Raw genomic sequence first — 50,184 nt, forward strand, 5'->3', positions numbered from 1 at the left:
ATCCTTACAAGTCTATTCAGCGAGCTAGAAATGAAAATACGAATGGTTTAATCCGGCAATATCTGCCAAAATCGTCATCGTTTGATGACGTGTCAAACGAACAAATAGAGCAGATAGAATTTGCACTCAACCATCGTCCTAGAAAAACACTAGGTTGGCATACACCGAGTGAAGTTATGGCTGGTTTTTATACTGTTGCACTTGCCGCTTGAATCCGCCTTATTTAAAATTTTTCCAAGAAAACAATATGCTGATTTGGTATTACGTCTAGAAGAAAGATAAAAATCCATGGTATTGCCACGTTGATCGACTGCACGATACAGATAAGACCATTGTCCATTTACTTTTACATAAGTTTCATCAATATGCCATGAGCTCAGATCTGTAGGATTACGCCAATACCAGCGTAAGCGTTTTTCTATTTCCGGAGCATAACGTTGAACCCAACGATAAATAGTCGTGTGATCAACATTCACACCACGTTCGGCAAGCATTTCCTGCAGTTCACGATAGCTAATGCAATATTTACAATACCAGCGTACAGCCCAGAGGATGATTTTTTCCCTGAAAATGCCGACCATGGAAGGGATTCATATGCTGCACCTTTAGCTAAAAGAGGATTCTGCTTACCATTAGTGGTTATTTGCAACAGTGCCCTTTTTAATAACATCTTCAAGTTAAATATTTAATTTTTAAACTAAATACAATTCCTTCCTGAGTGTTATAAGCGGTTGCTTCTCCATGATGTAACATCATGATGGATTTAACGATTGATAATCCTAAACCACCAGTTTTTGCTTTGGCATGTCGACTACTCTCAATTTGATAGAAACGTTCAAATAAATGCTTCAAATGTTGTTTGTCAATAAAAACATTTTTAGTTAATACTTCAATATCGATATGATTTTCCGTAGATTTTGTTGAAATCACAATGTCTTGATCTTCAAATCCATAATCAATCGCATTAATTATAAGATTAGACAGCGCTCTTTTTAACAAATTTGCATTAGCATATATTTGAATTCCCTTTTCTAACTCTAAAACAAATCTCATGAGCCTATCTTCAGCCAAGAATTCAAAATAGTGGACCAATTCTAAAATAAGGTTGGATAAGTCAATATTTTCTTTTTCGATAATATAATCACTGTGTTCAGAACGAGCGATGAACAACATATTGTCTATCATCTTACTTAGTCGTTCATATTCCTCAAGATGAGAATATAAAAGCTGCTCCAGTTCTTGTTGTGACCGAGATTGCATGAGCATAATTTGTGTTTGACCCATTAAATTATTTAAGGGGGTTCTTAGCTCATGGGCAATATCTTCAGAAAACTGTGCCAATTGATCATAATTAATTTGAATTTTTTCTAACATCGCATTCATTGCTGAACTGAGTTTATCAACCTCAACTGTAGTACTTTTAACTTCGATTCGCTGATGTGGTTGATTACCCTGAATTTTATGTGTTTGCTCAATCAAATTATTTAAAGATTTGAGTAAATACAGACCCACCCAACGTCCGAGTAGGCTTGCCATTACACATCCCAATAAGCTATAGAGAATCAATGTCCATAAATATTGATCTAGGGTAGATTGAGCTTCATCAAGTTGTGTGCCAGCAATGAGTTGATAATGTTGATGATTAAAAACAACAGTTTTATAGGCCAAACGGGTTGTGGCAAATTCAGATTGATTATCCAGAAAGGTAATGGTTTTTGATTCGCCCATATCTGGAATATGGACTTTCAGTGGATTAATCTCAATTAAGGCTAGTTGCTGGTTTTTTAAAATTAAAAGATTATCTTCTTTTCCCAGCATATTTTCATACAGACGTGGGTGTTTAACTAAAATCTGAAAACTTTCTTGATCTTGTAAAAAAATTTCAATGCGTTCAACACGTGCAGTTAAATTCTGATCACGTTGTTTAGCTAACAGGTGCTGCATGTTGTGATAAGAAAGTAAACCAATAGCAAAAAATACAGTACAACAAATAATACTGAAGGAAATACTTAAGCGTGTTGTTAAACTCAGATGTCTTAGCTGATTTTTCATTTATTTATGCTTAAACGATATCCCATACCCCGAACAGTATGAATTAATTTGGGCTGAAAATGGTCATCAATTTTGGCACGTAAACGACGGATAGCGACATCCACCACATTGGTGTCTGTATCAAAGTTAATATTCCACACTTCAGAGGCAATTTGAGATCGGGTTAATAATTCACCTTGATGTTGCATTAATAAGTGTAAAAGCGAAAACTCTTTAGAGCTTAAGTCGATTTTTTGTTGGTTCCGATAAACAGTACGTTCAAGCCGGTATAAAATTAAATCTTCAACTTGATAATATTCAGACTCGTTTTTTACACTGCGTCTCAATAGACTTTTGACCCGTGCTAATAGTTCAATATAAGAGAAGGGCTTAATTAAATAATCATCTGCACCTAGTTCTAAGCCTTTAACTCGATCCAGGACATGATCTTTTGCAGTCAGCATAAGTACTGGAATTTTAGAAAATGTCCTTAAGGTCTTTAATACTTGCCAGCCATCAATTTCAGGTAACATGACATCTAAAATCACTAGATCGAAGTTTTTTTCTTCAAACAACCTGAGCGCTGTTAATCCATCATGAGCAATACTGGATAAATAACCAGATTCATTTAACCCTTTTGCTAGAAATTCAGCAATTTTGTTTTCATCTTCAACAATAAGTATGTGCATCTAAATAATATTATATGGACTTGTCTGTTACTACATTACAAATTCGTAATCTGATTGTCATGCAATAATGACTTTATTTTATATAAGCTAGTTTATCTCTTAATTTAGCTTAATAGAAATGATGAAAAAACTTCTATTTATTCCGGCACTTCTATGTAGTTCAATCACATATTCAGCTCCTAAAACCAGCTATGTTATGGATTTAAACCTCGCCAATCAACTGGTCACCAATGTCATGCAGGCATGTAGCACTACTGCTAAACCTGCGGCTGTAGTGGTGTTAGATCAGGGTGGCAATGTCCTAGCAAGTCAACGGCATGAAACTGTGGGTATACATAATTTAATCGCAGCGCAAAGGAAAGCTTTTACCGCATATTCAAGCAAGGTGACTACCTTACAATTTATGCGTAATGCCCAGAAGAATGTTGATTCACAGAATTTAACCAGCTTACCTGAATTATTACTTTTAGGTGGAGGAGTGCCCGTAGTTTATAAAAGTCAGCTATTAGGTGCAGTTGGTGTAGCCGGTGCAGGTGGGTCAATTCAAGATGATCAATGTGCACAACAGGGCATAGAAATCACACTCAAACAAATTTAAAGCAATTTAATTCAGGATAAATTCATATGAACAAGTTATTTTTATTCGCTGGCAGTTTATTTATTTCAAGTTGGGTAATGGCGCAAAATCCTTTAAGTGTGCATGTACTTAACTTGGAAAGTGGATTGCCTTCACCTGATGTAAAAGTTACTTTGGAAGAACAGAAAAATGGAAAATGGATACAGATTTCAGAAGCTAAAACCAATGAGCAAGGTCGTGTAACCGCATTATTTCCAGAAAATAAAACTTTCGACAATGCCGTCTATAAAGTTACCTTCAAAACAGGTGAATGGTTTAAGAAAAATAAGCAAAATTCTTTCTTTCCAGAAGTCCCGGTGATTTTCCAAACCGATGGCTCGGTAAAACACTATCATATTCCCTTATTGCTTAGTCCTTATGGATATTCAACCTATCGAGGTAACTAAGCTGAGAAAAACAGAAGCTCTAACTTGTATAAGATTAGAGCTTCATGGTTAACACTATCTGGTTTGTCGGAGACTTTTTATTTAAGTTAGGTTGAATAGCCACCAAAATTCTAGACACACATAACCATCTTTTGATTGGCCTTTTCATAATCTAATGGAGAACGCTGACCATTGGAACCATGTCTGCGTTTTGAATTATAGAACATCTCAATATATTCAAAGATATCTGATCTTGCTTCAGTTCTAGTTGCGTAGATTTTCTTTTTAATTCGTTCCCGCTTTAATAGCTGAAAGAAGCTTTCTGCAACAGCATTGTCATGACAATTGCCTCTACGACTCATACTACTTTCAAGATTATGATGCCTGAGAAATGTCTGCCATTCATGACTGGTATATTGGCTACCCTGATCAGAATGGATTAGGACTTTGTTCTTTGGATTTCTCCGCCACAAAGCCATCAATAACGCATCTAAAACCAGATCTGTCGTGATTCTTGATTTCATAGACCAGCCAACAACAAGACGTGAAAAAAGGTCAATCACAACTGCCAGATACAACCACCCTTCATGTGTACGGATATAGGTAATGTCCGTCACCCATAATTGGTTCGGCTCAGTTGGATTAAACTGTCGATTTAAGCTGTTTGCGGCAATGACAGCCGGAGTACCAGCGTAAGCTCTAGGCTTACGATAACCACGCTGTGATTTAAGACCATCTGCTTTCATCAGCCGATGTACTCGATTGATCCCGCAACTTTCGCCAACATCTTTCAAATCACAGTGAATTTTGCGATAGCCATAGACTCCGCCAGATTCCAGCCAGAACTGTTTAATCAGTCCTGAAAGCTGTTGCCGTTTCCTTGCAGTTTTACTGGTGGGTTGCTTTAACCATGCGTAATAACCACTGTGATGAACATCTAACGTTGAACATAAACGACGAACAGGCCATATGTGCTGATTGTCCTGAATAAAGGCGTACCTCATTTGGACTGGCTTGTGAAGTACACCGCGGCCTTTTTTAATATGTCCCTTTCTTCAGTAACCCGTTGCAGTTCTTTTTTTAACTTTGCTAATTCTGCGCTTGGATCATTAGATTCTATTATCTTGGGCTGCTGTGGATCATAACGTTTAATCCAGGCATACAGACTATGGGTGGTGGTTCCTAAACGTGTAGCAACCTCGGCCACACTATAACCTTTCTCAGTGACTTGTTTTACTGCTTCAATTTTGAATTCTTCAGGGTATCGTTTACTGCTCATAAGCACCTCGTTAATTAGCCATTTTATCTAACTAAAAGGTGTCTACAAAATTAGTGGCTATTCACCCCGCATTAAATTATTATGCTCTTGAAGCATCTGAAAAGTCATTTAACCAAACAACCAATTTTTTAAGTCAGCCAGTACATAAGTTTTCAGCAAATAAAATAACTGTACTTTGGGGCATGTGGTACATGAAAGCCCTATATTTAGCCATAGCAGGTTTAATTGGCTTTGGCATAGCTAAAGCTTTATATCCTGAAGTGATTTAAAAAAATTGGATATTTTTATTTAGAAATTACATTGTATGTTTACAACATAAATTGAGATATATAAAGATGACCCATTGAAATGGGATTAAAAAAAATACTTTATTTTTAATATTATAATTATATGTAGTTCAACTAATGGTGTGATAGGTTTTAGTTATAAACTTATTCATTCAGGAATTATATTGCTGAATGAATAAGTCTAATTGATTTATTTATGCAACCCAACTATTCATTTGATTCATTTGATTCATTTGATTCATTATTTTTAACTTGTTTTTGTTTAGAATTTTCAACTTTAGAAGCTTTTAAATTCTTTTCAAGAAATAACAAGCCGCCATCTGCATAACTAAAACTTGCGATACTAAAGAATGCACTAATTAACAGTAATTTAGTACAAAATTTATTTTTGAATAGCATGTTTATTTACTCTCATTTAATACTTGTTAGATATTCTAACTTTAAAGAATTAACACCCAGAGGACTCATAAATTACATTCTTGTAATTTTAAAATGTCTCAGGATGGTGTTTAAAGTGCGTGTGATAAATAGAAGTGTAATACAGGAAAATGGTAAGGTTTATCAGCCTAGTCATCTGTCCATTATGTAGAAAGAGCAGCACTTTAATGTTTATGCTGTTCCAATGTATTACATTCCTTACTTTCTATTTGTAACGTAATTTCAGTAATACTATGATTATGTTTTAGAACGTCTAAGGCCTTTTGATAGAGCTGATCTGGATCGCTATTAGGAGCAACCAAATGAGCAGTTAAATGAATGTTTTTTGAAGATATAGCCCAGACTTTCAACTGATGAATCCCTTCAACACCCTCTAGCATCAATAAATCATTTCTTAACGACTCAATATCAATCTCATCAGGAACCCCTTCAAGCAAAATATGGATACTTTGTTTTAATAAAACCCAAGTTCGAGGTAAAACCCAGAAGCCAATTAACACAGCGATTACGGTATCTACCCACATCCACTGGGTAAAATAAATGACCACTCCTCCGATAATCACGCCTATCGATCCCAGTGCATCACTAAGGACTTCTAAATATGCGCCTTTCACATTTAGACTTTCTTGAGCACTCGCAGAAAGGATTTTCATTGAAATCAAATTTATGACCAAACCAATGACTGCGACAATCATCATTCCAACACTTTGAATTTCAGCAGGATGCGTAAAGCGTTGGTAAGCTTCATAGACAATATATATCGCCACCACAAAAAGCATCACTGCATTAAACAGAGCCGCTAAAATTTCGAATCGCTGATAGCCAAAAGTTCTTTTATCATCTGCGGCTTTTTTACCAATTTTGATAGCAGCAAGAGCAATAGCTAATGCGGCTACATCAGTAAACATGTGAGCGGCATCAGACAGTAATGCTAAACTTTGGGTAATAAAAGCAGCGACAACTTCTACTATTAAGAAAGTAGTCGTTAAACCCAAAGCAAACATTAATTTCTTACTATTTCCTTCAGTAACAACCGCATGGCTATGATCATGATGTTCTGACATAAAATTTTCCTTATTTAATCCATGATTAACAGAGATATTTGAGACAGACCCAATATCTCTGCTAAAAGTTGCTTAATCTAATGGATTAAGAAGCTTTCTTTTCATTCATCCACCGGTACAGTACGGGCAATAAAACCAATGTAAGCAGGGTAGAGGAGATAATTCCTCCAATAACCACTGTTGCTAAAGGTCTCTGTACTTCTGCCCCAGTTCCGGTTGCCAAAGCCATCGGGACAAACCCAAGGGACGCCACACAAGCGGTCATCAGCACAGGTCTAAGACGCAAAATTGCACCCTGCCACGTTGCATAATAAAGGTCATATTGTTGTCGCAACTCTTTGATAAAGGTGAGCATGACTAAGCCATTCAGTACAGCCACCCCCGATAGTGCAATGAAGCCAACCCCTGCTGACATGGATAATGGAATGTCACGCAACCACAACGCGATTAAGCCTCCACATAAGGCAAACGGTACACCACTAAAGACCAGTAAGCTTTCTTTGATATTATGGAATACAGCCATCAATAAAATAAAGATCGTCAACAATGCGAGCGGAACCACCAATTGCATACGCGCTTTTGCAGACATCAGATTTTGAAATTGACCGCCATAATCTATCCAATAACCGCTTGGTAATTCCTGTTTGGATAACGTGCTCTGAAGCTCTGTTACGAATGAGCCTAAATCACGTCCTTCTACATTTGCAGTAATAACCACTCGACGTTTACCATTTTCACGGCTGACCTGATTAATACCCAGGATATTTTCAACGCGTGCCACATCTTGCAGTTGGACTAAACCACCATTCGGCAATTGAATAGGAAGTACCGCTAACTGTTCAGGACTACGCTGGGATTCATCTAGACGGATGACAAAATCAAAACGCTTGTCTCCCTGTAAAATTGTTCCAACATTCTGGCCACCGACACTTGTAGCTACCAGATCCTGAATTGCTCTTACCGACAAGCCGTATTGTGCGGCTCTGGACTTATCAACTTCTACATTCAACAAGGGTAAGCCGCTGGTTTGCTCTACATTAACGGCTGTCGCGCCTGAAATTAATTTAATTTTCTGAGAAATCTTATTCGCTTCACGATTCAGAATTTCCATATCATCGCCAAATAATTTGACACCCACATCACTTCGCACCCCTGAAATTAACTCGTTAAAACGCAGTTCAATGGGTTGCGAGAACTCACTGTTATTTCCCGGCAATGTCGCTAAGAAAGTAATCATTCTTTGGCGAAGCTCATCAATCGTTTGTTTTGGATCAGGCCATTCATCATGAGGTTTTAACAGTACAACGCCATCTGAAATGTTGGGTGGCATCACATCTGTGGCCACTTCTGCTGTACCGGTACGAGCAAAGATCGCTTTAATTTCAGGAAATTCTTTCAACAGTAACTTCTCAGTATTTTCCTGCATTCTCAGTGACTGTTCTAACCCTGTACTTGGGGAACGCATTTGCTGAACAGCAAAATCACCTTCACCCAGTTGAGGTGCAAACTCGCTACCTGTTTGAGTGGCTAGCACGCCCGTAAGCACTAAAATACAGGCAGCCACAATAGTCACAAATAAACGAAGCTCATAGGCTTTATCTAAAAGCAGTTCATATTTGGTTTTAAGCCAATGCATCCAGCGACTTTCGGTTTCCTTGACTTCTCCAGTGACAAATAGGGCAACTGCGGCTGGCACAAAAGTGACAGATAAAATCATGGCCCCAATTAAAGCCAGTACAACAGTCATTGCCATAGGATGGAAAAGTTTGGCTTCTACACCCGTCAGGGTAAAGATAGGTAGATAAACCACCAAAATAATTAACTGTCCAAAAATCAGAGGACGACGCGCCTGTTTTGCAGCCAAGAAGACTTCTTTAAATCTTTCAGAACGGCTAAGTAAACCACCTTTCAGCTTCTGAGCTTCTGCTAGCCGACGGATACAGTTTTCTACAATAACCACTGCACCATCAATAATAATACCGAAGTCCAGTGCCCCTAAACTCATCAGATTTGCACTAATCTTCTGCTCTGCCATTCCCGTCAAGGTAAACAGCATTGACAGTGGAATAACGCAAGCCGTGATCAGCGCAGCACGGAAATTACCTAGAAAGAGAAATAAAATAACAATGACGAGGATTGCACCCTCAATCAAATTTTTCTGAACGGTTTTGATCGCCCGATCAACCAAATGCGTACGGTCATACACAGTCTCAATCACCACACCTTTAGGTAGCGATTGCTGGATCGATTGCACCTTTTCATCAATGGCTTGAGCAACGGTACGGCTATTTTCTCCCATCATCATCATGGCAATACCCAATACAGTTTCTTCACCATTATAGGTTGCAGCCCCTGTTCTTAAGTCATGACCAATTGAGACATTGGCGACATCTGCCACCCGAATCGGATAGCCGTTTTTATTGGCAATACTGATGTTCTGGATATCTTCAATCGTGTTTAAAGTGCCGGGAACACGAACCGTTAGCTGTTGTCCATTTTTCTCAATATAGCCAGCACCACGGTTTTCATTATTCTCTGTTAAGGCAGTTTGTAAATCAGACAAAGGAATTTGCAATTGTTGCAATCGGTTCAGATCAGGGGCAACCACATAGGTTTTATTAAAGCCACCGATACTGTTGATCTCAGCAACGCCTTTTACGCGCTGTAATTGCGGTCTTACAATCCAATCCTGAATTTCACGTAAATCCATCGCCGAATAAGGGGTTCCATCCGGCTTTTTAGCATTTGGTTCGGCTTTAATCACCCATTGATAGATTTCACCTAAACCTGTCGAAATAGGCGACATGTTAGGTTGCACATCTTCAGGCATTTCTCCCATTGCTTCTTGCAAGCGCTGGTTGATAAGCTGTCTGGCCCAGTAAATATCCGTGCCATCTTCAAAAATGATGGTCACTTGCGATAAGCCGTAGCGTGAAATCGAACGGGTTTGTTCCATTTTCGGCATGCCTGACATGGCATTCTCAATGGGATAGGTAATCCGCTGTTCCATTTCCAAAGCCGTAAAGCCATTGGCTGAAGTGTTAATCTGCACCTGAGTATTGGTAATATCCGGTACAGCATCAATCGGTAACTTTTGATAACTATAAATACCAATAGCAATCCAGGCTGCAATAAACAGCATAATCCAAATGGCGTTATGGATAGAAAACTGGATCAGCCGATCAAACAGCCCTTCAGGTTTTACCGATTCGTGGTCTGGAATGTGAGGGCTTTTAGTGCTCATGTGAAGCCTCTCCTTTTTCCATCTCAGATTTCAGTAAGAAACTGCCTTGAGCTGCATATTTTTGTCCCTGATTAAGCCCATTTACCACTTCAATCCACTGGCTATCCCCAGACGATTGCCCTAATTTCACCGGTTGCGGACTGAATTCAACTTTCTGTCCATGCTGAGTGGCGACAAAAACCACATCTTTTCCATCGACATTCTGAACTGCGGACTTAAGTACCCGTAATGCGGTACTTTCACTGCGTTGTTGCAACTGTACGTTTACCATCAAGTTTGGACGTAATTCGGTTGCATTCGATTCAACTTTTGCTCGCACCTGAAGACGGCCTGTTTGAATATCCGCTTCAGTATTTAAAGTCTGAATAACAGCCTGATAGACCTTTTCCGTTTGCAAGGATTTAAATTCGATCTTTTGATTCGGGGCTAAGCCCATAATTTCAGAATTTGGAACAATAAACTCAAGCCAGAGTTGATCTAACCGGTCTATCGTAAAGAGTTGATCGGCTAACTGAACATTTTCCCCGAGAACCAAATCCTTTTTACTGATCACGCCAGAAATGGGAGCTTTCAAAATATAGCGTCCGTTACTGGCATTCACTGCACCAAATGCACTTAAACGTGATTGGGCCGCTTGAACCTGAATTTGTGCCCGTTTATAGCTGTTATAAGCACGTTGATAGTCCTGTTTTGCTGAAATGCCCTGTGACCAAAGCTGACGCTCACGATCATAGTCTTGTTTCGCCAGTTCAAGGTTGGTTTGTTCAATTTTAAGATTGGCCTGCTGATCAACTAGATCAGGAACAAGCAACGCAGCCAAAGGCTGTCCTTTCTGAACTTTTTGACCGAGTTCTACATAGACATTTTCTACATGACCACTAAAACTCGGTGAGACGTGCGCTTGCTGGTCAGTATTCACATTCAGTTTGGCAGGATAAGAACTTAATTTAACCACCGGGCCTTGATCGACCGCTGATAATTGTATGCCCTGTTCCACCAGTTGCTTGGCAGTCAGGCTCACACCTTCTGCATGCTCTTCGGTTTCACCACCATGTTCTTCTCCCCCTTCTTCCTCGGCATGTTCATCTGATGTTTCAGATTTATTCTTACCCGTTAAGATCAAGAAAATACTGAGGAGTACGGTAGCGCCGATGACCAAACTAATCAGTAGGGGTTGAGAGATTTTTCCGCTCTGTTTTTTTAAGCTGTTTTTAAGATCGAACATGTTAATTTCCCCCACCAATGACAGGCATGGCCTGTATGTCTTGCCATAAATTTTGATTGATTTGTGCAATAGCATCTTTCGACATGACTTCACTTGGGCTAATGCCTAAGCTTAAACTTTCTGCTTCGATGGCCTTTTGCCAGCCCTCCCGTAACAACTGGACTTTACGTAGACGGATGTCTTGTAATTGAAGCGTGGCTTGCTGAACATCGGTTAAAGCAAACTTTCCTGCCAGAAAACCTTGTAAAGTTTTACTTTGAACTTGAGTCGCCAAAGGAATTTGAGTCTCGTCAACGACTTTGAATTGAAGCTCTAAACCCTGCAACTCGGTTAAGATCGTGCCTATTTGCAGCGCATTTTGCTTTAGATAAAAGTCTTTCTGACGCTCTAATAAGTTCATTTTTTCTTGCGCGATTTTTATGCCATTTTGCTGACGATCGAAAATATTGAGCGGTACACTGACTCCAACCACCAGTTGATTTTGTGTTGAGTTATCCAAGGATTGGGTGCGGTTAACGCCCAGGTTTAAAGTAGGATTAGGACGTGACTTTGCTTTCAGCTGATCAACCGTTGCTTGAGACTCTAACACCTGTAAAATCCGATATTTCTCAATGTAGTTATCCGCTAAATATTCTTGAACCTGCCCATGAGTCGATTTTGGCCAAAGCTTTTGCGAAGAGAGGTTTACCTTCAATGACTTATCAGAGGTTCCCCATAAATTTGATAATTGTTGGGTTGCCACTTGTACCTGTAAGTCGGCCTGTCTAAAAAGACGGATATTTTCAGCATGACTTAAACGTGCGCGATTCACATCTACTTGCGCGATACTGCCTGCATTAAAGCGCTTTTCGATTGCTTGAAGGTTTTCTTCGCTCACCCGAAGTTGTTCATTGACAATGTTTTTTTCAAGTTCGGCAATGGCCAGTTGCGACCATACATATTTCACTGCAAGCTCAATTTGTGCTTGATAAATCTTCTGTTTCAGCGCTGTTTTATCTATTGAGAGACTGGCTAATTTTTGGTTTGCTCTTCGCTCACCAAAAATATCCAAAGGTTGTGATATACCGATGGCAAGCTCTTTTTCATTATTTGAACCAAAGCCCGTTTGTTCAACTGACAATTCAGGATTTTTAAACAGCTTACTTTGCTGAAGATTCGTGGCATTAATACTATTTTGCGTTTCCCAGAAATTTTGGGACGCTTGATATTGGTTAACCTGCTCAATAGCTTGCTGCAGCGTTAAATCTTGAGTACTGGCGACTACGGAAGTACTGAAGCTGATCATTGCAGATAGCAAGATACCGCTACCTAAGGCTGACCAGGATAAATTCAGGATGGAGGTATCCTGATGTAATTTGTTTTTTGACATGAAAATGCCCCACGCATAATGAAATTAGGAGTGGTGGGCTTTTATAAGACTACCCCACCAATAGTAGGGGCAAATCGGGAGGCGGGGTTAATTGATTCAGATAAGGGGGTTTATAAAAAGTTATTCCCAAATAAGTTGGGGTAATGCCGGTCTCAAAATTAGCTTTAAGCTTCAGATCATCGGGTGGGTCAATCTGAATCACGATTGTATTTGAGAAATGACTGCACTTTTCGTTAAAACAAACCTTCTGACAATAGTCATAGATTTCTTTATAGTTTTCTAGGGAATAAAGTGCTTGACGAGGACTATCACTCTTTTCGTCTAAATCGATTGGATTAGAGAGTATTGAATTGGGTATGTTTGGCATTTCATGCAGACAAGCAGCCTCTGCCACACTCCAAATATTCTGGAATGTGAATAAGAGTACCAATATCTGGATTAGAAATGTTTTTCTCTTCATACACAAATCTGTATTTAAAACACCAATCGGAAGCTAACCAAAGCTATCTAAGATCTGATCACAAAATTTAAGTCACCTTAATCTTTTTGCAGCCTTAAGTAAAGATATACAGAGTTTTTGAAAAAAGCATAGGTCTAGATAATCAAGCTAGATTTTTTAGAACTCCACATTGGTCAATTGTACATAAACCATCACAAGTACCTCTTAAATCAGATAATTGTTCAATAAGCTTTTGTTGCTTGATTATATTTTCTCTGATAGCACTGACATGTAAGTCAATTAATTCATTCACATCTGAACAATTTTTCTTGGGATTATCTTTATAGGTGAGTAATTGACGAATTTCATTCAAACTCATATTTAAAGTTCGGCAATTCAAAATAAACTTAATTCGCTCAACATAGCCTATATCGTAAAGGCGGTAATTTCCTTCCGTTCTTTCGGGTTCCGGAATTAAACCTTCCTTTTCATAAAACCTAATTGTTAATACTGAACATGAGGTTTTTTTAGAGAGTTCACCAATTTTTAAATGCATTGAGTTGGTATTTCCAAAAAATCTTGACTCTATAGTAACTATAGGGATTCTAATATTCAAAGTTTATAAATTTTTTTAATGGGTATAATTATGAGTGGTTGTGGATGTAGTAAAGAAACACCATGCAAAGATAAGAAATCTCAACAAGAAAATCATCCATCAATTGCAGAAGCAAACAATTCAAAGAATTGTAATAATACGCTTAGCTGTTGTGGTGAAGAGGAAGAAGAAAAATCTTCATCTCCTTGCTGTAACACTTCAAACAGTTGTGAAGATACCGCTCAATCCTGTTGTGGTTCTGATCCCAAAGAAAATTTAAGCACTGAAGACGTTTTAAAAAATTCGCACTACATGAGTGAATACTTAGTTCCCAAAATGGATTGTTCTGCGGAAGAACAGATGGTTCGTATGGCGCTATCTTCAATTGATGGTGTTCAAAAACTCATCTTTGATTTACCTAACCGGTCTTTAAAGGTTCTACATAATCAAAAAGATGAAAATATAACTACCAAACTTGAAGCTTTGGGTTTTGGTGCAAAGCTTGTGAAGACTGAAACTTATATAAGCAATCAACAGGCTAAGCAAACAAGTACCTATACCATTCCTAAAATGGATTGCTCTGCTGAAGAGCAAATGGTCCGTATGGCTCTTGCAGATATTGAAGCAGTTAAAGGTCTTACTTTTGATCTTCCCAATCGAAAACTGAAAGTCTTCCATAATGAAGGGAGTCAGCAAATTACGGCCAAACTTGAAGGACTGGGTTTTGGGGCGAAACTTGATGAAACACAGCTTTCTTCAGGCGATATACCTAATGAACCTGATCCTGTGAGACAAGCTAAAGTACTTAAACTGTTATTAGGCATTAATGCTCTACTTTTCTTTATAGAATTCATCAGCGGAATTATTGCTGCGTCTACAGGATTGATTGCTGATTCTCTAGATATGTTTGCCGATGCAGCCGTTTATGGTATTGCGCTATATGCCGTCGGAAAAGCTGCGAAATATCAAGTGAAAGCAGCCCATTTCGCAGGTTGGATTCAGTTATTACTTGCTGTCATCGTGATTATTGATGTCATTAGACGATTCATGTTTGGAAGCGAGCCAGAATCAACGCTCATGATTGTTATTGGCCTGCTCGCACTTATAGCTAACGTGACATGCTTATATCTTATTTCTGGTCATCGAGAAGATGGCGCACATATGAAAGCCAGTTGGATTTTCTCGGCGAATGACGTTGTCGTAAATATGGGCGTTATATTTGCCGGTGTACTCGTGGCGTGGACGGGATCAGCTTACCCAGACTTAATCATTGGCATCCTGGTTTCTTTATTCGTGCTTAATGGTGCTCGAAAGATTTTGGCTTTGAAGTAAGAGTATCGAAAATGAATCTATTTCAAGTTAAACAAAATCAGATCGTCAAAATTAGAGATCTCAAAAAAGGTAATCAATACAGTCATACCACTGATCCCGTATTGGAACGGCTCCAACTATTAGGTTTTAGAGAGGGTGAAACTCTACAAGTACTCGCTAAAGGTGTTTTTGGCGGAGATCCTGTTTTAGTTCAAATTGAAACTTCAAGATTCGCATTAAGAAAGAATGAAGCTGAAAGAATTTTTGTAGAGTTAGTATCCAATGAAGATTAAGAACATTGCATTAGTCGGTAATCCAAATTGCGGAAAAACCTCTTTATTTAATACGCTTACTGGTACGCGACAAAAAGTTGCCAACTATGCTGGGGTTACCGTAGAAAGAAAAGAAGGTTCTTTTAAATTACCTTCTGGTGATGCAATACGAGTATTGGACTTACCCGGAACTTACAGTTTAAAACCTAGTAGTTTAGATGAAGAAGTCACCAGGGCAGTTTGTTTGGGCGAGCTAAAAGGTGAAATTCTACCCGATATTTTTATATGCGTTGTAGATGCCACAAATTTAAGCTTACATTTGAGCTTGGTTCTCGAAGTTCGTGCTCTAAATCGCCCTATGATTCTTGTATTAAATATGATGGATGAGGTCAAAAAGCGTGGTATTTCCATTGATAAGGATAAACTGTCTCAACTGTTAGGTATCCCTGTAGTTGAAGCTGTCGCAGTTAAAACAAAAGGAATTCAAGATTTAATTAATCAATTAGATCAAAAAAATCTTTTTATTACTCCTTATCATTCTGAATTAAGTCATTTTGAACAGGTCAAACAAATCACCAAACAAGTTATTTTAAATAATGACAGTGGTGATAAAAGAACCGCATTTCTAGATAAAATTTTTCTACATCCTGTATTGGGTTTAGTAATCTTAACTTTAACCATGTTTGTGATGTTCCAGGCGGTATTTATATGGGCAACGCCTTTTATTGAATTCATTGAAAATTTTGTCGCATGGCTCAGTGATTTTATTGGACCACTAATCCAACATCCTCTATTAAAAAGCTTGGTTGTGGATGGGGTAATTGCTGGTGCAGGTAGCGTGCTTGCATATATGCCTCAGATTTTGATTTTATTCTTCTTCATTTTAATGCTTGAAGAGTCAGGCTATTTACCCCGGGCAGCATTTCTTTTAGATAAATTAATGTCTAAAGCCGGGCTTAGCGGCCGTTCATTTATTCCTCTGCTATCCAGTTTTGCTTGTGCCATTCCCGGAATTATGGCAACCAGAAGTATCAGCTCTGAACGGGACCGATTAGCAACAATTATGATTGCACCCTTGATGACCTGTTCAGCAAGATTGCCAGTATATGCTTTATTGATCGCGGCATTTATTCCGAACCAATTAATCTACGGCTGGTTAAGTCTGCAAGGATTAGTCCTTTTTGGTCTTTATATGTCGGGAATAGTCTCAGCGTTATTAGTTTCAGTGTTTCTGAAATTGGTTCGAAAAGATAAAACTGAAAGTATTTTTATTTTTGAACTTCCCACATACCGAATTCCAGATATTAGAAATATTGCATTAGGCTTATATGATAGGGCAACTATTTTCTTAAAACGAGTTGGTGGCATTATCGTCGCACTGTCTATCTTGTTATGGGTGCTAGTCACGTTCCCTCAACCACCAGATAATGCAAGCATGCCGGCCATTAACTATAGTTTAGCTGGTCAGTTAGGACATTTAATTCATCCTATATTTGCGCCTATTGGGTTTACATGGGAAATATGTATTGCACTCATTCCTGCTATGGCAGCAAGGGAAGTTGTAATTGCTGCTCTTGGGGTGATTTATGCGATGTCAGGTGATGAAGATACAGTAACTCAAAGTCTGTTAAGTCAAATTTCAGGCCCGGATGGATGGGGGTTAGCCACAGGTTTATCATTATTGGTATGGTTTATTTTTGCTCCACATTGTCTTGCCACGTTAGCAACAATTAGACGAGAAACAGGTAGCTGGAAACAGCCTGTCGTTATGGCAACTTATTTGTTTGCATTAGCCTACATCTTTTCATTCATCACATATCAAGTTGCGAGTAAGTTTTAATTAGCAAATGAATAAAAGAGGGGGGGAGCTAGCTCCCCCCCCTTTATTAAATTACTCGATGTAAGCGTGGGCTTCTGAATACTTTTATCTAACTATAACAACTACTTAAATGTTTAAATCTCTAGGTTTTGAATAGTCGAGGTATCAGACGAATATAGATTGGTAAAAAGCATAGTTCAACGATAGTCTGAGTCAAGATTACAGCAGGAATTATGGGCATACTTCCCGGAATTGCAAAAGCTAATGGAAGAATAACAAATGAATTTCTATATGATGCTGAAAAGGACACAGCACTAGCAGAGCCAGATTCTAATCGAAAAATACGAGCAATTATCCAACCCACGAATGGAGCAATAATGGCAAAAGAAATATAAATTGGTAAAGCTTGAAGAGCTGCACTTTTTGCAAGCCCAATTTGAGGCATAACTGATGCTAGGACGATAAACAAAACTAGGGCTGTGGCAGGTACAGGAAATAAGTTTAGGCTTTCAGCCACTTTTTCTGCTTGTTCATTTCTATTCCCAATGAACTGAACTATAGCTGCCATTGCTAAGGGTGCAACAATGAACCATACAAACGCATGGACAAAAGGACCAATTTCAACAAGCTGAGCTACCTCTTCTCCGAGGAGTACACCAAGATAAATTGGTAGTAAGATCATTTGGATAAGCAATAATACAGGTGTCATCGCAAGTAATAATCTTGCATTACCTTTCCCAACATGGGTGAAAGTAATCACATAATCAATACACGGTGCTAGTAGAACAAAAAGTACAGCTAAACGAATAAGTGGGTTTTCAGGTAAAAATTGTATTAGACCTGCCGTAATTAAAGGTAAGGCAATAAAGTTAGTAATAAGTAATGCAGAAATAAAACGTAAATTTTTTAATGCCTTGCCAATTTCTGCAATAGGTACTTGTAAAAAAGTAGCAAATAACATTAATGCCAGTGCAGGGTTAATCAAACTTTCTAAAATCGTCGCTCCACTGATGGTTAATCCAAAAATAACTCCGATAAAGATGGTACAGAAGTAGATTTTGACTTGATTATCTTCAAGAAAATTTCGAATATTTTCCATTTTAATTGAGTTACTCACTTGCTTTTAAATAGCGGTATACCGCCTGGCGACTAATTCCAAATGCCTGGCCTAATGCCATTTTTGAAGGGTACTTTCCTTCCTTCCATTCTTGTCTTAAAGCTTCAGCCTGTTCAGGTTTCAATTTATGTACACGCCCTTTGTACTTTCCTTGAGCAGAGGCCAGTTTTATTCCTTCTTTTTGACGCTCTAAAATGATCTCACGTTCGAACTGTGCAAAAGCGCCCATCAATTGCAGCATCAAATTATCCATCGGGGTAGATTGAGCAGTGAAAGTAATATTTTCTTTTACGAACTGGATGGCAATTCCTCGTTTGACCAGTTTATCTACTTCAGTGACTAAATCTTTTAAGCTTCGAGCAAAACGATCCATGGAATGTACAATCACCCTGTCCCCTTCCCGGACATAGTTCAACATTTCCTGAAATTTCGGTCGGTCGGTATTTTTACCCGAAGCTCGGTCAACAAAAATCCGGTCGATTTCAATTCCCTCAAGTTGACGTCCTGTATTTTGCTCGACTGAACTCACCCGGACATAACCTACTTTTTGACCTTTCACTCTTTCACTCCCCAATTGGATAAAAATGAACAATTTCGTAAATTATAAATCTTTAATATCAAAGTTACATGTTATATATGATTAAAAATCATTTAAATGATACATAAAATCCGGGACATTCTGAGTGTTGCTTTAGGGTATACTCTAAAATTACATATTGAATGTAAGTTAATGGCTATCCTGAAATGCATTAACAGTGGATAAAATTTTAAATTAAGTTTTGGAGCTAATTAAAGCTATATTGAGTTATGAGTTGATCACAGATTTCCTGCAAAATGACAATCGTTTAAATTCTTTATCCAACATAAGACAACAATATATCAAACCGTCCTTTAAGAAAATCACAAAAGTGCATATTCTAAAAGCGGACATTTCTAATTTGGATTTACATGTTAGAACCAAATTAAAGTGTCTGGACTCTCACCAATAAAATGTCTAGTCTATTATTTTTTCATCATCTTGGTTCTAGGTTTCTCTTTTTGGTTAAATTCCTTTTTTACTATTTTTAGCTGAATTTCAGTATTTTGATCGTTTTTTGCCAACAGTTATGACTTTAATTACGGTTTATTTTCTTTTTGAGTCGCATTTTCAATTTTCTGGGCTTCTGTTACAGCAGCTTCTGCTAGTTGAGAGCCTGTTATGGTAGAAGAAGTATAATTTGTAATTTGTTTATTTAATGCATCGTCTACTAGAGCCTGCATACCATTTTGGCTACAAGATAGATCATATTCAGCAAGAGCGGTCAGCGTATCTGCAACATAATTGAATTCTGTGTTTTTATATTTTTGGGATATTGTGTCAAGTTGTCTCATTACTGATCTTTCAACTAAGCCTAAATTAGGGCTAACCAAAAATGATGTGTTATAAGCATCAAAACTTGAATCTAAGCTACTAAAAGCAACACCTACACCACTAATAGCACCTACTGAAGCTTCCGCTAAGCCTAAAGCAGCAGATATAAGTCCTCCAGTGATATTTGATTGTCTTCGTAAGTTTTCTCTATGCGCTTTTGTAAAGGACGCATTTTGAAAATATGCTGTACATAAAGATTTAGCGTAAATACTTCCTTCAATGAATAACTGTTTATTTAACTTTTGTCTTTGTGATGTATTATCATTTTGAGGTATATGATAGTCGATAGTTTTAAAGTCTCCTGGTTTATTATTCTCTGTTAATATTAGATTTGTTCTATTTGTTTTATAACCCTCAGCTTCAATTGCTCTTTCATAACTCAACCAATATCTTCGATGAGTTGATGTAAGCATACTACCCTCTTGCCAATTTGTACCTTGTATAGTTACCTTTGGAATATTGTATGGTGTCTGATATTGGGGAAAATAAGCACAACCAGATAAAGTTATTGTTAATGCTATTAAGATTTTAATTTTCATAGTAATTTCCTTTTTTTTAATTACGTGAGATTATTTTTAATCAAAAATCAAAAATCAAAAATCAAAAATCAAAAATCAAAAATCAAAAATCAAAAATCAAAAATCAAATAGAATATTATCCACTTATCAGTTTTTTGGGGAAAGAAAACATCTTATGATTCTATTTTTTTCTAAACTAAAATTGACTTTTTATTTTTTGTCATCAATTCTTTTATCTTGATGAGTCGTTTTTCCAATCGAATTTATATCACTTATTAACTAGAAAAAAATGTAGTACAGTTGATAGACTAAACCAGTACGGTTAGAAGAACTAAAAATAAGATTAAAAAAGATTAGGTTAAAACACAACTTTTTAAAAAAATAATTTACAAAAATAAAGGTGTTAAAAATGGTTCAATACACGCAGGTTTTAGCAAAAGTAAGAAATGACAAGGTCGATAATAGACTTATAAAAATATTGTTACTTGCAGGAGAAGAAGCTGGTGTAGATGAAATTCGTGTTACATCAGGAGGACAATGTTCTATAGGAACCTGTTCAAAAAGAGTAGGTTTTACACGACATGATCTTGGAAATGCAGCCGATTTAGAACTTTGGGTAGGGGGAAAGCTCGTAAATTTTACCAATGATAGTGGCTTGGCAATTTATAAAACGTTTGTAACTGCTGTTGCAAGATTAGGAGCTGCCGGTATTGGCGCAGGTATTGGTTATATGGGAGCGAAAAAATCCATGTGGGTTTTGGGTCTAAATTAGTTTGGGGAGCAGAAGGAAAAGCAAAAAATGCACCTCAATGGTTAAGAGATGCCGCAGAAAGTGGTTGGGCAGCATCTAGAAGGCAAACTAAAACATATAAAATAGTAGCACGAGATGGTCTTTTCTTAAGGTCTGGTCCAAGTTTAGATTTTAATGTACTACACACATTGCCGCAGGGGACATTGATTAACATTGACAGATTTGAGGGAGTCAATTCTGAATGGGGACGTGTGGACTTAGTTGGTGATGGTCAGATTGATGGGTTTATTCATAGTGCATTTGTAGAATCGATTGAAGACTTTGAAATAGATACAGAAGACGAACAGGACTTTTGCGAGGATGATGAGAGTTCAACTGAATAATAAATAGCATAGAATTTTTTAAATAGACTGCAAATTGCAGTCTATTTCATGTCTAGGAAAAAAATATAAAAATTGTGAATCGGCTTTAGTAGCATCTGATGAGTGTCATGAAAGTAAAGTGATAGATTCGACAAAAACTTCTTACCCTAATTACACACCTATTGTTCCAGGTTATTTTGATGAGACTTTTATGCTGCATGCAATCACCTTTATTCAGATACTTACTAATGCGGACTTCCTACATCAAAAAGAATAAATTGTTTTTAAAGTCTGAACTGTACCTGATTTATCGTAGACCATTTTTCTTGAGAAAATGTCCCGATGGTAGTATCAAATAACTCTAAATCTGTTTCTATTTAAGATGTTCTGATCTTAATACAATCTCAATCTCTTTATCATTAATTATATAAGCAGAAAAAGTATTACTATTTTTACTTTTTATAAAATTAGGAAATGGGTTTTTTAAATAAATTCCAGAAAATACATCTATATGATTTCCCTTGATTGCTCCCCCAGTATCAGCAGCATAAAAATAACCATCGTGATGTACCTCTATTCCAGAGGGTAGTTTAATAATTTTCCCACGTGCTTGAGGAATATATATAACGGTACCATATGGAATAATTTTAGGATCAACTGCAATTGTACGGTAGGGGATAAGTTTAAAATTTTTAACTCCATCCCCATAAGCTCCTTTTGCTATTTGATATCTTGTTTTTCCTATTGAATTAATCCATGATTTTCTAATATTTAGAATTGAAGCACAATCTAATTGTTGATTTCCTTTATGGTCAACATAGTTAAATGTATTATAATTTCCATCTAGAGATTTTACTTGAATTGTTCCTTCTATCCCCCCCATACATAGATCTTTAGCAGTTATCAGTTTTGATATTGGTTGATTTTCTTTGTTTAGTAAGTGGTAACCTTGTTTAACTTCTTTTGCCGGCCAAATGTGATAGAAAGTAGACCATAACTTTTTTTGCTTGAGATCATTTAAATTAGGTTTGGGGAAAGTAAAGGTTTGATCTGAACTATATATAAATGAACTCATTCCAAGTAATACTGCATATAGAGTACATAGAATAATTTTTTTCATTTTAATTTTATCCCATTAATTTTATTTTTTAAATAGCCATCAAAATTCTAGACACATATAACCATCTTTTTGGACTGCCACGAGTTTGTACATTGGTCAACTGAACATAGTATTCGTATTCAATATATTCAACCAGGTAAGCCAGAGCATCATGCTTATATTAAACGCTATAATCGGACTATACGTTATAGTTGGCTGAGCAAACATTTATTTGATACTTTGGATAAAGTACAAGATTATGCAACAAACTGGCTGTGGCATTACAATCATGAAAGGCCGCATCAAGCCAACAAGGGAAAGTTATCTCTAAGGGCTGCTTAACCTCTACTTTTAACTTCGGTTATTTATGGGAGGATTACCGTAGTAGAAGTTGCTTTCTAACTTAACAATATTATGCATTCAACAAAAAAGAAGTGTAGCAAATTGCTACACTTCTTTTATTTTATTTGATCAGCATTTTTTTCAGCAAACTTTCTAGTTCTTGTAAGTTTTGATCATCAAATTCACTCATTTTTAATGACACTTTTAATGTGTTGTGATCAAACTTGATATTACCTGCGACTTTCCCATCATATTCAATTTTATGCACGATTGAGGTTTTAATCGGCTCTTTAGTCTCTTTCGACTTTAGAATTTTTTCAGCGAACAATGCCAATTTTGTTTGTTCAACTTCTTTTTTCAGTAATTTTGCCCATGCTTCTAACAGTGCTTTTTTAGCATTATTAGAATTATCTTCATGATCGGATAAAAACTTTTTTACTGCTGTGGCTGCAGTACGTGCCAACAATGTGGGGTGCTGCTCTAAATCTGCAATCAGTTCTTTAGGTAATTTTTCGAAAGATAAATATTTATACATATCCTCACGGTTCATACCTAAGGACTTTGCAAGTTTTTGCTTGTTCTTTTTTAATTTCTCATCCAGAGAACTTAAGCCTACATAGATTTCATAATCAGTTAAATCTTCTCGTTTTAAATTTTCAGCTAAAGTTAACAGTGCAACTTCTTCATCCGATGCGTCTATGACAATCACTTCAATGGTATTTTTATTAAGAACCTGATGTGCTTTTAAGCGTCGTTCACCAGCGATCAACTCATATTTGTCCTGTACTCGTCGGACTGCAATAGGTTGTAGTAATCCAATTTCGTCAATAGAAGCTGCCAAGTCTTCAATATCTTGTTGATTAAAGATTTTTCGTGGTTGATTAGGACTAGGCTGAATATCTGTAATTTGTATATTCCGACGTAGTTCTTTAACATCATTGACATGCTCTTTCTGAGCTTGTTGATGTTTTTGAGTGTTTTGTTGAAGACGTTGTGCCAACAGTTCTTTTGTACTTACCATAGTATTCTCAAAGTGCTTTTATTCAATACGATTAATAATTTCTTTCGCTAATTCTTGAAAAGCTTTACGGACTTTGGAACTCTTGTCTAAACTTAACAAAGGTTGCTGCAAGATTGCTGCTTGGTTAACTTTGGTACTTATAGGAATAGTTGTTTTTAATAATTCCCCAACTTGTCCCATTGCTTCATCTCTGATGAGTTTACAAACATTTTGACGTTCATCATGTTTGATCAATAAGGCCCCCAAAAGTTCTAATTGAGGATTCACACGTCTAATTTTACTTAAATGATTGATTAAGTCTGTTACACCATAAAGCCCATATTGAGATCCGGATTCAATCGGGATAATTACATGGGTTGATGCGGCCAATGCATTACTAGTGAGAAGTTTTAAGCTTGGTGGACAGTCAATTAAGATAAAATCATATAACCCTTTTAACATTTCTAATTTACTAGACAGTTCTTCAGAAGGTCTAGGCGCATCATCTTTAAGTTGATCTTCTGTTTTACCTAAATTTAAAGAACCATAAATTAGGGACACATTTTTTAAGTTAGTTTCTTCTTCCAGGGCGCTAGAGAGTAATTCTAATTGTCCTACTAATAACTCTGCAGAAGTAATTTCAACTTCACTTGGATGTCGTGATCCAATATGTAAACTTGCATTTGCTTGTGGATCCAAATCAATTACTAATACTTTCTTACCTAAATCAGCTAATTCTGAAGCTAAATGTACAACAGTAGTGGTTTTACCACATCCACCTTTGTGGTTTGCTACAGCAATAATTTTAGTTGATTTATTTGTCATATCAGACCTCGTTCGAATTACTCTAATATAGTTAAATTTGTAGCAACTTGCTACACATTCTTTTAGAGATATTAATGTATTAATCAACATTGGATAAAAATAAAACAAATCAATTTTTATATAAAATATAGCTAGCTAATTATAAATTAGTATTAATTAATATAATTAAGTAATTATAATTAGGACGTTTTTTCATTTTTAAAATCAATAAATTAGGATTTTTAAAGTGGAAGGTTTGTCACCGAAAAGTGGAAGGTTTGTCACCGAAAAGTGGAAGGTTTGTCACCGAAAAGTGGAAGGTTTGTCACCGAAAAGTGGAAGGTTTGTCACCGAAAAGTGGAAGGTTTGTCACTATGGTGGAAGCTTTGTCATCAGTTTTTTTTTACCCCCCTTTTTTTTCTATTAAATTATTAAAAATCATATATATAAACTGTTGATAAGTCTTAAATATTTATTTTTAAGGTGGAAGGTTTGTCACGCTTAATTTTTTATCTGTGGATAAAGCAGATTTTCACCTTGAAAATTGCAAAAAAAAGTCCGATTTAGTACTTGATTCTTTCTAAAGGTGGAAAGTTTGTCACTGAAAAGTGGTAAATATTAGGATTTTTTCACTTATAACGGTATTTTTTGGCCACAAAAAAATGAAAAGAAAGTGATTTAGCTTAGCTTTGGGAAATTAAAGTGGAAAACTTGTCATTGTATGGTGGAAAAAAATATATTTTTTCCACCTTAAGCTGAGGTATTAATCAAAATCTGAAAAAAGCAGTGACATGCTTTCCACTTTTAACTTTTAGACCTTAATTTAGAAGTATCAATGTTTGAAATTAATCTCTAAGGTGAATATATTGAATATTCTTCCACTTTTATGTATAAGTAGGGAAAACAACTTTTAATTTTCCACTTATGAGCGATCTTAACGAAAAAGAAGAAATAGAATATTTACCCTATTGCATTGGCAATATTCGACATAACGGAGTGGTGAGTACCAGTAACCGTTTAATTCGACCGATTGAACTGTCCTCTAATGAATATAAGGCACTGCTTTATGCGATGGCGGTTGCAAATTATGGTGAAAAAAATAATCTAGATCATGAGATTACCGAGCAAACTTATATCTATCTGCATAAAGATGATCTGGGTGAGTTACTAGGACTCAATAAAAAGAATTCTATTAATGTTGCTATCGACCGGATTTATAAAGAACTCTCATCTCGGGTTGCTCATTTTGTTATTGAAGAGCCTGTAGATGATCTCAAGCGAAAAGTAAAAAAAGTACATTCAGTGGTACCGATTATTCGGGAACTACGCTGGGAAGACGATTCAAAGAATGCTTTACAGATTCGTTTTACCAGTGAGGTCTTACCTTATTTTACCCGCCTGGCAAATGGTAATTTTACCACTTACCAGTTAAAGGACTTATTTGCCCTAGACTCTGTAACTAGTATGAGTCTATATTCCTATATTGTTAAAAATGAGTTCAAGTACGCTAACCTAGATGCCTATGAAGTTGAACTATCATTAGAGAATTTAAAGGCATTAATCGACATCGGTGATAAAAAGTATGATCGCTGGGTCGATTTTAGACGTTATATTCTAGATAAAATTGTTGAGGAAATTAATAATAAAACCAGTCTGGAATTAGAGTATGACAGTATTAAGAAAGGTCGTCCCGTAGTGGGTGTTCGATTTAAAATTATAAATGGTCAAAAAGAAATCCTGATTCCACAATCAAATGAAAAAACTAAAATTTATCTAGATGTAGACTTTAATGATAATGCTTTGGTGAAAGAATTGGGTGCTAAATTCGATATGACTGTACGCTCCTGGTATATCTATGCCAATGATCCTAATTATAAAGAGTTGAGTAAATGGTTTAAGCCGGAAGGCTGTCTAACGGACTCTCAAGCTAATGTCATAGTAAATGATAATTTATTTCAAATGGAGTTTTCTACTCCAGGCGTCTCTATGAATGAGTTCAAAAAAGAAATGAAATATAAATTAAAAAACGATCGAGACTTTGTTCAAGCCAATAGAAAACGCTTGAATGAGATTTTCGGAAAGGAAGTAATTTAAAAAATGTAGCAACTTACTACACTCTTTTTAATCAGTATGAAAATCACTAGCTGTTGTTCATATTTAAGTCACACGACAATTTATGTCTTTTTCCACCTTTTTTACAGCTGCATCATTTAGAATTTTAGGTAAAATCATTCGATTAATGATTCACTTATTTGGACTTCTATAACAATGACCCAGGTGCAACTACAGCAGCTACAAAAACAACTTTGGAACATTGCCAACACCTTGCGTGGCACGATGGGCGCCGATGAATTCCGTGATTACATCCTGGGCTTTATTTTCTTTAAATATTTATCGGAAAAGTCAGTCAATTTTGCCAATGAACTGTTAGATGGCGAAGATATTACATTCTTGCAGCTGGATGAAAATAATCCTGAGCATGTGCCATACATCGAAGAAATCAAAAAGAATGCCATTGCCGAAGTGGGTTATGCGCTCACGCCAAAACAGCTGTTTCATAGCTTGGCACAGCGTGGTCGTCAGGGCGAATTCATTCTGGATGATTTAACTGCGACCTTAAATTCGATTGAACAAAGTACTTTAGGCACTGATTCTGCCGATGACTTTGCCAACCTGTTTGAAGATCTGGATCTGAATTCGACCAAGCTCGGCAACAACGCCAGTGACCGTAATGAACTGGTGGCCAAGGTTCTGAGTCATTTAGACGATATTGATTTTGATATTTCCAATACTGAAGCCGATGTACTGGGTGATGCTTACGAATACCTGATTGGCGAGTTTGCATCAGGTGCAGGCAAAAAAGCCGGTGAGTTCTATACCCCGCAAACCGTTTCGACTTTACTGGCGAAGATTGTCACCCAAGGCAAAGACCGTTTACGTTCAGTCTATGACCCGACTTGTGGTTCAGGTTCGTTATTGCTACGGGTAAAACGTGAAGTTAAAGATGTCGATATGATTTACGGTCAGGAGATGAACCGTACCACCTACAACTTGGCGCGCATGAACATGATTCTGCATGACGTGCATTTTGCCAAGTTCGACATCAAGCAGGAAAATACTTTAACTCGTCCGCAGCATTTAGATAAAAAGTTTGATGCGGTGGTGGCCAATCCGCCATTCTCAGCCAACTGGTCAGCCGATCCGTTATTTTTACAGGATGAACGTTTTGCCGCTTATGGCAAACTGGCACCAAGCTCGAAAGCCGATATGGCCTTTGTGCAGCACATGCTGTATCAACTGGATGACAACGGCACGATGGCGGTGGTGTTACCGCATGGTGTATTATTCCGTGGTTCTAGTGAAGGCGTGATTCGTCAGTATCTGATTGAGCAGATGAACGTGATTGATGCGGTGATTGGTCTGCCGGCCAATATTTTCTATGGCACCTCGATTCCGACCTGTATTTTGGTGTTGAAGAAAAACCGTGAGCATAGCGGCAATATTCTGTTTATTGATGCCAGCAAGGAGTTTGAAAAGCAGAAGAATCAAAACAAGCTGTTGCCGGAGCATTTGGACAATATTGTTGCTGCCTTTGAAAACCGTCAGGATATTGAAAAATACGCGTATGTCGCAACTTTACAAGAAGTGAAAGATAACGATTACAACCTGAATATTCCGCGTTATGTGGATACCTTTGAAGCGGAAGCCGAGATTGATCTGGATGCGATTGCCCAGCAGCTACAGGCTTTAGAATTAGAAAGCCAAAAGACCGATGCGGTAATTGCGGAGTTTTGCAAAGCGCTTGGGATTGCTTCACCGTTTGCGGAGGTGAAGTAATGGCTGCACCTCTATTGAGATTCACGGAGTTTACCGATGACTGGGAAGAAACTACGTTAGAGAATTTGGCAGAAGTTGAACGAGGTAAGTTTTCGGTTCGTCCTCGAAATGACCCTCGTTATTTTGGTGGAGAAATGCCATTTGTTCAGACGGGTGATGTGGCTGGTTCTGGCATATATTTAAAGGGTTATAGTCAAACATTAAATGCTGATGGTATTAAAGTTAGTAAGGTTTTTCCTGCGGATACTATTTTAATTACAATTGCTGCAAATATAGGTGATACAACAATTACTCGATATGCTGTTGCTTGTCCTGACAGTGTTGTGGCAATTCAATCAAAAAAAGATAAAGCTAATACGATCTTTCTAAAAAATTTAATAGATTTACAAAAAGAAGTCTTAGATTCTCAAGCAACTCAAAATGCTCAGAAGAATATCAATTTACAAGTTTTAAAACCTTTAGAATTGTTTGCTCCATCAATTGAAGAACAAACCAAAATAGCTTCTTTTCTTTCTGCCGTGGATGAAAAGATCAGCCAACTCACACAAAAAAATCAGCTACTCAGCCAATATAAACAGGGCATGATGCAAAAGCTGTTTAGTCAGCAGATTCGTTTTAAAGCAGATGATGGGAGTGAGTTTGGGGAGTGGGAAAGAACTACTTTAGGTGAAAAAGGTACTTTCTTAAAAGGGAAGGGAATTTCAAAGGCTGACATCATTGAAAGTGGAATATTACCTTGTATACGTTACGGTGAGTTATATACCTACTATGGTGAAATCATTTCTAATATTATTTCGGCAACAAATTTAGATAGAGATACTCTAGTTTTAAGTAAAGCGAATGATGTTCTAATACCTGCATCAGGGGAAACACAAATTGATATTGCTACTGCAAGTTGTGTGCTTGATGATGATATTGCTTTATCGGGTGACCTAAATATTTACCGCACTAAAGAAAATGGGATTTTCTTAAGTTATATGATTCGTTCTTCGTTAAAGATGCAAATAGCCCAATTAGCACAAGGCAATTCAGTTGTACATTTATATTCAAGTCAATTAAAAGGTGTTCAATTAAGTCTACCTTGCCTAGAAGAACAAACCAAAATCGCCAATTTCTTATCGAGTATTGACCAAAAAATTGAAGTGGTTGCACAGCAAATTGAACAGGCTAAAACTTGGAAAAAAGGCTTGTTACAGCAAATGTTTGTGTAGGAGGGTATAATGAATTTAGCAACCTCAGCTTTTGAACATTTCTCAAAACTTTTAGATGCGGCAAAGAAGTTTAAAGCGATACCGCGAGAAAAAACTTTTTTTGATACTGCTATTCGTAACCATTACGAAAACCCCACCACTGAATTGCTCGAATTTTTCTTAAATCCTCAGGAATCCCATGAGTTGGGAGAGGTATTTTGGAAAGGCTTTAGTGATGTTGTTGTAGGAATTAGCACTCTAGAGAATTCTACTTTAGGTCAAGTGGAAAGCTTGGAACGAGAATGTGCTACGCATAACAGTAATCGTATCGACCTAATGATTGATACCGATACACATCTCATTTTGCTAGAAGCTAAAATTTACCATCATCAAAATAATCCTTTTGATGACTATGTGAAATATGCTCAAACCCGCTCAAAAGGCAAAGCTATCCTTGGCTTAATTCTCAGTATCTCTGGTAAAAGTGAAGCCCAAAATTGGCACGGTATTTCCTACCAACAATTAGTGAATGCTGTTAGACCCTATCTTGCAGAACAAATGATGACGAATCCCATGAATAAATGGAATTTGTTTGCGCGTGAGTTTTTACTTCATCTTGAAAGTTATTATCGTAACCAGAATTTAGATATGAATCGTATTCAATTTATTTTTGATCATTATCAAGAAATACAAGAATTGCAAAAGCTAAAAACCAATACCATTAGGGAAGTTGTCGATAGTATTAGTCAACTTCTTAATCAATCCATTGATGGTTATATCTCTAGAAACAAATATGAATCATGGGGAGGGATTCGTTTTTATAATGATGCATGGAATAACCTGACAAATAACACTTTATGCATCTATGAAGATCAAGGTGAGACAATTTTTGGGGTAAATACTTATATCTTGAATCTACCTGAAAAATTAAATGAAAAAGTATTTGAGATTTTAAAAACTCAAGATGATTCACGGTATCTCTCATGGGATATTGAAAAATATAAGAGTGGAACGGAGCGTTGGCTCTGTATCTACTGGCGTTCCCCTGAACATACATTTGAAGCTATAGAAAGTTTGATACTCGAAAAAGCAAGTTTGTTAGATGAACTTGAAAAGACATTAAGATAAATCAGTGTATTAAATATAAAGTAAATAAAGATTTAAAGAATAGAGGGAAAAATGACAGTACAAAGCGAATATCAACTTGAAAATGAACTAATTGGTCAGCTCAAGCAATTGGGTTATACCTCAGTGACGCTCAAGGACGAAAGCCAGCTACTGTCAAACTTCAAAACCCAGATTGAACGGGCAAATGGACTCGATCCCCTTTCCGCAACTGAATGGAAACAAGTCATCAGCTTTTTGAATACCGGAACAGTATTTGAACGTGCCAAGAACCTGCGTGATCTGTTCCCAGTCAAATTTGATGATGGCAGCAGTAAGCACATCTTTTTCCTGTCAGATGATCCGAGTAAAAACATCTATCAGGTGACTAATCAAATCACCATCGATCACCGCGACTATAATGGCCGCACCAGCCGTTTTGATGTGACTTTACTGGTGAACGGTCTGCCTTTGGTGCAGATCGAACTGAAAAAGCGCGGGATGGAAATAGCCGAAGCATTTAACCAGACCCAGCGTTATACCCGTGAAGCCTATTGGGCCGGACAGGGCCTGTTTGGCTTTATCCAGCTGTTTATCATCAGTAATGGGGCCAATACCCGTTATTATTCTAACGGCACCACTGGCATCGAGTTTGCCTTTCCCTGGGCTGACGTCAGCAATAAACACATCAATGAAATTGTCGATTTTGCCGATATTTTTCTGAATCAGCAACATCTGACCCAAATGCTGACCCAGTATATGGTCATGCTAGAAACCACGAAAAGCCTGATGGTGCTGCGTCCTTATCAGATCTATGCGGTACAGAAAATTGTCCAGCATGTTCAAAACTCGGATCAGAATGGCTACATCTGGCATACGACCGGTTCAGGCAAGACCCTGACTTCGTTTAAAGCCAGCCAGATTATCATGCAGATGCCAGATGTAGAAAAGGTTCTGTTTGTGGTCGACCGGAATGATCTGGATACACAAACTTCCCGCGAATTTAATGCCTTTAAAGCCGAGAGTGTTGATAGCACCGATAGCACCCATACTCTGGTTAAGCAGCTCGATCAACGTCATGACAAATTGATTGTCACCACTATTCAAAAGCTCAATCGAGCCATCAGCAATGACCGTTATCAAGAATACATTGAATATCTAAAAGACAAGAAAGTGGTGTTTATCTTTGATGAATGTCACCGTAGTCAGTTTGGTGAAACCCATCAAAACATCAAGAAGTTCTTTGACAATGCCCAGATGTTTGGCTTTACTGGAACCCCGATCTTTGAGGAAAATAGCCAGTCCAAAGCCGGCTTAAAACTCACCACAGATTACCTGTTCCATGAATGTCTGCACCAGTATGTGATCGTGGATGCTATCCGTGACCGTAACGTGTTGCAGTTCCAGATTGATTATCGGGGCAAATATACCGCTAAGGGCATGCAGAACAACCTCGAATATGATGATGAAGTCGAAGGCATTGATACCCGAGAGCTATACGACAATCCGCAGCGTCTGGAAATGATTGCGCGTTATATTGTCGACAGCCATGACACTAAAACCCGCAATCGTGAATTTACCGCGATGTTCTGTGTCAGCTCGGTTGATACTCTGACCCAGTACTACGAACTGTTTGAAAAGGTTCAGGCTGAGAAGCAGCAACAGGATGAAGAGCAGGGGCGACTGTTCAAACCGCTAACCATAGCCACTATTTTCTCCTACGCGGCCAATGAAGCCGTATCGGTGGATGAGCAAAATGGCTTGATCCATGAAGAAGCAGCGGATATCCCCAGTCAGATCAATCAGTCCAGTCGAGACAAGCTGGACCGCTATATTGCCAATTACAATCAGCAGTTTAAAACCAACTACAATTCAGGTGATCAGTTCTATGCCTATTACCGCGACATTGCTGATCGGGTCAAAAAGAAACAGATTGATATCCTGCTAGTCGTGAATATGTTTCTGACCGGCTTTGACTCTAAGCCGTTAAATACCTTGTATATCGATAAAAACCTGAAATACCATGGCCTGATTCAAGCATTCTCGCGAACTAACCGCGTCTTTAACGACAAGAAACCTTTCGGCAATATCATCTGTTTCCGTAACCTGAAACGCGCCACTGATGAAGCCTTGGCACTGTTCTCAAACAAAGAAGCGCAAAAAGTAGTACTGGTGCCGAGCTATGAAGAAATCCAGCGGGACTATGAAGCAGCGGTACAGAAGCTGCTGAAGATCACGCCGGATTATCAAAGTGTCGACGAGCTCATCACTGAAGATCAGCAGCTGGCATTCATTAAAGCCTTTCGTGAAGTGATGCGTTACAACGCCCAGCTGCAAACCTTTATTGAATATGACCAGGACCAGACCGCATTGGATAAACAGCACTTTGCCAACTTTGCCTCCAAGTATGCCGACCTATGTCGAGATGTGCGTAAGACCACCAAAAAAGAAAAAGTCTCGGTACTGGACGATATCGATTTTCAGCTGGACTTGCTACACAGTGATCGGATCAATGTTGGTTATATCATCAACCTACTTCAGCTGGCGGTTAATAGTGATGATGAAGACAAACGTAAGAAATATGAAGCTCAGGTGCATGACTTGATCGGCAATGAAATTACCCTGTATGACAAGCAGGCGCTGATCCAGAAGTTCATTGAAGAGAACATGCCTAAAATGATCAATGGGCAGGACGTACAAACTGCCTTTGCCGCTTTCTGGGATGTAGAGAAAGAACAAGCCTATCAGCACCTCTGCGAAGTGGAAAACTTGAAGCCTGAGGTGATGAAGAATGTTCTGGAACACTATGAGTTCACTAAGCGTTTGCCGCGTAAAGAAGAGTTGAAAGACTTACCAAACTACAAGGTCAAATTATTTGAACGAGATAATGTGTTTAGCAACTTATTGGTGAAGACCCAGCAGTTAATAGAAAAGTTTTATGTGAGTTTCTAAAGTGCATCTGCATTTTCAAAACCCGATTGTAATAGGATGAAAGTAAAGGGATGGGAAGAGTACTTTTATAACTACTTAAAGCAAAGTAAAAACGTTTTTTGTCAAGATTGCCTGATGCCATTTGTAATTTAGCCTAAGCTTAACTTATGAGATTTTGAGAATCTAATAATTAAAGATGCACGAAATAATTATCTTAATTGTTAAAAATCGATTTAAGACAATTACATAATGCTAATGTCGAATTAATTATCTGAATACTCAAACAGATCATTCATCGTACAGCCAAAAAATTCGCAAAGTTTATCCGCTACAGGTAACTCGATACGGACAGCTCTGTCGTAGTACATATTAGTAAGGGTATTCCGATTAATCCCAGTTGCATGTACGACATCACTTAACTTTAAAATTTTTCTTTCGCCCATAAGGTTAGCTAACTTGCATCTAATCATATTGTATATCAGTATAAAAAAATAACCTGCTGTGAGTTATTTTTCGTTGCATTAATTTGAGTACTTTGGTAAATTATAACCTACAGCAGGTTATATTTACCTATTACAAGTACTTTTACCTATCTAAATTAAATTATAGCTTGTAACTTGGATGAATAGAAACCTACAACACTATAAATTGATGTAGGAGTTTTATAATGGTCACCTCTAATGAGTTATGGGTAAGTCGTAAAGCTAAGCTCTTGGGCTATAAACTGATTAAAGAATTGAATGTAGGAATGGGTTTTGGAATTGCAAGTTATCTGGATGTAAATCATTGTTATAACAATCATCAGGCAGTTTTAGTTTGGTTAGAACACTTTTTAGAAGACTATCCAGAAATACAAAGTATAGACCCACTTAAGACTGAATTTCTTAAAAATTTTCCAGAATCTTTTTATGAGTTAGCCTAAGGATAATTCTTAGGCTATTTTTATAAGCCATAATTCAAATCGTTATCTTGGGAATGGATGTTCTTCTTCTTGCTCGTGGTATAACCGACAGTCTGGCGACTATAAAAATCTTCTGCACGTTCCTCAACTGTAGGTAGGCTTGAATCTCTTTCCTCTAAACTTAGTGGTAAAGTTTGAGGTACAGGCAAAGGGGGAGATTCTTGTTGAATTATAACTTGATTTGATTCTTGTTGTAGAACAATAGGGATATTGTATTCTTCAGCAATCAATTTTACCTGGGATTTGAAATTTTCATCCCCATAGACATACACCGTTCCATATTTTTCTTTTGCTAAAAATAATGCATCTCGAATATGAACATTTTGTTCACTCACTACAGCAATATGAGTCGAATCTTTCGTTTCAAAAAAAGCAATTTTTTTCTGGTCTAGATAAAATTTTTGTCCAAATTTATATTCGATGACATATTTTTTGCTAGAAAGAAACGTCATTTTGGACTGCTGAGGAGATATAGAAATTTTCTTTGAAGGTTCTAATGTATTCAAGCGTTCTACTGCTTGTTTTTTCTGAAGCTTGAGTCTTCGACTGTATTCAAAGTATTGCAGCATTTGCTCAAACTCAGATTCAGCTAAATTTTCAGGAAGCCTGATCGTTCTTTTCTTTTCCACTTTAGGTACGAGCTCTAATTCTGGCGTTGGAGATGAAGAGGTCGGCTGTGAGTTGTGCTTCTGTTCTTTTGACTGCTTGAGCGGGGAAATTTGTAGACTGAAATAGAGTTGCCAGGAATGCTCAATTTCAGATGAGTTGAAATATTGTTTATTAAGCTCTTTAGGCTGGATAAAGATGAGATTTCGAACTCGCAGTAGCAGAATACTTTGATTCTTTGAACTTAAATTAGGTAATTTATTTTGATCAATACAATTTTTTAATGTTGATTGCAGCGACTCCATTGCTACACCGCAACAATTTAGGAGCAAACAAGTTTTAATAATGGCTGTACTTTGAGAGGCGTGTGTGGACCTAAACCTTTTAAACAGTTCAGTAAAACACGATTCAATATTGTTTTGAGACAAACGTTCAAAACTTGGTAAGGCCCTTTCTTTATTTATATCCTCAATATTTTGGGTTCTATGTTGCAAGGCTATATGGAACAATTCTTTAAATTCCGACGTACCCCTGAGCGTTCCTTTCTGATTAGAATCCAGTGCTTTTATACATTGTTGCAGTCGGGTGAGAGAATAATTGCTAAATACGAGGATCCCATATTGATTTTGAATGGCAATAGGTTCATTCGGTTGATGTTGATCGAAGATGATTCTTGCTGTTTTAATCTCAGGATTATATTGTCGAATAAAATTTTTAGATTGACGTTGATCAAATAAAAATTGTTGTTGCATAAGCAAGTGATGAGAGGGTGGAAAAAACTTTAAAAAATCTGCATAAGACGTGATTTTCGATGAATCAAAGCTTGAAGAAAATGGAAAGCTTTTTTGCAGTGTTTGAGATGTCTTTTGACTTAAGCTTTCATGTTGAACATTATATTTTTTTCTTTGCAATGCTCTTGAATTAATTTGATCAGTTATGTGATGGTAATGCAGCAGTGTAAAAATGACATCAGATGATAGCTCTGGAGATTGTTGTTGTAAATCGTTTAAAAAATGATGTTTATCATGCTTATAAATTTCATTTTTTAAAGAAATTTTTTGGTATCCATTTTTACGATTTGTACTGATTGAATCCTTTTCTGATTTTATTTTTAGATAAACATCATGAAGATCTTTAACTAAAAAATCTTCATTTTTAAATAAATGGTAAGAATGTACAGTTGTTTCTGCTGATTGAGAGTGCTGAGATGTTTCATTTAGTTTTATAAGAGGGATAGTTTTAATATCACTATCTTTAGCCGTAAAATCTCTCCATTTTTTTTCTAAGTTTTTGAGAGTCGCTTGTTTATTACAAAATAAAGATGCTTTAAACGTGAGTTCCTGTTTTTCGATTGTCTGAATTTTAAAAATAGTACCGTTACGCTTTTTCTCATAAAGAATGCCATGCTGAGCTAATTTTTTATGCCAATCTTGCCAATTTTCAGCGTTTTTCAGTACTTGATTAACGCAATGTCCAATATAGCGTTGGTAGTCTTTGCCTGATTCGCTTTCACTGCTCATTCGACTTTTTTGTTGATGTCGATGTTCTTGATCTCGAATTTTTGAATAAATTTTTTCAGCATCTGGTTGAGCTAAATAATGTGGATTTTTTTCGCATTGTCCAGTGTCATGATTGTATATAAAAACAGGATTAGGCTCAGGCTCCCAACCTTGTTTCGCTTCGATTTCTGTTGCTGCTCGATGAATTGCGTTAAGAATCCAACCTTCTCCAAGATCAATGACTTTATTTTCATTGTGTTTGTTTTTTTTGAATGGATGAACTTTATTGACGATTAAATGAAAGTGCACATTGTCTGTATCCATATGCATGGCATATTGCATTTGCAGCTCTTCTGCACCGAGATGTTTCGCTAAAATATCAATTTGTTGTTCTAATTGTTCAGTGGTTGGAATCTCAAATTTTTTAAAACTTCCGACCATGTGTACGATCGGGTCAATCACACGAGAGTTCAAACTGGCAGTTTGTGACATTTCTATTTTTTGATAATCAGGATCATCATCTAAAAAGTTTCTAGAGTTTGAATAGACACATTTTTCAGAGAGTAAGTCTTGATCAAAACCAGGATGAAGCTGATGAATATATTCAGACAAATAGTGAGCACGTGCCTGCTTAGGATCGTGAATATAATCAGAGAGACCATGTACGCGTTGATCAACAGAGGTGTCAATCGTATTAGGAATAATCTTAATAATCATGATTTACCAACCTTATCATTTAGTCTACGCACGATCATTTTGATTTTCTCTATAAGATTTTCTATTTCCATTACCTCGTCATCTATAATTCGTTTACCTTTCAGCTGTTCAAAGATTTTTGCCAGGATAATTCCAATAACTCTTACATCATGAATCTCCTGTTTTTTTAATAAACTTATCTGAGATTCGTTAAAGATTTTCTTGCGTATATAATCGGCTTGACTCATATGTAAAGCTTCATAGGAAGCTGTAATCTGTCGATGCTCATCTTCTGTGAGTCGAATAATAATTTGTTTGTTTCTTAAAGCCTTTTTCATTTTTTCTACTGTACGCAAATTGAGACCGAGCGAAGCGAGTTCGAGATTTGAGAATCTGGACGATGTGATATACATCGTCCCATCCTGTATCTTTTAGCTGTTATTGAATGTAATGAATATGATGAAAATCATGGTTGATTTTTCTTTTTTTTCTTAGCGCAAAAGGTTACATTTTTCAGTAATTTAAAAATCAAAAAAGGGGAAGATATTGCCATTTCTACAAGAATAGATATTTCAAATAATGATCTTGTAAATTTATTTTTTAAGGAAAAAATATGATGCAAGACCAGAATGTTTTAGAACTTGATATTCAAAATCCGGATAATATTAATTCTGAATTCTCAACACATAATTCTTTTGAAGCTGCTCACGAAAAGGATTCTAAGCATTCAAAATCTGTTGAGAAAAATCAAAAAATATATAGCGTCAATGATTCTAAAAAATTTGAAGATATTCTTCTTCGTCATATAGAAAAAATGAATGAAAAGACGATCACACGCAATCAATTACTCACTCAGCATAAGCAGACTTTACTTCAACTTTTTGGCCTGGGTGCAACGACAAAAGAAGTACTGACGTTTCTAAAAGAAAACCATTTCACGGGTATTTCTGAGGAAAATTTAAAAGAGTTTTTAAAGAAGAAAAAATAAATTATGGTGTGAAGTAATCACTCAAAATTACTTCACACAAAGCAATTGATCCCACTTGAAGTAATTTTGAGTGAGTTGGTTACGTGACATAGTCCATGTTCTATTCGGTAACATACTTGCACCTAGAGCGAGCTTGGTTTTTCCAAACTTATGATGGATTTCATCAAGTGAATCCATCAAATTATTGCTTGCCCTCACTTGCTTCATATCTGTGAAAAGATCATAAATGTGGCTAGCTTTAGGCTCTAAACAAGTCAATATCACGCCGCACTTTTTGAAGCCCACATCTTTTTGATATAAGTCGTCTATCATTTTTGTGGCAATCTTACACAGTGTTAATACATTATCAGTTGGTTCTGGTAAAGTGAGTGCTGCAGACTTGCTGTAATAAGGTTTATGCGTGTCAAATGGATTGGATTGTACAAAACCAATCATGTAACCACACAATAGATTCTCACCTCTTAAGCGAGCTACCGCATCTTGGACATAGAGACTCATAGCCTCTTTTAGATCGTCAATATGATAAATCCTTTGGCCAAACGAACGACTTGCGACAATCTGCTTTCTAGGGGCTTGAGTATGTTCTAACTCGATACAAGAGACACCATGTAATTCAAGTAATGTTCTGTGCATAACAATGGAAAATTGATCCCTGATCATGAAAGGGGAGGCCATTACAAAATCCAGCACAGAATAAATATTAAGACTATTAAGCTTCTTTGAATGCTTCCTGCCTACACCCCAAATTCCACCTACCTCTATCGCTTTATATAAGCTTTCTGCAGAGCAGTAATCCATGGCAACCAAGTTACATACACCATTGAAGTGAGCATTCTTTTTGGCGATGTGATTTGCCATCTTGGCTTCAGTTTTCGTTCTGCCTAAACCAATACACACTGGTAAACCGAGCCAGGCAAAAACGCGCTGACGAATCATCTGAGCATAATCAGTTAAGTCATACTTCTCGACATAAGAAGTCAAATCTAAGAAGCATTCATCAATCGAATAGACCTCTTGCTCCTCAGGAGCTACAAAGTCTGAAAGAACTTTCATGAATCTGCGAGACATCTCTGCATATAAAGCATAGTTACTTGAGAGCACTTGGACTTGATGCTGCTCTACGATGTCTTTAATCTGAAAGAAGGGAACTCCCATCTTGATACCTAAGTCCTTGGCTTCCTGTGAACGTGCAACAGCACAACCATCATTGTTAGAGAGGACAATAACAGGTTTGTTATTCAGGTTTGGATTAAAGATACGTTCACAACTGACATAACAGTTGTTGATGTCTACTAAAGCAAGTACCTTGCTTTTACATGCCATATAATGAAACCAATAGAGTAGTTACTTACGTTTCCTGAACGGTTTGATGACGTAAGTCACTACCCCCCAAATCACCATCTCTTGGCCATCTCTAAGGTGTATATTAGAGCAATCAGGATTCTCAGCTTTAAGCCAGCGATAGTCACCTTCAATCATTAGGCGCTTAACAGTAAAGTCATTGTCGATCAGAGCGATAACAATGTCTTCATGTTTGGCTTCAAGACTACGATCAACGATAAGTTCATCATCAATTTCGATACCAGCATCTCTCATGGAAAGAGAGGCAACTTTTACAATGAATGTCGTTGCCTCATTGCTAATGAGATGTTCGTTCATATCTAATGTTTTGTCGACATAATCCTGGGCAGGAGAAGGGAAACCAGCAGCAACCTTCTCGGCTGCTAAAGGAATTTGCATATAAGTAGATGACTGTACAGGAGTGATGAAAGCGACATCATTGGAGCATTGGCTCTCTGCTTCGTTTAGATAATTTTTGATCTCTACGATCTTGGATATAGGCACTCTTACAGTTTTGGTAGGCTCATTATATTTAAGTTTTCTACCTGCGCCTTCTCTGATTCCCCCACGATGATTGTTCATAACTTATCCATAGTTTGAATTTGTGACAAAATCAAATAATAAACTTTACCTCATTCGGAAAACAATAAAATTTGGATAAACGGTTAATATAAAAGGTATAAATTATAAGAAATATATAAACTTATTGATTCAATTCTTCATCAGTGAGCTGCATACAAAGTAGCTCTGAATGAACATTAGATGGAGTTAGATCCTGTATTAAAGCAGCTTCTGAAGGAAACTTTGAAATTCTAGCATTATTTGTGTTTATGACTCTCATAAGCCCTTTTAATGCTTCTACTGGGTCTGAGTCAATATATGAAAGGGAGGGGTGTTCAAGACAATAACCTACATATTTAAGAGTTTCTTCGGACCACATTACCCTATAGCTATAATTTTTTCTGTTCAAAAGTAACTCCTAGAGATTTTTTATGAAATCACTAACTTTATAGAAATTTAGGTATCTTAATGCTGAAGATATTCTACAGTCTGGAGTACGGAAAGCAGTCCACTCATACTTTCCATCTGTTTTATAGGAACTCCTCCAGTTAATAAATTAGGCGAGTTGAGAAAATGGTGCATCCAATCGATATCACCACCATTCAGGCTATAAATAGCTTTGTAAATCCGAATTAAGATCAGTGCTATTTCTCCTTGTTGAGAACTCGGGTCTAACATTTGTAATTCAGATAAATCACTATCACCACCTTCTAGATGCAGAATTTTTATAAATTGCTCTGGCTTCAGCCCAAGCTGTTCAGCAGCTTTCCAAGCTGCTTTGGCTAAAACCTCAGATTTATTTATATGTTGTGAAAGTGGACTCATGAGCGTGTCCTCAATATAAGAAATAGTTCTTTTTACATTCTATGGAAAAATTAAAAAAGTATCCCGAAAAGTTTATTCTATCACGCAGTTTTAGTACTCCTAGATCGAAATGTTCTAGACGGCAAGCTAAATAAGAACAATAACATGATGAAGGTTATATAAAACCTAAATACTATATCTAGGCTTTATAAAGTGTATTAAATCTAGAAAATTCTTATTTTAAAAGCTGGATTAGTTACAGTTCAGGAATACTTACAAACTTTACTTACAAACTAATTTTAATCTGACGGTTAATGTTTGCTATATGGCTAACATTGAGTGTAAAATATACAAAGTTCGCTATATAGCGAATATCATTTTATGAAATCGGAAAAATAGTATGGCTTCTAGAAAAGAAATTGGAGAAAAAATAAAATTGGCTAGGAAAAAACTTGGCTATACACAAAAGACTGTATCAGAGAAATCTAGAGTTAATAAAACAACAATTTCTGAGATTGAAAACGGTCATTTCACTGGTTCATTTGATTTATTTGAAAAAGTACTTAGTTGTGTCGACTTACAGTTCGAAGTTGTGCCCAAAAAGCATACATTACCTCACTGGGATGAAATCGAGTTTTTATTTAGAGAAGATTGAATTAAAAAAATGGGAGATTAATTTCCATTATGAAACTCCATCTGCACAATTGATTCAAAATTTAAGTTGTCAGTTTAGTATTTGGTTAGCTGTCGTTGTGCCTTTCTCAATTGCGTGTGGAGTTTTAGCTTATATTTTTATCAGTCACTTCAAAACTTAAATATTTTAAAAAATGAAGTCGGCTTGTTAAATTTATCCTTGGGAAATTATTGTACACATGAGGTCAAGCATGCTTGACCTCATAAATATGAGTTTATTCTATTCTGGTTAAATCCTATGACACAATCAGGTCAGGCTATGATCCATTTGCTTTGCTAGGTCTACACAATGAGGATTGTGCGTCTTATGTTTAGCCGGGAGCAATTGAGCTAACTGTGTTTCAATATTTCGCTGTAGGGTTTGCTGATGTTGCTCGTTTAATCCAGATTGCCCTAACTGAATTTTAAGATGTTCAATTGCTTCACCATAGCTAATATCTTTTTGCTGAATAGAGTAGTAGTAACCATATAAGGCACCTTGACTTAAGTTCTGGTAAGGTAAGCCCTGCTGAATATTACAAGCAATTGATCCCAAGACGCGTTCTGAAGCGGCTAACTTTCGTAAAGGATCACGTGCTACACGTTCACACGGATCTTTGTAGGCATTGACACAAGAATTAATAAAGCTTTTTGCCAGATCATCAAGATCATTTTTGCGATGTGGTAGGGTAAGGGTAAGCCCAGCCTTCACTTCTTCAAGAAGCCCCTCCATAAACTCTCTCACTTTTGGGTCTGCCATAGCTAAACCAATCGTTTCGTAGCCGAGGCGTGTTGCGTACCAGGTAGTCATGGCATGAACACCATTCCATAACCTGTTTTTTATCAACTGAATTTCCTGAATATCATCCACCAACACCATCTGACGCATTTTGCCTAGCAAGGGACTGTTATTTTCTACGTAAATCGGCATGTCCACTTCTGCATGGAATAGAATCAAGTCCATGGTCTGCAAAATATGGCTGGGTTTAAAGTTACTGCACATCTCTTCGACATACATTGAAGCTAACCTTTCCTGTTCAGGATTCAAACGGGTAGCATCTTCAATATCAGCATGATCAAGGTCGTGATCGAGTTGGTATTGCTTAAAAATGTTGTACTTAATACGCAACTGACGGTAAAGGTTTTGGTCGGTCAATTTGGAAACCATTCGGTTAACGACCGTATCACAGAAATAATGCTGCTCTAAAATCTGCTCAGCAATGTCTGGAGCTGTAATTTCAACCAGAGCGCTATGCACATGTTCAAGCAATAAGTGTTTAGCACCGATTTTATTTAAGATAATGAGGACGGTTAAAGGATTCGTGAACTGTTCATTATTGGCAATATGACGGGCATATAAGCCTTGGGCAATTGTTCTGGCCTCAGTTGCAATCGCCTGTTCCGGCAAGCAAACAGCTATCATGCTTGAGGCAATATACATCTCCTGCATCTGTTCAATATTACCCGCATCAATGATATGCATATTTTCAATACGTTCATCATAGGAAAGCTGGCCATAACGAATACAGTAACTGCCAAAGGCATTCACTGCTGAACGATACAAGGAATTATGGGTTGAGGCATAGATTCGCTTTGGACGTGTATAGCCATCCCAGTGGGACAGGATCTGTGCCATGAAGCCACCGCCAATCGCACCAAATCCATGAATGCCAACGGTCAATTGATTCAGACTTTGTGGAAAAGACTCTTGAAGTGTTGGCATTTCCAAGTTTAGTGTATGTTGATCCAATTGATGCAGGCAGTCATACATACTTTCAAAAAAGTAATCTGTTTTGGCCAGCATGTTGGAATTAGGTTCCTTGATGTCTTGTAGCAAGATGGTAACCCCACCAGCATTATAGGCTGAAGTAATACCATTTTCCGAATCCTCGAACATTAAGCATTCTGATGTAGGTAAATTGAGTTTTTCAGCAGCGGAAAGAAAAATTTCCGGATGTGGTTTACCTTTCTGTACTTCATCACCACACACCAGTACATCAAAGAATTTATAAACGTTGGCATTGATCAGATATTCTTCAGCAATTAAGCGACGACTTGATGTCGCAACTGCCATGCGTAAACCAGATTTACGTAAACGTTCTAGTACCTGTACCAACCCTTTTTTAATGGGTACACCTAAACTTCTGACACTTTCGAGTTCAAGCTCATCAGCTCGTTGTCGGATCTCTGCATAAGGGATATCGTCCCCATACTGCTGTTTGGCTAGTTGATGTGCACTACTTGCACTGAGTCCCAGACAAGCCATTAAATAAGCATCACTAAATGAAACACCGATCAATTCCTGAGATGCTTGCTTCAAGGTTTGAAAACGTAAACGTTCAGTATCAAACATGGTTCCATCCATGTCGAAAATTGCCCCATGAATAATATCATTATTAAATTTAAGCACTTATAATCCCTCTTACTGTAACACTACAATCTGACAAATCATAAGGAGAACTGATAACTTGATGAAACGATTATAAGAAATGAAACATTTATGTTTATTAATTAATCAATCGCAGGAGATATTAAGACTTTTTTGTAATTTTGAGTAAAGTTAGTTTTCTGGAATGTTTCATTTTCTCACTCTAAGGTAATCACGAGGACCAAAAATCGACTGAGATTAAAGGTCTTTCCACAGATGGATAAAAAGTAGGATGTTAAATTGACCAACACCTCTAATAAACACAACTCCTCCTTTAATTATACAAGTAGATTAAGACGTGCACGCCATCGCTTTAGTCTGCTGGCAGATAAGGCAGAAGATGATGAAATCGAGCGTCGTATTCGTGATGGGATTGAGCTATCAGGAGCCATTCCCTGGATTTTAATATTCGCTATTTTTATTGCATCAGTCGGATTAAATATCAATTCAACAGCCGTGGTTATTGGCGCAATGCTAATTTCTCCACTTATGGGACCGATCATGGGGGTGGGGCTGGGTGTAGCAGTTTATGACTTTAAACTGGTAAAACGGGCACTCTTCAACCTAGGTATTGCAACACTGATCAGCTTGGTCGTATCCACTCTATATTTCTCGATATCACCCCTCGATAATGCACAATCTGAACTTTTATCACGAACTAGCCCAACCGTTTGGGATGTGCTCATCGCATTATTTGGTGGATTGGCAGGAATCATTGGGATCACTCGAGAAGAAAAATCAAATGTTATTCCAGGGGTGGCGATTGCTACAGCATTGATGCCACCTGTCTGTACTGCTGGATTTGGTATTGCAACTGGACAGTGGAGCTTTGTTGGTGGTGCACTGTATTTATATACCATCAATTGTGTGTTCATCAGTTTGGCAACTATTATCGGTATCCGGATTTTAAGGTTAAAGCCACATAGTTTTGCTGACGAAAAAGTAGAAAGATGTGTAAAAATATCTTTGCTGATGATCGCAATGGTGACCGCAATTCCAAGTGCCTATCTGGCGACTAAATTAGTTAATGAAGAAGTTTTTAAATCAACTGCCAACAAATTCATTACACAAGAATTTACCTTTAAAGAAACACAAGTCGCCAGTTCAAAAATTGATAGCAAGACACGGACCATTGAGTTGGCTTTAGTCGGTTTGCCCTTAAGTCAGGCGACGTTGCAGAATATTGAAAGGAGACTTGCTGTTGCAAATCTCGAAGGAACTAAAATTATTGTGCATCAAACCAATGATGATAAGGTTGATGTGACTGCCTTAAAATCTGGGGTATTGAGTGATTTGTATCTGAATGGACAAGAAGCCCTGCGCCAAAAGGATGAACAGGTAAAACAATTACAGCAAGAATTAAGGGTGAAAAATGCTTTATTTGCCAATGCAAATGATGTTTTTGCAGAGCTACGTGCACAGCATCCCACTGTAAGCTCTATTTTTCTAGGACAAGGCATTGATTTACCGACTGATCCCAATCAAAAGCAAATACTGCAACTTAGTGTGAGAACATCTGAACCACTATCGAGTGAAGATCAAATTCGCATTGAAAATTGGTTCAAGGTTAGAATGAAGACGGATGCTGTACTATTAAATTTTTTGGTAAATCAAGATATTGTTAATCAAAAAGATAGCAGTTCAAACTAATACTTGTTAATTTGAACTGCTATGTAGATTGTTTAATTACGGACTACATTTAAAAAATACAAGTGGCGTTCGTATTGATCAATAATGTCCTGGAGTAAATCTTCTTGTGTCCATTCCATGACATTGTAGTTTTTCCCCCCTTCTTTTAGAAAAACTTCCGCTTTGTAATATTTCTGAGAGAGGCTACTTTCGTCATCGAGCATAAAACTCGGAGCTCGTGTTTCAGTAGCCACGACTTGATAGATGAAGTTGATTTCATCTTGATGATCTACTTTCAGTAATAGCCCCCCATCAACCTCACGGATTGAAACATCCAGATTCCGGCGCTGAAATTCATGTTTTATGTTCTGAAAAGCCTGATGAACATTCTGATGAATATAGGCCGTTACTTCGGCTTTAGAATGTGGGTAATGCATAATTAAACCTAGACGCTGTTGCCAGCTTCTTGGGTTTTGTATAGCTCGTGGTGTGATCCTAGCACTTTGTAGGGCCTGTACTTTTAAGACATCTAAACGTAGTGCCTTGATTAACCCCCAGCACAATAACAGCATAATGAAAGTAAAAGGCAAGGCACTCATGATCACTGCAGATTGCAAGGCACTTAAACCACCAACGATCAGCAAGATAATAGAAAGAACAGCAATCACAGCTGTCCAGAACAAACGTTGCCAAACAGGGGAGTGCTCCGTTTTAGCCGTAAGGTAATCTGTGATCAAGGCTCCTGAATCAGCCGAAGTAACAAAAAACAGGAAGATCAGGAGGGTAGCAACCAGACTGGATACACTAGAGAGAGGTAAAGTCTTTAAAAATTCGAATAAGGCAACAGAAGAATCTTTTTCTACAGCCAATACTAGACTGGAATGATTTCCAAACAGAATGCTAAATAATGCAGCGTTCCCCATAAAACCCATCCAAACCAATGTAAATCCAGTCGGAATCAATAACACGCCTACAATAAATTCACGGATTGAACGGCCACGAGATACGCGGGCAATAAACATACCGACAAAAGGTGACCAGGAAATCCACCAAGCCCAGTACATGATCGTCCAACCTCCAATCCAGCCAGTTGGCTGATAGGCGTAAAGATTGAAAGTCATCACAAATAAATTGGAAACATACTGTCCAATATTCTGGATCGTGGTCTGTAAAATATAAATGGTTGAACTGGCGAAGAAGACGAAGAGGAGTAATATCACTGCCAAAATGATATTGAGCTCCGATAACCGTTTAATTCCTTTATCCAGCCCTAAAAAAACTGAAAAGGATGCAAGGATACTGACCACAACAATCAAAAGAATTTGAGTCTGCAAACTGTTCTGCAAACCGAATAAGTAGTTCAAGCCCGAACTGATCTGGGTGACTCCAAATCCTAATGTCGTCGCAATACCAAAAATGGTACCAATCGTTGCAAAGGTATCAATCCCATCTCCAATCGGTCCATAAATACGTTTGCCAATGATCGGATATAGACCTGAGCGAACTTTTAAAGGTAAGTTATGTCTGAATGAGAAATATGCCAGACTTAAACCTACCAAGGCATAAATTGCCCAAGCATGTAAGCCCCAATGGAAAAACGTAATTCTCATCGCCTGTTGCGCTGATTGAATGGTTTCGGGCGTTCCGGTTGGTGGGCTGACATAGTGCATGACAGGCTCCGCAATCCCAAAAAACATTAGACCAATGCCCATCCCCGCAGTAAAAAGCATGGCAAACCAGGAGCTGTTTTTATATTCAGGTTCACTGTGATCGGGGCCAAGTTTGATTTGCCCTATTTTCGATAAGGCAATACACGCGAGTACGATCAAAAATATTGCGACAGACAACACATAGAACCAGCTAAATGAATGGGTAATCCATTGATTTAGCTGCTGTGTAATCAGATCAAATGCTGCGGGCGTAAAAATCACAAATGTCAAAAAAACAGAAATGAGTGCAACGGTACTCAAAAAAACATTTGGATTGACATTATCAAACCAGGATTCGTTTTTCGAAGGCATAATTCCCCCCATATTTTGTATTGGAACAAAGCTCCAAAAGAAGAAAAATTATTAGATGAGCTACTTATTTAAAAGAAAGCAGCTCTCATGTTTAACTATCTATTTGATGTAAAGAACTAAACGGATTAGGTGCTAGAACTTCATTTAGTACTTCAGAATTGTTAGAGGATGGAGATTGCTGAGCTTCACAATATAATGCCTTAGTTATATTCAAGCCTTTCTGAAGTCGTGATTGCCAATTGCCTGAAGTCTGTACCGGAAGGTGCTTGATACAGTTTTAAGCCAAACTCAGGAATAATCGCAATTAAATGATCAAAAATATCTGACTGGATATTTTCATACTCCTTCCAGAGCGCGGTTTGAGTGAAGGCATAAATTTCTAAAGGTAAACCTTCGCTAGTCGGTTGTAACTGGCGAATAATCAACGCTTCTGTATTGTTTATGCTTGGGTGTTGTTTCAAGTAAAACTCAATATAAGCACGGAAAGTACCCAGATTGGTTAAACGACGGTGGTTATATTGAGACTGATTGACTAACTGCTGATTGGACTGTTCAAGTTCCTCATTTTTACTATTGAGATAGTGATCTAGTAATAAGAAATTTTTCAGCTTGTCTTGTTCTTGAGACGTCATAAAATGCACGGAGCTTTGATCGATCAGCAATAAACGTTTAATCCGTCTTACCCCCGCATCCTGCATGCCTCGCCAGTTTTTAAAGGTATCAGTAATCAGTTTGTTGGTTGGAATCGTGGTGAGTGTTTTGTCCCAGTTTTGTACTGTGACCGTATGCAAGGAGATATCAATGACATCACCATCTGCATTTAGTGATGGCATTTCAATCCAATCACCAATACGCACCATGTCATACGAAGAAATTTGTACAGATGCGACTAAAGACAAGATGGTATTTTGAAACACCAGCATCAATACGGCTGCCATTGCTCCAAAACCTGCCAGTAAAGTAAACACATCTTTATCTAGGAACGTGCCAATAATCATCAGGACACAGACCACATAAATAATCAGTTTTACTAACTGCAGGTATCCTTTAATAGGTTTGTTTCTAGATTTAGGATTACGCTGATAAATCAGGTTAAAAATATTGAGAAATTCTGATATTGCCAGTGCAATAGTCAAGAATATAAAAGCCTGTGTGCCCATTTGCACAAAATTTTCAACTTTATCTGACAGGTGAGGAACTGTAGAAATCCCATTCATGATCACCAGTGCAGGTACAATATTCGCTATACGCTGTATTACACTATATTGGGTAACGATGTCGTTATTGCCAAAGCCTGTTTTCGAAATAAGCTTGCGTATGCCACGTACAATGACTTGTTTGGAAAAAAAATTAGCGAGGATTGCCAAAAAAATCACAATACTGAAGGAGGAAACCATCTCTAACCAGGGGTATTGATTAGACCATTCTTGAAGATTTTGAATAAAGTTAAATTGTTGCAAAAGATACTCTCTTTAAGGTTTTAAATATTTAATTTACTGAGTAAAGGACATATCGCTTGATCTGCGAATCCCTCACACTCGACCTGTAAAGATGATGTAGTGTATCTGGCAGTGTTCTATTTTTAATTTAAAGTAACGCTTCTTCTACATTCTAAAATTTTGTTACATATTCTGGTTTTTAACTTAATCTACAAAATCCTTAAATTTATTAGTATCGATTCAATAGAATTTCAATATTCCAAGTTTATGAATATAAATATAAAAAAGCCCAACTAAGAATAGATGGGCTTTTAGAAACAGCATGTGGTTTTTGAATTAAAACTAATTATCTTTATTTAAGAAATTCTACCTATGAATAGAATTTCCTAACCTTAAATCTTGGCATGTGTCCCATATTTATCAATCATGATAGAACTTGCTTCATTTAAACTACGCACAGTAACCTTAATCCCGTTTTTCTGGAATTTGCAGACAACAGAGTCAAGCATCGCAACAGACGTCACATCCCAAATATGAGAGTGCGTCAGATCAATAATGACCTCCTTAACGTTCTCTTTAAAGTCAAAACCTTGCATGAATTTTTCAGAAGAACTAAAGAAGATCTGACCTCTCAAATCATATAAACGGGCTGTTCCTTCAAAAGATGCTGTTACCTGGATATCATTTTCAAGTTTATTCGCCAAGAACAAGGCTGAAAGCAATACGCCCGTTAATACACCTAGAGCCAGGTTATGCGTAGCAACAACTACAATTACGGTCGCAATCATGACGATATTACTGCTCTTAGGATTATCTTTTAACTGAGTGACAGAACTCCATTCAAAGGTACTGATCGAGACCATGATCATCACCGCTACCAATGCAGCCATTGGAATCACTTTGAGCCAGTCACTAATAAATACAACCAGAATAAGAAGAAAAATACCCGCAGAGAATGTTGATAAGCGTGTAAGGCCGCCTGATTTTACGTTAATCATAGATTGACCAA

At 37.3% G+C, this 50,184-nt stretch carries 44 protein-coding genes and 4 pseudogenes; 20 read left to right on the top strand and 28 right to left on the bottom strand.

Going from position 1 to position 50,184, the window contains the following annotated elements; all coding sequences use genetic code 11:
- Positions 1 to 212, top strand: a 212-nt coding sequence (locus tag E0H88_RS16015) for an IS30 family transposase (RefSeq protein ID WP_131274705.1), incomplete at its 5' end; no start/stop codon positions are given.
- A gap of 9 nt (positions 213 to 221) precedes the next feature.
- Here E0H88_RS16015 and E0H88_RS14380 read toward each other — a convergent pair.
- The 3 genes and pseudogenes from E0H88_RS14380 to E0H88_RS14390 form a co-directional block, all read right to left on the bottom strand.
- A pseudogene (locus E0H88_RS14380) lies at positions 222 to 594 on the bottom strand (IS6 family transposase); the annotation flags it as partial.
- A 78-nt stretch (positions 595 to 672) separates the two neighbouring features.
- Positions 673 to 2,052 carry a heavy metal sensor histidine kinase gene (locus tag E0H88_RS14385; protein ID WP_044109707.1) on the bottom strand — a complete coding sequence of 460 codons (1,380 nt, stop codon included), beginning with the start codon at positions 2,050 to 2,052 and terminating at the stop codon, positions 673 to 675.
- Positions 2,049 to 2,720, bottom strand: a complete 672-nt coding sequence (locus E0H88_RS14390; RefSeq protein ID WP_044109708.1) for a heavy metal response regulator transcription factor — start codon at positions 2,718 to 2,720, stop codon at positions 2,049 to 2,051. Before E0H88_RS14390 ends, E0H88_RS14385 begins: the two co-directional genes overlap by 4 nt.
- A 121-nt stretch (positions 2,721 to 2,841) precedes the next feature.
- Here E0H88_RS14390 and E0H88_RS14395 point away from each other — a divergent pair, with 121 nt between their 5' ends.
- Together E0H88_RS14395 and uraH are read left to right on the top strand one after the other, a co-directional pair.
- Entirely contained in the window at positions 2,842 to 3,318 is a 477-nt protein-coding gene (locus tag E0H88_RS14395) for a GlcG/HbpS family heme-binding protein (protein WP_465080595.1), read from the top strand.
- A 26-nt stretch (positions 3,319 to 3,344) separates the two neighbouring features.
- Entirely contained in the window at positions 3,345 to 3,743 is a 399-nt protein-coding gene (gene uraH / locus E0H88_RS14400) for a hydroxyisourate hydrolase (protein ID WP_044109712.1), read from the top strand.
- A gap of 110 nt (positions 3,744 to 3,853) precedes the next feature.
- Here uraH and E0H88_RS14405 read toward each other — a convergent pair.
- A protein-coding gene (locus E0H88_RS14405; protein ID WP_131274707.1) for an IS3 family transposase occupies positions 3,854 to 5,001 on the bottom strand; the annotation gives its coding sequence in 2 pieces (ribosomal slippage) (positions 3,854 to 4,755 and positions 4,755 to 5,001; 1,149 coding nt in all).
- 53 nt (positions 5,002 to 5,054) lie between these two features.
- Here E0H88_RS14405 and E0H88_RS14410 point away from each other — a divergent pair.
- Complete coding sequence (locus tag E0H88_RS14410; protein WP_252152033.1) at positions 5,055 to 5,270, top strand: hypothetical protein; 216 nt, start codon at positions 5,055 to 5,057, stop codon at positions 5,268 to 5,270.
- A gap of 225 nt (positions 5,271 to 5,495) precedes the next feature.
- Here the strand turns inward: E0H88_RS14410 and E0H88_RS14415 are convergent, their stop codons facing one another.
- The 7 genes from E0H88_RS14415 to cadR form a co-directional block, all read right to left on the bottom strand.
- Positions 5,496 to 5,687: a hypothetical protein gene (locus E0H88_RS14415; RefSeq protein WP_004812236.1), complete on the bottom strand. Its 192-nt coding sequence runs from the start codon at positions 5,685 to 5,687 to the stop codon at positions 5,496 to 5,498.
- Between the two features lie 203 nt (positions 5,688 to 5,890).
- Positions 5,891 to 6,790, bottom strand: coding sequence for a cation diffusion facilitator family transporter (locus tag E0H88_RS14420; protein WP_004665978.1), 900 nt, complete (start codon positions 6,788 to 6,790; stop codon positions 5,891 to 5,893).
- A gap of 85 nt (positions 6,791 to 6,875) precedes the next feature.
- Complete coding sequence (locus tag E0H88_RS14425) at positions 6,876 to 10,034, bottom strand: efflux RND transporter permease subunit (protein WP_131274710.1); 3,159 nt, start codon at positions 10,032 to 10,034, stop codon at positions 6,876 to 6,878.
- The gene (locus tag E0H88_RS14430) at positions 10,024 to 11,259 is read right to left on the bottom strand and encodes an efflux RND transporter periplasmic adaptor subunit (RefSeq protein WP_016165561.1); all 1,236 of its coding nucleotides are present in this window, start codon (positions 11,257 to 11,259) and stop codon (positions 10,024 to 10,026) included. Before E0H88_RS14430 ends, E0H88_RS14425 begins: the two co-directional genes overlap by 11 nt.
- Position 11,260: 1 nt before the next feature.
- Positions 11,261 to 12,628, bottom strand: a complete 1,368-nt coding sequence (locus E0H88_RS14435; protein ID WP_004781067.1) for a TolC family protein — start codon at positions 12,626 to 12,628, stop codon at positions 11,261 to 11,263.
- 49 nt (positions 12,629 to 12,677) lie between these two features.
- Complete coding sequence (locus E0H88_RS14440; RefSeq protein WP_005180699.1) at positions 12,678 to 13,088, bottom strand: hypothetical protein; 411 nt, start codon at positions 13,086 to 13,088, stop codon at positions 12,678 to 12,680.
- A 142-nt stretch (positions 13,089 to 13,230) separates the two neighbouring features.
- Positions 13,231 to 13,623, bottom strand: coding sequence for a Cd(II)/Pb(II)-responsive transcriptional regulator (gene cadR / locus E0H88_RS14445; protein ID WP_004281856.1), 393 nt, complete (start codon positions 13,621 to 13,623; stop codon positions 13,231 to 13,233).
- Positions 13,624 to 13,713: 90 nt separating this feature from the next.
- On the opposite strand from cadR, the gene E0H88_RS14450 reads away from it, so the two are divergent.
- Genes E0H88_RS14450 through feoB form a run of 3 tightly spaced genes read left to right on the top strand, consistent with a single transcriptional unit; the run spans position 13,714 to position 17,085 of the window.
- Complete coding sequence (locus tag E0H88_RS14450; RefSeq protein WP_005105969.1) at positions 13,714 to 14,994, top strand: cation efflux transmembrane domain-containing protein; 1,281 nt, start codon at positions 13,714 to 13,716, stop codon at positions 14,992 to 14,994.
- 11 nt (positions 14,995 to 15,005) lie between these two features.
- A complete protein-coding gene (locus E0H88_RS14455) occupies positions 15,006 to 15,266 on the top strand; it encodes a FeoA family protein (RefSeq protein ID WP_004665962.1) in 261 nt (86 codons plus the stop codon).
- Entirely contained in the window at positions 15,256 to 17,085 is a 1,830-nt protein-coding gene (gene feoB, locus E0H88_RS14460; protein ID WP_131274712.1) for a ferrous iron transporter B, read from the top strand. Before E0H88_RS14455 ends, feoB begins: the two co-directional genes overlap by 11 nt.
- A 121-nt stretch (positions 17,086 to 17,206) precedes the next feature.
- Here feoB and E0H88_RS14465 read toward each other — a convergent pair whose 3' ends face one another.
- The 3 genes from E0H88_RS14465 to E0H88_RS14475 form a co-directional block, all read right to left on the bottom strand.
- Entirely contained in the window at positions 17,207 to 18,163 is a 957-nt protein-coding gene (locus E0H88_RS14465) for an arsenic resistance protein (RefSeq protein ID WP_004665958.1), read from the bottom strand.
- Between the two features lie 10 nt (positions 18,164 to 18,173).
- The gene (locus E0H88_RS14470) at positions 18,174 to 18,740 is read right to left on the bottom strand and encodes a recombinase family protein (RefSeq protein WP_004758168.1); all 567 of its coding nucleotides are present in this window, start codon (positions 18,738 to 18,740) and stop codon (positions 18,174 to 18,176) included.
- Between the two features lie 557 nt (positions 18,741 to 19,297).
- On the bottom strand, positions 19,298 to 20,131 hold the full coding sequence (locus tag E0H88_RS14475) for a hypothetical protein (protein WP_131274714.1): 834 nt from the start codon (positions 20,129 to 20,131) through the stop codon (positions 19,298 to 19,300).
- A 388-nt stretch (positions 20,132 to 20,519) separates the two neighbouring features.
- Here E0H88_RS14475 and E0H88_RS14480 point away from each other — a divergent pair, with 388 nt between their 5' ends.
- Both E0H88_RS14480 and E0H88_RS14485 read left to right on the top strand, forming a co-directional pair.
- Positions 20,520 to 20,882, top strand: coding sequence for a hypothetical protein (locus E0H88_RS14480; RefSeq protein ID WP_131274716.1), 363 nt, complete (start codon positions 20,520 to 20,522; stop codon positions 20,880 to 20,882).
- Positions 20,861 to 21,244 (top strand): SH3 domain-containing protein, encoded by a 384-nt coding sequence (locus E0H88_RS14485; protein WP_165493328.1) that lies wholly within the window; start codon positions 20,861 to 20,863, stop codon positions 21,242 to 21,244. The genes E0H88_RS14480 and E0H88_RS14485 overlap by 22 nt, the downstream gene beginning before the upstream one ends.
- Positions 21,245 to 21,596: 352 nt before the next feature.
- On the opposite strand, the gene E0H88_RS14490 is transcribed toward E0H88_RS14485, so the two are convergent.
- Complete coding sequence (locus E0H88_RS14490; protein ID WP_131274720.1) at positions 21,597 to 22,343, bottom strand: 3D domain-containing protein; 747 nt, start codon at positions 22,341 to 22,343, stop codon at positions 21,597 to 21,599.
- 78 nt (positions 22,344 to 22,421) lie between these two features.
- Between E0H88_RS14490 and E0H88_RS14495 the strand changes: the two are divergent.
- Positions 22,422 to 22,664, top strand: a pseudogene (locus tag E0H88_RS14495) (integrase core domain-containing protein); the annotation flags it as partial.
- 121 nt (positions 22,665 to 22,785) lie between these two features.
- Here the strand turns inward: E0H88_RS14495 and E0H88_RS14500 are convergent.
- Together E0H88_RS14500 and E0H88_RS14505 are read right to left on the bottom strand one after the other, a co-directional pair.
- Complete coding sequence (locus tag E0H88_RS14500) at positions 22,786 to 23,685, bottom strand: ParB/RepB/Spo0J family partition protein (RefSeq protein ID WP_131274721.1); 900 nt, start codon at positions 23,683 to 23,685, stop codon at positions 22,786 to 22,788.
- A gap of 18 nt (positions 23,686 to 23,703) precedes the next feature.
- Positions 23,704 to 24,489, bottom strand: coding sequence for a ParA family protein (locus tag E0H88_RS14505; RefSeq protein ID WP_131274723.1), 786 nt, complete (start codon positions 24,487 to 24,489; stop codon positions 23,704 to 23,706).
- A 903-nt stretch (positions 24,490 to 25,392) separates the two neighbouring features.
- Between E0H88_RS14505 and E0H88_RS14510 the strand changes: the two genes are divergently transcribed.
- The 6 genes and pseudogenes from E0H88_RS14510 (at position 25,393) to E0H88_RS14530 (ending at position 33,551) form a co-directional block, all read left to right on the top strand.
- On the top strand, positions 25,393 to 26,562 hold the full coding sequence (locus E0H88_RS14510; RefSeq protein WP_131274725.1) for a replication initiation protein: 1,170 nt from the start codon (positions 25,393 to 25,395) through the stop codon (positions 26,560 to 26,562).
- 174 nt (positions 26,563 to 26,736) lie between these two features.
- Positions 26,737 to 28,305 (top strand): type I restriction-modification system subunit M, encoded by a 1,569-nt coding sequence (locus E0H88_RS14515; RefSeq protein ID WP_131274728.1) that lies wholly within the window; start codon positions 26,737 to 26,739, stop codon positions 28,303 to 28,305.
- Positions 28,305 to 28,805, top strand: a pseudogene (locus E0H88_RS16345) (restriction endonuclease subunit S); the annotation flags it as partial. The gene E0H88_RS14515 and the pseudogene E0H88_RS16345, both read left to right, overlap by 1 nt.
- Positions 28,779 to 29,516 (top strand): annotated as a pseudogene (locus E0H88_RS16350) (restriction endonuclease subunit S); the annotation flags it as partial. The pseudogenes E0H88_RS16345 and E0H88_RS16350, both read left to right, overlap by 27 nt.
- Positions 29,517 to 29,525: 9 nt before the next feature.
- Entirely contained in the window at positions 29,526 to 30,623 is a 1,098-nt protein-coding gene (locus E0H88_RS14525; protein WP_131274733.1) for a PD-(D/E)XK nuclease family protein, read from the top strand.
- A gap of 51 nt (positions 30,624 to 30,674) precedes the next feature.
- On the top strand, positions 30,675 to 33,551 hold the full coding sequence (locus E0H88_RS14530) for a type I restriction endonuclease subunit R (RefSeq protein WP_131274735.1): 2,877 nt from the start codon (positions 30,675 to 30,677) through the stop codon (positions 33,549 to 33,551).
- A gap of 242 nt (positions 33,552 to 33,793) precedes the next feature.
- On the opposite strand, the gene E0H88_RS14535 is transcribed toward E0H88_RS14530, so the two are convergent.
- Complete coding sequence (locus E0H88_RS14535; RefSeq protein WP_122902235.1) at positions 33,794 to 34,000, bottom strand: helix-turn-helix domain-containing protein; 207 nt, start codon at positions 33,998 to 34,000, stop codon at positions 33,794 to 33,796.
- Positions 34,001 to 34,197: 197 nt separating this feature from the next.
- On the opposite strand from E0H88_RS14535, the gene E0H88_RS14540 reads away from it, so the two are divergent.
- Positions 34,198 to 34,452, top strand: coding sequence for a hypothetical protein (locus E0H88_RS14540; protein ID WP_122902234.1), 255 nt, complete (start codon positions 34,198 to 34,200; stop codon positions 34,450 to 34,452).
- Positions 34,453 to 34,472: 20 nt separating this feature from the next.
- Here the strand turns inward: E0H88_RS14540 and E0H88_RS14545 are convergent, their stop codons facing one another.
- Positions 34,473 to 37,313 carry a relaxase/mobilization nuclease domain-containing protein gene (locus tag E0H88_RS14545; protein ID WP_131274738.1) on the bottom strand — a complete coding sequence of 947 codons (2,841 nt, stop codon included), beginning with the start codon at positions 37,311 to 37,313 and terminating at the stop codon, positions 34,473 to 34,475.
- Entirely contained in the window at positions 37,310 to 37,648 is a 339-nt protein-coding gene (locus E0H88_RS14550; RefSeq protein WP_252152034.1) for a plasmid mobilization protein, read from the bottom strand. The genes E0H88_RS14545 and E0H88_RS14550 overlap by 4 nt, the downstream gene beginning before the upstream one ends.
- A 257-nt stretch (positions 37,649 to 37,905) precedes the next feature.
- Here E0H88_RS14550 and E0H88_RS14555 point away from each other — a divergent pair, with 257 nt between their 5' ends.
- Positions 37,906 to 38,280 (top strand): hypothetical protein, encoded by a 375-nt coding sequence (locus E0H88_RS14555; RefSeq protein ID WP_131274741.1) that lies wholly within the window; start codon positions 37,906 to 37,908, stop codon positions 38,278 to 38,280.
- A 27-nt stretch (positions 38,281 to 38,307) separates the two neighbouring features.
- Here the strand turns inward: E0H88_RS14555 and E0H88_RS14560 are convergent, their stop codons facing one another.
- From E0H88_RS14560 to E0H88_RS14575, 4 genes are all read right to left on the bottom strand, one after another.
- Positions 38,308 to 39,603: a Y-family DNA polymerase gene (locus tag E0H88_RS14560; protein WP_131274743.1), complete on the bottom strand. Its 1,296-nt coding sequence runs from the start codon at positions 39,601 to 39,603 to the stop codon at positions 38,308 to 38,310.
- Between the two features lie 21 nt (positions 39,604 to 39,624).
- The gene (locus E0H88_RS14565; RefSeq protein ID WP_131274747.1) at positions 39,625 to 40,203 is read right to left on the bottom strand and encodes a LexA family protein; all 579 of its coding nucleotides are present in this window, start codon (positions 40,201 to 40,203) and stop codon (positions 39,625 to 39,627) included.
- A 121-nt stretch (positions 40,204 to 40,324) separates the two neighbouring features.
- Entirely contained in the window at positions 40,325 to 40,591 is a 267-nt protein-coding gene (locus E0H88_RS14570; protein WP_131274749.1) for a hypothetical protein, read from the bottom strand.
- Positions 40,592 to 40,647: 56 nt separating this feature from the next.
- Positions 40,648 to 41,007 (bottom strand): hypothetical protein, encoded by a 360-nt coding sequence (locus tag E0H88_RS14575; RefSeq protein ID WP_131274751.1) that lies wholly within the window; start codon positions 41,005 to 41,007, stop codon positions 40,648 to 40,650.
- Between the two features lie 379 nt (positions 41,008 to 41,386).
- Between E0H88_RS14575 and E0H88_RS14580 the strand changes: the two genes are divergently transcribed.
- The gene (locus tag E0H88_RS14580; protein WP_131274753.1) at positions 41,387 to 41,641 is read left to right on the top strand and encodes a helix-turn-helix domain-containing protein; all 255 of its coding nucleotides are present in this window, start codon (positions 41,387 to 41,389) and stop codon (positions 41,639 to 41,641) included.
- Positions 41,642 to 41,926: 285 nt separating this feature from the next.
- Here the strand turns inward: E0H88_RS14580 and mtlD are convergent, their stop codons facing one another.
- Positions 41,927 to 44,068, bottom strand: a complete 2,142-nt coding sequence (gene mtlD, locus E0H88_RS14585) for a bifunctional mannitol-1-phosphate dehydrogenase/phosphatase (protein ID WP_086197751.1) — start codon at positions 44,066 to 44,068, stop codon at positions 41,927 to 41,929.
- A 258-nt stretch (positions 44,069 to 44,326) separates the two neighbouring features.
- Between mtlD and E0H88_RS14590 the strand changes: the two genes are divergently transcribed.
- Positions 44,327 to 45,736 (top strand): TIGR00341 family protein, encoded by a 1,410-nt coding sequence (locus E0H88_RS14590; RefSeq protein ID WP_131274755.1) that lies wholly within the window; start codon positions 44,327 to 44,329, stop codon positions 45,734 to 45,736.
- Between the two features lie 32 nt (positions 45,737 to 45,768).
- Here the strand turns inward: E0H88_RS14590 and E0H88_RS14595 are convergent, their stop codons facing one another.
- The 3 genes from E0H88_RS14595 to E0H88_RS14605 all read right to left on the bottom strand — a co-directional run.
- Positions 45,769 to 47,736, bottom strand: a complete 1,968-nt coding sequence (locus tag E0H88_RS14595) for a glycine betaine transporter (RefSeq protein WP_131274757.1) — start codon at positions 47,734 to 47,736, stop codon at positions 45,769 to 45,771.
- A 200-nt stretch (positions 47,737 to 47,936) separates the two neighbouring features.
- Positions 47,937 to 49,196, bottom strand: a complete 1,260-nt coding sequence (locus E0H88_RS14600; RefSeq protein ID WP_131274759.1) for a mechanosensitive ion channel family protein — start codon at positions 49,194 to 49,196, stop codon at positions 47,937 to 47,939.
- 371 nt (positions 49,197 to 49,567) lie between these two features.
- The coding region (locus E0H88_RS14605) for a SulP family inorganic anion transporter (protein ID WP_131274761.1) at positions 49,568 to 50,184 on the bottom strand (617 nt) is incomplete at its 5' end.

This window comes from Acinetobacter sp. ANC 4216, from assembly GCF_004331195.1.
Taxonomy (GTDB): Bacteria; Pseudomonadota; Gammaproteobacteria; order Pseudomonadales; family Moraxellaceae; genus Acinetobacter; species Acinetobacter kookii.

Coding starts and splice junctions, on each gene's coding strand:
- E0H88_RS14385 (WP_044109707.1), bottom strand. CDS start 2,052: ATGAAAAATCAGCTAAGACATCTGAGTTTAACAACACGCTTAAGTATT.
- E0H88_RS14390 (WP_044109708.1), bottom strand. CDS start 2,720: ATGCACATACTTATTGTTGAAGATGAAAACAAAATTGCTGAATTTCTA.
- E0H88_RS14395 (WP_465080595.1), top strand. CDS start 2,842: ATGAAAAAACTTCTATTTATTCCGGCACTTCTATGTAGTTCAATCACA.
- uraH (WP_044109712.1), top strand. CDS start 3,345: ATGAACAAGTTATTTTTATTCGCTGGCAGTTTATTTATTTCAAGTTGG.
- E0H88_RS14415 (WP_004812236.1), bottom strand. CDS start 5,687: ATGCTATTCAAAAATAAATTTTGTACTAAATTACTGTTAATTAGTGCA.
- E0H88_RS14420 (WP_004665978.1), bottom strand. CDS start 6,790: ATGTCAGAACATCATGATCATAGCCATGCGGTTGTTACTGAAGGAAAT.
- E0H88_RS14425 (WP_131274710.1), bottom strand. CDS start 10,034: ATGAGCACTAAAAGCCCTCACATTCCAGACCACGAATCGGTAAAACCT.
- E0H88_RS14430 (WP_016165561.1), bottom strand. CDS start 11,259: ATGTTCGATCTTAAAAACAGCTTAAAAAAACAGAGCGGAAAAATCTCT.
- E0H88_RS14435 (WP_004781067.1), bottom strand. CDS start 12,628: ATGTCAAAAAACAAATTACATCAGGATACCTCCATCCTGAATTTATCC.
- E0H88_RS14440 (WP_005180699.1), bottom strand. CDS start 13,088: ATGAAGAGAAAAACATTTCTAATCCAGATATTGGTACTCTTATTCACA.
- cadR (WP_004281856.1), bottom strand. CDS start 13,623: ATGCATTTAAAAATTGGTGAACTCTCTAAAAAAACCTCATGTTCAGTA.
- E0H88_RS14450 (WP_005105969.1), top strand. CDS start 13,714: ATGAGTGGTTGTGGATGTAGTAAAGAAACACCATGCAAAGATAAGAAA.
- E0H88_RS14455 (WP_004665962.1), top strand. CDS start 15,006: ATGAATCTATTTCAAGTTAAACAAAATCAGATCGTCAAAATTAGAGAT.
- feoB (WP_131274712.1), top strand. CDS start 15,256: ATGAAGATTAAGAACATTGCATTAGTCGGTAATCCAAATTGCGGAAAA.
- E0H88_RS14465 (WP_004665958.1), bottom strand. CDS start 18,163: ATGGAAAATATTCGAAATTTTCTTGAAGATAATCAAGTCAAAATCTAC.
- E0H88_RS14475 (WP_131274714.1), bottom strand. CDS start 20,131: ATGAAAATTAAAATCTTAATAGCATTAACAATAACTTTATCTGGTTGT.
- E0H88_RS14480 (WP_131274716.1), top strand. CDS start 20,520: ATGGTTCAATACACGCAGGTTTTAGCAAAAGTAAGAAATGACAAGGTC.
- E0H88_RS14490 (WP_131274720.1), bottom strand. CDS start 22,343: ATGAAAAAAATTATTCTATGTACTCTATATGCAGTATTACTTGGAATG.
- E0H88_RS14500 (WP_131274721.1), bottom strand. CDS start 23,685: ATGGTAAGTACAAAAGAACTGTTGGCACAACGTCTTCAACAAAACACT.
- E0H88_RS14505 (WP_131274723.1), bottom strand. CDS start 24,489: ATGACAAATAAATCAACTAAAATTATTGCTGTAGCAAACCACAAAGGT.
- E0H88_RS14510 (WP_131274725.1), top strand. CDS start 25,393: ATGAGCGATCTTAACGAAAAAGAAGAAATAGAATATTTACCCTATTGC.
- E0H88_RS14515 (WP_131274728.1), top strand. CDS start 26,737: ATGACCCAGGTGCAACTACAGCAGCTACAAAAACAACTTTGGAACATT.
- E0H88_RS14525 (WP_131274733.1), top strand. CDS start 29,526: ATGAATTTAGCAACCTCAGCTTTTGAACATTTCTCAAAACTTTTAGAT.
- E0H88_RS14530 (WP_131274735.1), top strand. CDS start 30,675: ATGACAGTACAAAGCGAATATCAACTTGAAAATGAACTAATTGGTCAG.
- E0H88_RS14535 (WP_122902235.1), bottom strand. CDS start 34,000: ATGATTAGATGCAAGTTAGCTAACCTTATGGGCGAAAGAAAAATTTTA.
- E0H88_RS14540 (WP_122902234.1), top strand. CDS start 34,198: ATGGTCACCTCTAATGAGTTATGGGTAAGTCGTAAAGCTAAGCTCTTG.
- E0H88_RS14545 (WP_131274738.1), bottom strand. CDS start 37,313: ATGATTATTAAGATTATTCCTAATACGATTGACACCTCTGTTGATCAA.
- E0H88_RS14555 (WP_131274741.1), top strand. CDS start 37,906: ATGATGCAAGACCAGAATGTTTTAGAACTTGATATTCAAAATCCGGAT.
- E0H88_RS14560 (WP_131274743.1), bottom strand. CDS start 39,603: ATGGCATGTAAAAGCAAGGTACTTGCTTTAGTAGACATCAACAACTGT.
- E0H88_RS14565 (WP_131274747.1), bottom strand. CDS start 40,203: ATGAACAATCATCGTGGGGGAATCAGAGAAGGCGCAGGTAGAAAACTT.
- E0H88_RS14575 (WP_131274751.1), bottom strand. CDS start 41,007: ATGAGTCCACTTTCACAACATATAAATAAATCTGAGGTTTTAGCCAAA.
- E0H88_RS14580 (WP_131274753.1), top strand. CDS start 41,387: ATGGCTTCTAGAAAAGAAATTGGAGAAAAAATAAAATTGGCTAGGAAA.
- E0H88_RS14595 (WP_131274757.1), bottom strand. CDS start 47,736: ATGCCTTCGAAAAACGAATCCTGGTTTGATAATGTCAATCCAAATGTT.